At 60.6% G+C, this 56,966-nt stretch carries 52 protein-coding genes and 4 pseudogenes (1 of these 56 running past the window's edge); 33 read left to right on the top strand and 23 right to left on the bottom strand.

Annotated elements, in window-relative coordinates; genetic code table 11:
* Positions 1–1,441 (top strand): outer membrane protein assembly factor BamA (gene bamA, locus P0D73_RS32035; RefSeq protein WP_408434496.1); only part of this gene is annotated, 1,441 nt, incomplete at its 5' end.
* Positions 1,442–1,476: 35 nt separating this feature from the next.
* On the opposite strand, the gene P0D73_RS32040 is transcribed toward bamA, so the two are convergent.
* Positions 1,477–2,466 (bottom strand): LysR family transcriptional regulator, encoded by a 990-nt coding sequence (locus P0D73_RS32040; RefSeq protein ID WP_408317524.1) that lies wholly within the window; start codon positions 2,464–2,466, stop codon positions 1,477–1,479.
* 158 nt (positions 2,467–2,624) lie between these two features.
* Here P0D73_RS32040 and P0D73_RS32045 point away from each other — a divergent pair, with 158 nt between their 5' ends.
* From P0D73_RS32045 to P0D73_RS32060, 4 genes are all read left to right on the top strand, one after another.
* On the top strand, positions 2,625–3,845 hold the full coding sequence (locus P0D73_RS32045) for a fumarylacetoacetate hydrolase family protein (RefSeq protein ID WP_408317392.1): 1,221 nt from the start codon (positions 2,625–2,627) through the stop codon (positions 3,843–3,845).
* Positions 3,846–3,915: 70 nt separating this feature from the next.
* Positions 3,916–5,253 carry an MFS transporter gene (locus tag P0D73_RS32050; RefSeq protein WP_408317394.1) on the top strand — a complete coding sequence of 446 codons (1,338 nt, stop codon included), beginning with the start codon at positions 3,916–3,918 and terminating at the stop codon, positions 5,251–5,253.
* 42 nt (positions 5,254–5,295) lie between these two features.
* On the top strand, positions 5,296–5,427 hold the full coding sequence (locus P0D73_RS32055) for a hypothetical protein (RefSeq protein ID WP_408317396.1): 132 nt from the start codon (positions 5,296–5,298) through the stop codon (positions 5,425–5,427).
* 20 nt (positions 5,428–5,447) lie between these two features.
* Positions 5,448–6,989 (top strand): UxaA family hydrolase, encoded by a 1,542-nt coding sequence (locus P0D73_RS32060; RefSeq protein ID WP_408317398.1) that lies wholly within the window; start codon positions 5,448–5,450, stop codon positions 6,987–6,989.
* A gap of 405 nt (positions 6,990–7,394) precedes the next feature.
* Here the strand turns inward: P0D73_RS32060 and P0D73_RS32065 are convergent, their stop codons facing one another.
* Positions 7,395–8,450, bottom strand: a complete 1,056-nt coding sequence (locus P0D73_RS32065) for an aldo/keto reductase (protein WP_132379862.1) — start codon at positions 8,448–8,450, stop codon at positions 7,395–7,397.
* 202 nt (positions 8,451–8,652) lie between these two features.
* Here P0D73_RS32065 and P0D73_RS32070 point away from each other — a divergent pair, with 202 nt between their 5' ends.
* The 3 genes from P0D73_RS32070 (at position 8,653) to P0D73_RS32080 (ending at position 11,551) form a co-directional block, all read left to right on the top strand.
* Positions 8,653–9,567, top strand: a complete 915-nt coding sequence (locus P0D73_RS32070; protein ID WP_408317402.1) for a LysR family transcriptional regulator — start codon at positions 8,653–8,655, stop codon at positions 9,565–9,567.
* Positions 9,568–9,744: 177 nt separating this feature from the next.
* Positions 9,745–10,599, top strand: coding sequence for an SDR family NAD(P)-dependent oxidoreductase (locus tag P0D73_RS32075; protein WP_408317404.1), 855 nt, complete (start codon positions 9,745–9,747; stop codon positions 10,597–10,599).
* A 16-nt stretch (positions 10,600–10,615) separates the two neighbouring features.
* A complete protein-coding gene (locus P0D73_RS32080) occupies positions 10,616–11,551 on the top strand; it encodes an SMP-30/gluconolactonase/LRE family protein (protein WP_408434499.1) in 936 nt (311 codons plus the stop codon).
* 78 nt (positions 11,552–11,629) lie between these two features.
* Here the strand turns inward: P0D73_RS32080 and P0D73_RS32085 are convergent, their stop codons facing one another.
* Positions 11,630–11,827 carry a tautomerase family protein gene (locus tag P0D73_RS32085; protein ID WP_408317408.1) on the bottom strand — a complete coding sequence of 66 codons (198 nt, stop codon included), beginning with the start codon at positions 11,825–11,827 and terminating at the stop codon, positions 11,630–11,632.
* 82 nt (positions 11,828–11,909) lie between these two features.
* Positions 11,910–12,332, bottom strand: coding sequence for a hypothetical protein (locus tag P0D73_RS32090; RefSeq protein WP_408317410.1), 423 nt, complete (start codon positions 12,330–12,332; stop codon positions 11,910–11,912).
* An 812-nt stretch (positions 12,333–13,144) separates the two neighbouring features.
* Between P0D73_RS32090 and P0D73_RS32095 the strand changes: the two genes are divergently transcribed.
* Positions 13,145–14,695 carry a methyl-accepting chemotaxis protein gene (locus P0D73_RS32095; protein WP_408317412.1) on the top strand — a complete coding sequence of 517 codons (1,551 nt, stop codon included), beginning with the start codon at positions 13,145–13,147 and terminating at the stop codon, positions 14,693–14,695.
* Between the two features lie 44 nt (positions 14,696–14,739).
* Positions 14,740–15,150: a gluconate 2-dehydrogenase subunit 3 family protein gene (locus tag P0D73_RS32100; RefSeq protein WP_408317414.1), complete on the top strand. Its 411-nt coding sequence runs from the start codon at positions 14,740–14,742 to the stop codon at positions 15,148–15,150.
* A gap of 63 nt (positions 15,151–15,213) precedes the next feature.
* Here the strand turns inward: P0D73_RS32100 and P0D73_RS32105 are convergent, their stop codons facing one another.
* Positions 15,214–16,164 carry an oxidoreductase gene (locus P0D73_RS32105; protein ID WP_408317416.1) on the bottom strand — a complete coding sequence of 317 codons (951 nt, stop codon included), beginning with the start codon at positions 16,162–16,164 and terminating at the stop codon, positions 15,214–15,216.
* Positions 16,165–16,776: 612 nt separating this feature from the next.
* On the opposite strand from P0D73_RS32105, the gene P0D73_RS32110 reads away from it, so the two are divergent.
* A complete protein-coding gene (locus P0D73_RS32110) occupies positions 16,777–17,364 on the top strand; it encodes a cupin domain-containing protein (protein ID WP_408317418.1) in 588 nt (195 codons plus the stop codon).
* A 112-nt stretch (positions 17,365–17,476) separates the two neighbouring features.
* Here the strand turns inward: P0D73_RS32110 and P0D73_RS32115 are convergent, their stop codons facing one another.
* The 5 genes from P0D73_RS32115 to P0D73_RS32135 form a co-directional block, all read right to left on the bottom strand.
* Positions 17,477–19,717 carry a xanthine dehydrogenase family protein molybdopterin-binding subunit gene (locus P0D73_RS32115; RefSeq protein ID WP_408434502.1) on the bottom strand — a complete coding sequence of 747 codons (2,241 nt, stop codon included), beginning with the start codon at positions 19,715–19,717 and terminating at the stop codon, positions 17,477–17,479.
* 26 nt (positions 19,718–19,743) lie between these two features.
* On the bottom strand, positions 19,744–20,751 hold the full coding sequence (locus tag P0D73_RS32120) for an FAD binding domain-containing protein (protein ID WP_408317422.1): 1,008 nt from the start codon (positions 20,749–20,751) through the stop codon (positions 19,744–19,746).
* A 13-nt stretch (positions 20,752–20,764) separates the two neighbouring features.
* Positions 20,765–21,427 (bottom strand): (2Fe-2S)-binding protein, encoded by a 663-nt coding sequence (locus P0D73_RS32125; RefSeq protein ID WP_408317424.1) that lies wholly within the window; start codon positions 21,425–21,427, stop codon positions 20,765–20,767.
* Positions 21,428–21,918: 491 nt separating this feature from the next.
* Positions 21,919–23,250 carry a type II toxin-antitoxin system HipA family toxin gene (locus P0D73_RS32130; protein ID WP_408317426.1) on the bottom strand — a complete coding sequence of 444 codons (1,332 nt, stop codon included), beginning with the start codon at positions 23,248–23,250 and terminating at the stop codon, positions 21,919–21,921.
* Between the two features lie 2 nt (positions 23,251–23,252).
* A complete protein-coding gene (locus P0D73_RS32135; RefSeq protein WP_408317428.1) occupies positions 23,253–23,705 on the bottom strand; it encodes a helix-turn-helix transcriptional regulator in 453 nt (150 codons plus the stop codon).
* A gap of 293 nt (positions 23,706–23,998) precedes the next feature.
* Here P0D73_RS32135 and P0D73_RS32140 point away from each other — a divergent pair, with 293 nt between their 5' ends.
* Positions 23,999–25,060, top strand: a complete 1,062-nt coding sequence (locus tag P0D73_RS32140) for an LLM class flavin-dependent oxidoreductase (RefSeq protein WP_408434505.1) — start codon at positions 23,999–24,001, stop codon at positions 25,058–25,060.
* Positions 25,061–25,126: 66 nt separating this feature from the next.
* Here P0D73_RS32140 and P0D73_RS32145 read toward each other — a convergent pair whose 3' ends face one another.
* From P0D73_RS32145 to P0D73_RS32160, 4 genes are read right to left on the bottom strand one after another with little or no spacing between them, the layout of a single operon-like run.
* Positions 25,127–26,374 carry an acyl-CoA dehydrogenase family protein gene (locus P0D73_RS32145; RefSeq protein ID WP_408317432.1) on the bottom strand — a complete coding sequence of 416 codons (1,248 nt, stop codon included), beginning with the start codon at positions 26,372–26,374 and terminating at the stop codon, positions 25,127–25,129.
* A 9-nt stretch (positions 26,375–26,383) separates the two neighbouring features.
* Entirely contained in the window at positions 26,384–27,388 is a 1,005-nt protein-coding gene (locus P0D73_RS32150) for an NrtA/SsuA/CpmA family ABC transporter substrate-binding protein (protein ID WP_408317434.1), read from the bottom strand.
* Between the two features lie 35 nt (positions 27,389–27,423).
* Positions 27,424–28,170, bottom strand: a complete 747-nt coding sequence (locus P0D73_RS32155) for an ABC transporter ATP-binding protein (RefSeq protein WP_408317436.1) — start codon at positions 28,168–28,170, stop codon at positions 27,424–27,426.
* The gene (locus P0D73_RS32160; RefSeq protein WP_408317438.1) at positions 28,167–29,006 is read right to left on the bottom strand and encodes an ABC transporter permease subunit; all 840 of its coding nucleotides are present in this window, start codon (positions 29,004–29,006) and stop codon (positions 28,167–28,169) included. Before P0D73_RS32160 ends, P0D73_RS32155 begins: the two co-directional genes overlap by 4 nt.
* Before the next feature lie 539 nt (positions 29,007–29,545).
* Between P0D73_RS32160 and P0D73_RS32165 the strand changes: the two genes are divergently transcribed.
* Genes P0D73_RS32165 through P0D73_RS32190 form a run of 6 tightly spaced genes read left to right on the top strand, consistent with a single transcriptional unit; the run spans position 29,546 to position 35,242 of the window.
* Positions 29,546–30,478 carry a TauD/TfdA dioxygenase family protein gene (locus P0D73_RS32165; RefSeq protein WP_408179693.1) on the top strand — a complete coding sequence of 311 codons (933 nt, stop codon included), beginning with the start codon at positions 29,546–29,548 and terminating at the stop codon, positions 30,476–30,478.
* A gap of 44 nt (positions 30,479–30,522) precedes the next feature.
* Positions 30,523–31,560, top strand: a complete 1,038-nt coding sequence (locus tag P0D73_RS32170) for an ABC transporter substrate-binding protein (protein WP_408434508.1) — start codon at positions 30,523–30,525, stop codon at positions 31,558–31,560.
* A gap of 34 nt (positions 31,561–31,594) precedes the next feature.
* Positions 31,595–32,395 (top strand): ABC transporter ATP-binding protein, encoded by an 801-nt coding sequence (locus P0D73_RS32175; RefSeq protein ID WP_408317442.1) that lies wholly within the window; start codon positions 31,595–31,597, stop codon positions 32,393–32,395.
* A gap of 20 nt (positions 32,396–32,415) precedes the next feature.
* Positions 32,416–33,228, top strand: coding sequence for an ABC transporter permease (locus tag P0D73_RS32180; RefSeq protein WP_408317444.1), 813 nt, complete (start codon positions 32,416–32,418; stop codon positions 33,226–33,228).
* Between the two features lie 50 nt (positions 33,229–33,278).
* The gene (locus P0D73_RS32185; RefSeq protein ID WP_408434511.1) at positions 33,279–34,928 is read left to right on the top strand and encodes an FAD-dependent oxidoreductase; all 1,650 of its coding nucleotides are present in this window, start codon (positions 33,279–33,281) and stop codon (positions 34,926–34,928) included.
* Positions 34,925–35,242: a 4Fe-4S binding protein gene (locus P0D73_RS32190; protein ID WP_408317448.1), complete on the top strand. Its 318-nt coding sequence runs from the start codon at positions 34,925–34,927 to the stop codon at positions 35,240–35,242. Before P0D73_RS32185 ends, P0D73_RS32190 begins: the two co-directional genes overlap by 4 nt.
* A 46-nt stretch (positions 35,243–35,288) precedes the next feature.
* Here P0D73_RS32190 and P0D73_RS32195 read toward each other — a convergent pair whose 3' ends face one another.
* Positions 35,289–35,885 carry a nitroreductase family protein gene (locus P0D73_RS32195; protein WP_408317450.1) on the bottom strand — a complete coding sequence of 199 codons (597 nt, stop codon included), beginning with the start codon at positions 35,883–35,885 and terminating at the stop codon, positions 35,289–35,291.
* Positions 35,886–35,912: 27 nt separating this feature from the next.
* On the opposite strand from P0D73_RS32195, the gene P0D73_RS32200 reads away from it, so the two are divergent.
* Positions 35,913–36,131: a hypothetical protein gene (locus tag P0D73_RS32200; protein WP_408317451.1), complete on the top strand. Its 219-nt coding sequence runs from the start codon at positions 35,913–35,915 to the stop codon at positions 36,129–36,131.
* A gap of 57 nt (positions 36,132–36,188) precedes the next feature.
* On the opposite strand, the pseudogene P0D73_RS32205 reads toward P0D73_RS32200, so the two are convergent.
* Positions 36,189–36,404: pseudogene (locus P0D73_RS32205) on the bottom strand (IS5/IS1182 family transposase); the annotation flags it as partial.
* A gap of 111 nt (positions 36,405–36,515) precedes the next feature.
* Entirely contained in the window at positions 36,516–37,853 is a 1,338-nt protein-coding gene (gene oxlT / locus P0D73_RS32210) for an oxalate/formate MFS antiporter (RefSeq protein ID WP_132379892.1), read from the bottom strand.
* A gap of 519 nt (positions 37,854–38,372) precedes the next feature.
* Here oxlT and P0D73_RS32215 point away from each other — a divergent pair.
* Complete coding sequence (locus P0D73_RS32215) at positions 38,373–38,588, top strand: hypothetical protein (RefSeq protein ID WP_408317455.1); 216 nt, start codon at positions 38,373–38,375, stop codon at positions 38,586–38,588.
* Positions 38,589–38,990: 402 nt separating this feature from the next.
* On the opposite strand, the pseudogene P0D73_RS32220 reads toward P0D73_RS32215, so the two are convergent.
* Positions 38,991–39,639: pseudogene (locus tag P0D73_RS32220) on the bottom strand (transposase); the annotation flags it as partial.
* On the opposite strand from P0D73_RS32220, the pseudogene P0D73_RS32225 reads away from it, so the two are divergent.
* From P0D73_RS32225 to P0D73_RS32240, 4 genes and pseudogenes are all read left to right on the top strand, one after another.
* Positions 39,633–40,194: pseudogene (locus P0D73_RS32225) on the top strand (DDE-type integrase/transposase/recombinase). The pseudogenes P0D73_RS32220 and P0D73_RS32225 sit on opposite strands and share 7 nt — an antisense overlap.
* Positions 40,195–40,425: 231 nt before the next feature.
* Positions 40,426–41,169, top strand: coding sequence for an SDR family oxidoreductase (locus P0D73_RS32230; RefSeq protein WP_408317457.1), 744 nt, complete (start codon positions 40,426–40,428; stop codon positions 41,167–41,169).
* 20 nt (positions 41,170–41,189) lie between these two features.
* Positions 41,190–41,942, top strand: coding sequence for an SDR family NAD(P)-dependent oxidoreductase (locus tag P0D73_RS32235; RefSeq protein WP_408317458.1), 753 nt, complete (start codon positions 41,190–41,192; stop codon positions 41,940–41,942).
* A gap of 137 nt (positions 41,943–42,079) precedes the next feature.
* A pseudogene (locus P0D73_RS32240) lies at positions 42,080–42,208 on the top strand (IS6 family transposase); the annotation flags it as partial.
* 148 nt (positions 42,209–42,356) lie between these two features.
* Here P0D73_RS32240 and P0D73_RS32245 read toward each other — a convergent pair.
* Positions 42,357–42,536, bottom strand: coding sequence for a transposase (locus tag P0D73_RS32245; protein WP_459252576.1), 180 nt, complete (start codon positions 42,534–42,536; stop codon positions 42,357–42,359).
* A gap of 306 nt (positions 42,537–42,842) precedes the next feature.
* Between P0D73_RS32245 and P0D73_RS32250 the strand changes: the two genes are divergently transcribed.
* The 5 genes from P0D73_RS32250 to P0D73_RS32270 all read left to right on the top strand — a co-directional run bounded on the left by P0D73_RS32250 (position 42,843) and on the right by P0D73_RS32270 (position 48,827).
* Positions 42,843–43,769 carry an ABC transporter substrate-binding protein gene (locus P0D73_RS32250; RefSeq protein ID WP_408317460.1) on the top strand — a complete coding sequence of 309 codons (927 nt, stop codon included), beginning with the start codon at positions 42,843–42,845 and terminating at the stop codon, positions 43,767–43,769.
* Positions 43,769–45,403, top strand: coding sequence for an amino acid ABC transporter permease/ATP-binding protein (locus tag P0D73_RS32255; protein WP_408317462.1), 1,635 nt, complete (start codon positions 43,769–43,771; stop codon positions 45,401–45,403). Before P0D73_RS32250 ends, P0D73_RS32255 begins: the two co-directional genes overlap by 1 nt.
* Positions 45,404–45,453: 50 nt before the next feature.
* Complete coding sequence (locus tag P0D73_RS32260; protein ID WP_408317464.1) at positions 45,454–46,704, top strand: acetamidase/formamidase family protein; 1,251 nt, start codon at positions 45,454–45,456, stop codon at positions 46,702–46,704.
* 125 nt (positions 46,705–46,829) lie between these two features.
* Complete coding sequence (locus P0D73_RS32265; RefSeq protein WP_408317466.1) at positions 46,830–47,243, top strand: RidA family protein; 414 nt, start codon at positions 46,830–46,832, stop codon at positions 47,241–47,243.
* A gap of 267 nt (positions 47,244–47,510) precedes the next feature.
* Entirely contained in the window at positions 47,511–48,827 is a 1,317-nt protein-coding gene (locus P0D73_RS32270) for an amidase (RefSeq protein WP_408434515.1), read from the top strand.
* A gap of 125 nt (positions 48,828–48,952) precedes the next feature.
* Here P0D73_RS32270 and P0D73_RS32275 read toward each other — a convergent pair whose 3' ends face one another.
* Complete coding sequence (locus P0D73_RS32275; RefSeq protein ID WP_408179589.1) at positions 48,953–49,852, bottom strand: LysR family transcriptional regulator; 900 nt, start codon at positions 49,850–49,852, stop codon at positions 48,953–48,955.
* A gap of 138 nt (positions 49,853–49,990) precedes the next feature.
* Here P0D73_RS32275 and P0D73_RS32280 point away from each other — a divergent pair, with 138 nt between their 5' ends.
* Genes P0D73_RS32280 through P0D73_RS32295 form a run of 4 tightly spaced genes read left to right on the top strand, consistent with a single transcriptional unit; the run spans position 49,991 to position 54,092 of the window.
* Positions 49,991–51,322 carry an MFS transporter gene (locus tag P0D73_RS32280; protein ID WP_408317470.1) on the top strand — a complete coding sequence of 444 codons (1,332 nt, stop codon included), beginning with the start codon at positions 49,991–49,993 and terminating at the stop codon, positions 51,320–51,322.
* A gap of 1 nt (position 51,323) precedes the next feature.
* Positions 51,324–51,818, top strand: a complete 495-nt coding sequence (locus P0D73_RS32285) for an ureidoglycolate lyase (RefSeq protein WP_408317472.1) — start codon at positions 51,324–51,326, stop codon at positions 51,816–51,818.
* Positions 51,819–51,832: 14 nt separating this feature from the next.
* Complete coding sequence (locus tag P0D73_RS32290; RefSeq protein ID WP_408434518.1) at positions 51,833–52,759, top strand: polysaccharide deacetylase family protein; 927 nt, start codon at positions 51,833–51,835, stop codon at positions 52,757–52,759.
* Positions 52,680–54,092 carry an amidase gene (locus tag P0D73_RS32295; RefSeq protein WP_408434521.1) on the top strand — a complete coding sequence of 471 codons (1,413 nt, stop codon included), beginning with the start codon at positions 52,680–52,682 and terminating at the stop codon, positions 54,090–54,092. The genes P0D73_RS32290 and P0D73_RS32295 overlap by 80 nt, the downstream gene beginning before the upstream one ends.
* 84 nt (positions 54,093–54,176) lie before the next feature.
* Here P0D73_RS32295 and P0D73_RS32300 read toward each other — a convergent pair whose 3' ends face one another.
* From P0D73_RS32300 to P0D73_RS32310, 3 genes are all read right to left on the bottom strand, one after another.
* Positions 54,177–55,364: an MFS transporter gene (locus P0D73_RS32300; protein ID WP_408317474.1), complete on the bottom strand. Its 1,188-nt coding sequence runs from the start codon at positions 55,362–55,364 to the stop codon at positions 54,177–54,179.
* 209 nt (positions 55,365–55,573) lie between these two features.
* Positions 55,574–56,431, bottom strand: a complete 858-nt coding sequence (locus tag P0D73_RS32305; RefSeq protein ID WP_408179594.1) for an NmrA family NAD(P)-binding protein — start codon at positions 56,429–56,431, stop codon at positions 55,574–55,576.
* A 386-nt stretch (positions 56,432–56,817) separates the two neighbouring features.
* A protein-coding gene (locus tag P0D73_RS32310; protein WP_408434524.1) for a DUF4148 domain-containing protein crosses the window boundary here: on the bottom strand, positions 56,818–56,966 show its final stretch. Its footprint extends 175 nt past the window's final position; 149 of the gene's 324 nt are visible here — the last part of the coding sequence; its start codon lies beyond the right edge, outside the window — the gene reads right to left on this strand; its stop codon occupies positions 56,818–56,820.

The following is a 56,966-nucleotide window of genomic DNA, read 5'->3' on the forward strand; positions in this document are numbered from 1 at the left end:
CGAGCTGGCCAAGCTCATCAAGATCAAACCGGGTGACCGCTTCTCGGCTGAAAAGCTGCAAGCCACCACGAAGGCCATCGTCGACAAGCTCGGCGAATACGGCTATGCGTTCGCCAACGTCAATGCGCAGCCGCAGATCGATCAGGCCAACCACAAGGTCGGCCTCACGCTGCAAGTGGACCCGAGCCGCCGCGTCTACGTGCGCCGCATCAACGTGGTCGGCAACACGCGTACGCGTGACGAAGTGGTGCGCCGCGAAATGCGTCAGATGGAGAGCTCGTGGTTCGACTCGAACCGCCTCGCGCTGTCGAAAGACCGGATCAACCGTCTCGGCTACTTCACGGATGTGGACGTGACCACGGTGCCGGTCGAAAGCACGCAGGATCAGGTCGATATCGACGTCAAGGTGACGGAAAAACCCACGGGCTCGATTTCGCTGGGCCTGGGCTATGGCTCGGGCGAGGGGCCCATTATCTCCGCAGGCGTATCGCAGGACAACGTGTTCGGCTCGGGCACGAGCCTCGCACTGAATGTGAACACCTCCACTACCAACCGTACGCTGACGGTCACACAGGTCGATCCGTACTTCACGATTGACGGCATCAAGCGCATCACCGACGTTTATTACCGCACGACTGAGCCCTTGTATTATTCGACCGACTCGAGCTTCCGAATTATCACGGCAGGAGCGGACCTCAAGTTCGGCGTGCCTTTCTCCGAGGCCGACATGGTGTACTTCGGGCTGGGGTTCGAGCAGAACCGTCTGGATATCGACGCCAATACGCCTCAGAGCTATAAGGATTGCGTCACGCAATTCGGCCGTGTCTCCAACAATGTTCCGTTGACGGCGGGATGGTCGCGTGACGACCGTGATAGCGCGCTTGTCCCAAGCCGGGGCTACTATACGCAAGCCAATGCCGAATACGGCACGCCGCTGGGTGATACGCCGTACTACAAGGCAGACCTCCAGGCGCAATACTATTATTCATTCGCGCGTGGCTTCGTGCTTGGCCTGAACTTTCAGGGCGGCTATGGCAATGGATTGAACGGCAAGCCCTATCCGATCTTCAAGAACTACTATGCGGGCGGTATCGGTTCAGTGCGTGGATATGAACCAAGTTCGCTCGGCCCGCGCGACGCGACCACCAACGATCCCATCGGTGGCTCGAAGATGGTCGTCGGCAATATCGAGCTGACCGTTCCAATGCCGGGATCCGGCTACGACCGCACGTTGCGCGTCTTTACCTTCCTCGACGGCGGCAATGTATGGGGCAGCGAAGGCAGTAGCATCGGAGCGAACGGATTGCGCTACGGCTATGGGCTGGGGCTCGCCTGGATCTCGCCGATCGGTCCGCTCAAGTTGAGCCTCGGTTTTCCGCTCGTCAAGCACGCAGGCGATCAGTATCAGAAATTCCAGTTCCAGATAGGCACATCGTTCTAAAGCTATCGTCGGACCGCTCTCGCCGATCCCTATCGTCACGTTGCCTCGCCCGATCCGTCGCGCGTTGGCAGCGCCCGATCGCCGACACGTCCCGCCACGGAACGTAGAATGGCGATGAATTCCTGCATGGGCTGTGACGGCAATTCGTGCTTGCGCGTGACGATACCGTAGCTCGTCATGGTCCGGGTGATGGGAATGGGCAGGTGTCCGAGCAGACCCTTGCTTACATATTTTTCGACAGCGGCACGTGGCTGCAGCGAAATCATGTCGGTTGCCTGCAACAGTTCCAGTGTCGAAAAGATTGAAGGCGTTTCCACCATGCCCACCGGCGCAGGAATGCCCGCGCCGGCGAACGTTTCGTCGAACAGCTGCCTGATAGCCGTTGCTTGCGGATAGAGAATCCATGGCCACGCGCCAAGATCGGCCAACTCCAGCCGCCGCCGCTGCAACAACGGATGATGCTGTCCGACGACCACCCAGACCGGTTCCCCGGACAGCACCTCGAAGTCGAACAGTACTTGATGGCGCGGCTCCGTCAGACGGCCGACCATCACGTCCAGCTTCCTTTCTTCGAGCCAGACCGCCAGTTGGTCACTGCTTTGCTCGACCAGTTTGATGACTAGTTGCGGCCGCTGCCGGCGAATCTCCCTGATGCCGGTCGTCACCACCTGAGCGGCCGAAGCCGAGATAGCGCCGACGGTGAGATGACCGTAGCCGCCATCGCTCAAGGTGCTGAACTCGTTCACGAACTTGCCCAGATCGGCTACCGCCGCGGTCGCATAGCGCACGGACAATACGCCGAGATCGGTTGGGCGCATCTCCCGTGGTAACCGTTCGAACAACTGGGCCCCGAACATCGATTCGATGTCACTCAGGATTTTTGTCGCCGCGGGCTGGGTGATAAGCATCTGTTCGGCTGCGATGCGCAAGTTGTGCGTGCGTCCGAGGGCATCGAGCAGTTGAAGATGTCTGAAGCGCAGCCTTGCCAGGACGCTCGACGTACGCACCGCAAATTGTCTGGACATGGGGTAAACACGCACGAACTCATAACCGGATGGAATCGATTGTACTGAATAAGAGATTGGATGTTTATCGGTCGGCTGCCTAAAGTTGCTGCTGGGCGAATCAACGCGCGAACTGGCGGTAAGCCGCGCGCGCCAGACAAACTTCAGTGGAGACAGACATGACATCCCCGCTTTCACTCAGCGTAACTGACACGCTTCCGTCGGACGGATTGTCCGGCACGCTTGTCGGCCGCGCCTGGGTACCTGCCGCGAATTCATTGCCCGCAGGTCCCGCCGTAGTCGTCTTGCGCGCCGACGGCGTGTTCGACATTTCCGACGCAGCACCGACCATCAGCAGCTTGCTGGAGCGGGAAGATCCGGTCGCGACGGTGCGAGCCGCGAGTGGCCGCTGGATCGGCAAGCTGGAGACGATCATCGGCAATACGGCCGATGCAACGGGCGGTACCGTGCAAGATCCGGAGCGCGTCCATCTGCTCGCGCCTTGCGATCTGCAGGTCATCAAAGCAGCAGGGGTGACCTTTGCGGCGAGCCTGATTGAACGAGTGATCGAGGAGCAGGCAAAGGGCGACCCGCAAGGCGCGGTGCGCGTGCGAGAGCAGATCAGGTCTCTCGTCGGCGATAGTCTCACCAGCATCCGACCGGACTCCGCCGAGGCGCGCGAATTGAAGGCGCTACTGATCGAGCAGGGACTATGGTCCCAATACCTGGAAGTCGGCATCGGCCCTGACGCGGAAGTCTTCACAAAAGCGCCGGTGCTGGCGGCGTTGGGTACGGGCACGGAAATCGGGCTGCATCCGAATTCGGTCTGGAACAATCCGGAGCCGGAAATCGTGCTGTCGATCGACAGCCGCGGCCGCGCGCTCGGCGCGACGCTGGGCAACGACGTCAATCTGCGCGATTTCGAAGGACGCAGCGCGCTCCTGCTTGGCAAGGCGAAGGACAACAATGGCTCGTGTGCGATTGGCCCTTTCCTGCGGCTTTTCGACGAGACTTTCTCGATCGACGATGTGCGCCGGGCGACAGTCGATTTGCGCGTTGAAGGCAGCGACGGTTTTGTCTTGCGAGGCACGAGTTCGATGGACCAGATCACGCGCGACCCACTCGATCTCGTTTCGCAGACGATCAGTTCGACCCATCAATACCCCGATGGCGCGCTGCTGTTCCTCGGAACGCTTTTTGCACCAATCGAAGACCGCGACGCCGCTGGCGCGGGCTTCACACACAAGCTGGGCGATATCGTGAAGATTTCGAGCCGGCAGCTCGGCACGCTGGTCAACCGGGTCAACCACAGCGACCGCATCGAGCCGTGGACCTTCGGCGTGCGCGCGCTGATGGCGAACCTTGCTGCACGAGGACTACTGGACACAGCCTCTCTCTGATCACGTATGAACCGGCTCTAACCCCCCATAACAGACCGGCATACCCGGCTTCCTCAAGGAGATAGACGAGATGCAGACTCAACACGTTACGCAAGACCCGTTGGAAAGCGCGGTACGCAAGGCGCGCCTGCGGCTTGCGCCCTTCCTCGCGCTGATGTTCGCGCTATCGATGCTTGACCGTTCGAACGTCGGGTTTGTCAAACAGGCCCTTCAAGTCGATTCGAACATCGGCAACGCGGCGTTTGCGCTCGGGGCGGGGATCTTTTTCATCGGCTATGCGGTGTTCGAGATCCCGAGCAATCTGATGCTGCATCGGGTGGGTGCGAAGCTCTGGTTGAGCCGGATCATGGTCACTTGGGGGCTTGCGTCGGCGGCCATGATGTTTGCGCACAACGAGGCCTCGTTCTATGCGCTGCGCTTCATTCTGGGCGTGGCCGAAGCAGGTTTTTCGCCCGGCGTCATTCTCTATTCCACATACTGGTTCCCCGCACGTGAACGCGGCAAGGCGCTAGGCATCTACTACTTTGGCTTGCCAGTGGCGCTCGTGTTGGGCAGCCCGCTATCAGGTTATCTGATGGAGGTCATGGGTGGCCGCCTGGGTCTGCATAACTGGCAATGGATGTTTCTCATCGAAGGTCTCGCTGCGTCGGCTGTTGGCATCGTCGCGTTCTTCTATCTGGTGAGCAAACCGCGCCACGCGAAGTGGCTGACGTCGGCCGAAAAAGACGCCCTGGAAAACGCCATAGCAGCGGAAGACCGGCACAAGGTTGCGCATGGGCCGGCTACTGCGCTGACCGCGCTGCGCAACTGGAACGTGCTTCGCTTTGTATCGATTTATTTCGCCATTCAGGTGAGCGTGTATGGCGTCATCTTCTATCTGCCGACGCGGATTTCGGAGCTGACCGGTACCGCCATCGGCTCGAAGGTCGGCTTTCTGACCGCCATTCCCTGGCTGTGCGCACTCATCGCACTGCGCTTTATCACCGGCTACGCGGACGCGAGCGGGAAGCACCGGCAACTCGCCATCGCCATGCTGGCTGCGGCTGCGGCAGGAATAGCACTGTCTACCCTCGGCAATCACATTGGACCCGTGCTCGTCGCATTCTGTATCGCGACGGTCGGCTTCGTAGTCGTCCAGCCGCTCTTCTGGACCTTGCCGACGGCCTACCTGAGCGGTACCGCGGCAGCGAGCGGTATTGCAATGATCGGCGCGCTCGGCAATCTCGGCGGCTTCATCGCGCCCACATTAAAGACGGCAGTGGAGACGCTCTTTCATAGCCCTCGTGCAGGCATGTTCACCCTGGCGTTTGCAGGCGTCGTCGGCGTGTTCCTGCTTATGAGCATCGGCTTGCATTCACGCCGCGTAGCCGAAGCGCCGATTGGCTCGGCCGAAGCGACGCTTCGCTAGGCACATGCAGATACGCTGCACGCGATTTAACCGGAAATTCACATGAGCATTCTCGGACATCATTACATCGGCGGACGATGCGGCGCTTGCGCATCGATCAATACGCTCGTCGGCCTTGATGCCGTAACAGGCGAGGTCGTGCGTGCAGCGCAGATCGAGGAGGCAACGTCATGATATTCGACGCGGAGAACACAATGGCCGATCCTTCGGCAACTGTAGAGCCAATCGTGCAACTGCATCCAGATGACGATGTCGTCATCGCGCGGCACCAGCTTGTCGCGGGCATGCGCATCCGCGGTAGTCTTGCCGTACGTGGGTTGATCCCGGCGGGTCATAAGCTTGCCGTCCACGCTATCGAAACGGGCGCGCCAGTGCGGCGCTACGGCCAGATCATCGGCTTTGCGACACGTGCCATCGAAGCCGGGGAGCATGTCCATACGCACAACCTTGCGATGGGCGATTTCGATCGGGACTACGCGTTCGGCGCAGATGCGAAGCCGGCGTCGACGGTCGCAGCGGCGGCGCGGTTCATGGGCATCGTACGCGCCGACGGACGTGTCGCAACGCGTAACTACATCGGCATTCTGACATCGGTCAATTGCTCCGCAACGGCGGCACGCGCCATCGCAGATTACTTTCGTCGCGATATTCATCCGCAAGCGCTTGCGGACTATCCAAACGTTGATGGCGTGATCGCGCTGACGCACGCTCAGGGCTGCGCGATCGATTCCGAAGGCGAAGCGCTGGAAATGATCCGGCGCACTCTCGGTGGTTATGCACGGCATCCTAATTTCGCCGGCGTGCTGATAGTCGGGTTGGGCTGCGAAACCAATCAGATCGATGGGCTTATGCAAAGCCAGGGTCTTACGTCCGGCGCGGCGCTGAAGACGATGACCATTCAGGCGACCGGTGGCACGGCGCGCACGGTGGCGGCGGGCATCGAACAGGTCAAGGCGATGCTCGGGGAAGCGAACAAGGTACGGCGTGAGCCCGTGGATGCCAAGCACCTCGTAATCGGCTTGCAATGCGGCGGCTCAGACGGCTACTCCGGCATTACCGCAAATCCGGCACTCGGCGCGGCAGTCGATCGCCTGGTCTCGCACGGTGGAACGGCGATTCTCTCCGAAACCCCCGAGGTCTACGGCGCCGAACATCTATTGACGCGCCGGGCCGTGTCACGTGAAGTCGGCGAAAAGCTCATCGAACGGATCCACTGGTGGGAAGCATACTGCGCGCGCATGAATGCCGATCTGAACAACAATCCATCGGCCGGGAACAAGGCCGGTGGGCTGACAACGATTCTCGAAAAGTCGCTTGGCGCCGTAGCGAAAGGCGGTACGACCAATCTCGTCGACGTGTACCGGTACGCCGAACTGGTGCGTGCCCGCGGTCTCGTTTTCATGGATACGCCGGGCTACGATCCGGTTTCGGCGACCGGGCAGGTCGCGGGCGGCGCAAACCTGATCTGCTTTACGACCGGCCGCGGCTCCGCCTATGGTTGCGCGCCGTCGCCCTCGTTGAAACTGGGTACCAACACTGCTTTGTGGCAACGTCAGGAAGAGGACATCGACCTGAATTGCGGGTCGATCCTCGACGGCGAACGAACGGTCGACGAACTCGGTGAGGAGATCTTCCAACTCATGCTTGCGACCGCGTCGGGCCAGGCGTCGAAAAGCGAGATTCACGGATACGGCCAGAATGAATTCGTGCCCTGGCAGATTGGCGCCATCACATAAGGCGGCGTTTGCGTTTCTTTGGCGCGGCTAGCGTAAGCCAGCCTGTTTGAGCCTAGCTCGACTGCGTAACCCCGTACGCGTTAGGTTTCCGCTTCTTCGGCGGCACGATCATTTCGATTTTGCCGACGAGGAAGATTTACGAAAGGATGCCCAGAACGGCGACGATCGAGACGTATCACATCGCATAGTGGAAGTTGTGCGTGCGCTGCAGGATCATGCCGAAAACGACGGGCGTAGTAATACCGGACAGATTGCCGAACGATCGTGGCGGTCAACACGAGGCCGACGATCACCGGCAACTTGCGCGCGACCGTTACCGAATTACCCTTTTTCAGGAGGCTGTCACTGAGGCAGCCTCCCGCCAGCATGCCGACCACCGCCATGAGATGGGGAATGGATGCGCGTCTACGCCTTGAGATGGGGCTCCAGCAGCGACAGGTCCGCAACTGAAAGACGATCGTGCGCGGTCTGCACCTGATGCCAGTACGGATAGAGCAGGGGCGGCGCGCTCACCTTGTCGAGCCGCTCGCGCTGTTCGGCGCTCAGCCTGAGGTTGGCCGCGCCGAGGTTGTCGAGCAACTGTTTCTCGTTGCGTCCGCCGATGATGACCGACGTGACGGCGGGGCGCCCGAGCGTCCATGCGAGCGCGACCTGCGCAGCCGAGACATTCTGCTCGCCGGCGATTTCAACAAGCGTATCGACGATCGACCACAGTCGTTCGGCGTCGCGGATCGGCGGCTCCGTCCAGCCGGCGAGCTGGCGCGTGCCCTCGGGCGTCGCGTCGCGGCGGTGCTTACCCGACAGCAGGCCGCCTGCGAGCGGGCTCCAGACGAGAATGCCCAGGCCTTGATCGAGTGCGATCGGCGCGAGTTCGTATTCCGCTTCGCGTGCTTCGAGCGTGTAATGAATCTGCTGACTCACGAAGCGCGGCAGGCGATCGCGTTCGCTCACATGCAACGCCTTCATCAGGTGCCAGCCCGAGTAGTTCGAGCAGCCGACATACCGGACCTTGCCATGCCGGACAAGCAGGTCGAGCGCTTCAAGCGTTTCTTCGAGCGGCGTGAGTCCGTCCCATTCGTGCACCTGGTAGAGGTCGATTACATCGGTCTTGAGACGGCGCAGGCTCGCCTCGCAGGCTTCTATCAAATGATGCCGCGACAGACCCCGGTCGTTCGGGCCGTCACCCATGGGAAAGCGGGCTTTCGTCGCAATCAGCACGCCGCCTTTGCGCTTGCCGCCGAGCGCCTGGCCGACGATTTCCTCCGACGCACCGTTCGAATAGACGTCTGCGGTATCGATCAGGTTGACGCCCGCGTCGATGCACATGTCGATCTGCCGGCGCGCATCGTCGAGGCCGACCTCGCCGACGCTGGCGAATTTGCCTTTGCCGCCCATCGTCATCGTGCCCAGCGTGACGGTCGACACCTTGAGGCCCGAACGGCCAAGTTGACGGTAGTCCATGATGAAGCAATCTCCCTATATGCTGTGAGGATTCGCAACTGGCGTGCGGTCGTTAAGTCCCATTGCGCCCGCATTTCGTGCGCGGCGTTTCACGTGTCCAGACATGCGACGATAACGGAGATTGAATTACCATTCCAATAGAAAGATGTGATCCAATTAAGCGGTTTCCGTGATTAATCGTCTCTGCAGAAAGAGTGCCAACGTGGATTTGAAGCAACTCGAACATTTCGTGGCGGTCGCGGAAGAGCGACATTTCACGCGCGCGGCGCGGCGCCTCAACCTTGTGCAGTCCGGATTGTCTGCGTCGATCCGCTCGCTGGAAGAAGACCTGGGCGGACCGTTGTTCAATCGCAGCACGAGGCGAGTCGCCTTGACGCCTGCCGGCGAAGTGCTGTTCGCAGAGGCGCAGCGGGTACTGGCTGCCGCCCGCGACGCGCGGCACGCCGTCACGCAGGTTCATGGGCTCGCACGCGGCCGGCTGAGTATCGGTGCGATTCACGGTCTCGCGCCTTTCGTCGACCTGCCGGCTTCTCTAGGACAGTTTCGGGCCGCGTTCGGTGGGATCGATATCGAATTGATACTGGACGGCTCGCGTGCGTTGATCGACGATGTGAGGGAAGGGCGCCTCGACCTCGCGTTCACGCAGCCGCCGGATACGCCGCTCGACGATCTCGGATCGCACATGTTCGCATGCGAAGGAATGGTTGTCGTCTGCGCGACGTATCATCGACTTGCGGGCGCCAGCGGGCTGGAGCTGGCCGATCTCGTCGACGAAACATTCGCCGACCTGCGCCCGGAGTGGAGCGTGCGGCGGCTCGTCGATCGAAGCTTTGCGGCGGCAGGGCTGCAGCGCCGGACCAGCTTCGAGGTCAACGACATGCCGATGTTGCTTGAACTGGCCGCACAGGGGCTTGCGATCAGCATGGTGCCCGAATCCGTGGTTGCCGCGAGGGGCAGCAATACGCACGGCGCACCGGTCGCAACGGCGCGTCTGCGCGAGGCCGAGGAGCCCTGCTGGGAACTCGCGGCCGTTTTTAAGGGAAGCGCGGGAGAACCGCTCATACCCGTCGCCCGTGCTTTCCTGGACTTGCTCAAATTGCCCGCGATGGCGACCTGACGCTCGACTGGCCGCTTCGCGCGGCAATAGCGCAACATGCTTAGGACCGCTCGTCATTGGGAGCCCGGCCGGTCACGAAAGAAACGGTCATGCTAGGATCGCCGACTCACTGTTCCAACGGATCGGGATCGTAAGTCGCTTGTAGGCGCCGCGATTCCGGCATCAACGAGGATTCTCATGACTCATTCTGCCCTGACCCCCGGCGCCGTCGCCGTGATCACCGGTGGCGCCGCCGGCATCGGCCTGGCTGCTGCCAAACGCTTTGCGCAGCTTGGGTTGCGCGTCTGCATCGCCGACCTCGGCGCCGACCGCGTCGCGCAGGCGGTGGAGGAAATCGCCGCGCTGACCCCAAGCGGCACACAAGACGTCTTTGCGGTCGAGACCGACGTCAGCGTCGCCGACGATGTTCGCCGCCTGCACGCAACCGTCGTCGAACGCTTCGGCGGAACCGACGTGCTGATGAACAATGCCGGCATTCAGCCCGGTAGTGGGATGTTCGGTCCGACTGGGAACTGGGAGCGCGTGCTGGGTGTCAACCTGTGGGGCGTGATCCACGGTACGCAGATTTTCGTGCCGGACATGATCAAGCGCGGTCGTCCGGGACTTGTGATCAACACCGGTTCGAAGCAAGGCATCACGACGCCGCCAGGGGACCCCGCGTACAACGTTGCGAAGGCCGGTCTGAAAGCGTTCACCGAAGCGCTGCAGCACGAACTGCGCAACACCGCCGACTGCCGGATTAGCGCTCATCTGCTGATTCCTGGCTTCGTGTTCACGGAACTGACACGCAACGGCCGCGTGGAAAAGCCCGCCGCCGCATGGACGCCCGAGCAGACCGTCGATTTCATGTTCGAGCGTCTCGACGCCGGCGACTTCTACATACTGTGTCCCGACAACGACGTGCCGCGTTCACTCGATGAACTGCGCATCCTATGGGCCGCAGGCGATATCGTCGAGAACCGGCCCGCGTTGTCGCGCTGGCATCCGGACTACGCTACGGCATTCGAAGCGTTCATCAAGCAGCCCCGTTGACTCAAGAGCCAGCACTATGTGGCAACAAAGTGAAACCTATCCCGATCCCGCAGTGGAAGTGCTCGATCCGCGCTTCCTGAAATACCGGATCACGAACGCGGCGGTCGAGCGGCTTGCGACTGGCATGCGCTTCGGCGAAGGACCGGTGTGGTTTGGCGACGGCCGCTTCCTGCTGTGGAGCGATATTCCGAACAACCGCATCATGCGGTGGGACGAGGAATCTGGCGCGACGTCGGTATTTCGCAGGGCTTCGGGGTACGCGAACGGCAATACACGGGACCGCCAGGGGCGGCTCATCACCTGCGAGCACGGCAACCGACGCGTGACGCGCACCGAGTACAACGGCACGCTGACCTTGTTGCTCGACCGCTTCGACGGCAAGCGGCTGAATTCGCCGAACGATGTGGTCGTGAAGAGCGACGACAGCATCTGGTTCACGGATCCGCCGTTCGGCATCTCCAACAACTACGAGGGTGTCAAAGGTGAGCCCGAGCTGCCGACCAACGTCTATCGCCTCGACCCGGCCACCGGCCGGGCGGAGGTGGTCGCCGACGACATCGTCAATCCGAACGGCATCTGCTTCTCGCCCGACGAACGCCGCCTCTACATCGTCGAATCGGGCTCGAAGCCGCGGCGCATCCGTGTGTACGATGTCGAGGAGGGTCGGCGCCTCGTGCGCGGACGCGTATTCGTCGATGCGGGCGAGAACGGCGCGCCAGACGGTTTGCGTTGCGACATGGACGGTAACCTATGGGCCGGTTGGGGCACCGGACCGGGACTGAACGGTGTGATGGTATTCGCGCCGGACGGCAACGCGATTGGGCGCATTGCTCTGCCCGAACGCTGCGCGAACGTCTGCTTCGGCGGCGCGGCGCACAACCGGCTGTTCATGGCGGCCGGGCAGTCACTGTACGCGCTATTCGTGGATACGACTGCGGCGGTTGCAACCTGAGCTCGTCGGTGGATTACGTCCGCGCCCGGTCGGCGGCGTCACCGCACACCGGCCGGTCATGATGCGGATTATGCGGGTTCAGGAAGTGCGCTGACGCTCGCTGAACGGAATGCCGCCTCTTGACTTGGAGTCTGATGGAGACTCCACGATCTGCACGACAACCTGTTCAGCGGCGACACCGAGGCTGTCAACCACAACTTTGGTGATCCCCGTCATCAGCGCTTTCTTTTGCTCAGGTGAGCGCCCTGCTACTGCGTAAACAACGACTTCCGGCATAACGTACTCCAGCGGGTTGGCAAGGAACTGCAGTCGCAATCATAGCGGCACTGCACGCCGTGTGCTCGAGCCCGGGCCTTCCTCACGCAGCGTTCGTCAGCTGGTCTGCGTTAAGGCCGAATTGATGCGCGATCGATTGCAGCCTGTCGCCCCATTCCCAGACGCCGAACACGTCATGTACGTTTTGCAGGCAGCTCAGCAGGCTGACCGTCTGCGGGTCGTATACGTTGATTTTCGAACGCAGTAGCGCTCTTCTCAGCGCAGCGACACCCACGTCCATATAAGTGGGCACTTCATGCTTTTGTCTGCTGACATAGTGAATGGGAACCCCTTCCATCACTGTCAGGTAGTCGCGTGGCTTGATGAAGTTGCCGATTGGACAGCCGCCGCAGTAACCGCGATATGCGCCGCCGCCGCGCGGCAAGAGCGCTGCTTGGCGCTGCTGGAACAGATGCTGGACAGCCTGGTCGAAAATGACTTGATGGCTTAAAAATTCAAGAGTCATTCGGTTCTCCTGCCGCATGCGAGCTTGCGCGCCCGCTGGTTCTGTCGGAATGAGAGAAGAGTAGGTTTTGCCGGTGCACGAATCTACTCTACGGTGGGATATACCGATGCCGCGTTAGCGTAACCTACCTATACAGAGGTATAGGCGGGTTAACCAGCGCCACGAAAACTCGCGACCTGGGACCGCGTTCATTGATAAATACAAGTTAAGACCAGGTTAAATGCACATGAACTATATACACGGAATTGCAGATAAACTTCGCACCCAGTTTTCCAGCTTGTCGGGACCTTCGATTTGAAAGTTCGAGTGTAGGTAAGTGAGCGGATCGAATGTTCATCTAGGTAGGATGTCTTAACGAACGAACAGGGTCGCATTGCATACGACCGACGCAGCGGCATCCTTGGGGATCAGATTCGAAAGGATTGAACCGGCTTTTGCGAATGCAATGCATCAATTCGGCGCGCAGAGGGCACGACCTCCCAATCAAAATGCCGTCTATCGAACAATTCATCCGCACTCTTCCTGCGCAATATCACCCATCAGTTCATTTGTCTCCGCAACTCTGACCAATTCACCTTCACTCTTTGCATCCGAGCCATCCGTGAGAAGGCGACGCGTCAGTTCAAAGTCGGCGCGTCGTCCATATTAATTCAGTTATCCTGACGTATTAACAATGAGGCTACTTGTCAATCGACAAGTTAGCACTCGAAATTATGCAAACGAGTTCAGTCGTCTCTAAATCTGGTTCAGTGCTTGCCGTAAACAGGGATGAACGACTGTGATTCGCACAGTGGCGTCTTCGGAGAAGAGAAATGAAAACTGGGAAAGCAGCTATGTCGCTGCAAGTGCGTATTGCGTTGACGATGGGGTTTCTAGCTGTCTTGATGGTGGCGATCGGTGTTCTGGGTTTGTTCGGTACCAGCCGGGCCAATCGCGCGAACCAGGATACTTACGAGAACAAGCTGACCGCAGCGACGAACATCGGTAACGCGGAAATTTATATTGCGCGTACTCGCCTCGTGCTGGATCGCGTCGCATTGCATCCGGACGATCCGAAGACTGCCGGACTGATCGAACGTGCCGGCGGCTATTTCGACGAGTCGGAGACGTGGTGGCAGAAGTTCGTCGAGCAGCCGCACGAAGCCGACGAGGCGAGCTTGATCGGCAATGCGAGCGAGCGCCGGAAAGCCATGCGAGGTGGTATTTCCGCATTCATCGATGCGATCAAGGGAAATGATCACGCCCTGGCCGACAAGATCACGATGACGCAGTTGGGCGATCTCTACAACGACATGAACATTGCGAACCAGAAGGTCAAACTCGCGCTATACACCAACGCAAAGAAGAATTACGAGGCGGCGGAGTCGAGCTTTCACACGTTCGTTACGCTGTCGATTCTGATGATCGTGGTCGGCGTCGTGGCCGCCGGTCTGAGTTGGGCGGCACTGCGCCGCGCGATCATGAGTCCGCTGACCCAGGCGCTCGAGCATTTCGATGCGATCGCGGAAGGCGATTTGAACCGTTGCGTCGAAATCGCCAAGGAAGATGAAATGGGCACGCTGCTGCGCGGCGTGGAGAAGATGCAGACGAGTCTCGCCAGGACCGTGCGAGCCGTGCGCGGCAGTAGCGAATCAATTGCGAGCGCAACGGCGCAAATCGCTTCGGGCACGATGGACTTGTCTTCACGCACCGAAGAGCAGGCGGCATCGCTCGAGGAAACCGCAGCTAGCATGAGCGAATTGACGGCCACGGTGAAGCAGAACGCGGACAGCGCGCGCACGGCGAGTTCGCTCGCCGACAGCGCCTCGCTGGTCGCCACACGCGGCAACGAGGTGGTCGAGCGTGTGGTCGGCACCATGGGCAGCATCGACGCGAGCTCCCGCAAGATCGCCGATATCACTGGGATTATCGAAGGCATTGCTTTTCAGACCAATATTCTTGCGCTGAACGCGGCCGTTGAAGCCGCGCGCGCTGGCGAGCAGGGACGCGGCTTCGCGGTAGTCGCCTCGGAAGTGCGCAGTCTCGCGCAACGCTCTTCGTCGGCGGCGAAAGAGATCAAGTATCTGATCGCCGAATCGGTACAGACCGTGACGGTCGGCACCGAACTCGTCGCGGACGCGGGCAAGACGATGCAGGAAGTCTTGCATGCCGTGCGTCAGGTCACCGATATTGTCAATGAGATCGCAGCCGCTGCGGAAGAGCAGCGTTCCGGCATCGAACAGGTTGATACCGCCGTCAGCCAGATGGATTCCATCACGCAGCAAAACGCGGCGCTCGTCGAGCAGGCGACGGCCGCTGCTCAGGCGCTCAACGAGCAATCCCGTAACCTGCACGGTTTTGTCGACGTGTTCAAGATTGCCTGATTTTTCAGATGCAAACGCCTTACGGCGAAGCGACGCGTTGGTAAATGCAGGCCCCATTCCTGCCTGCCGAGGCAGAGTTCGGCTATCAGTCGAAGCTGACGCCGAAGGGACAGTACCGGCTCGGCATTCGCACAATCGACGCGTACTGCCGGGAACATTTCGGCGGCAAAACGTTCACTGAGCTGGCGCATGCGCAACAGACCGATTTCTCGATGCGGATCGAGCCGGGCAAGCTGAAGGTTGACGGTTTCAAGCTGAAAATGTTCTTTGAATCGTTCCTGCTGGTCAACGTCAATGAAGGCTACTTCTTCGACCCATCGTACGGCGGCAACGAAGACGTGGCCGCGTGGAAGATGATCGGCTACCCCGGCGTGCGCGCCGATTACCTGGAGTTCGTGGGTGAGGCCAAGCCTTATCCGTATGCGCCGGTCAGCCTGTACGGCAAGCGACGATAAGCATGGCAACGATCAGGAAGAAGCCCGTTCCTGATCCTCGCTTCAGGGTTTGGCCGGCTCGCACTATGGGCGCAAGCGTACCTGAGTGAGCTCCTCGCACACCTGCCACAAACGGGCGGCATTCGAAGTGTCCTTTGCCTGTCTGGCGACACTCGCCTCGCCAATCCTGCTTCCGCGTGCCTCCAGAAAGCCTTGCGGACCATAGTAGCCACCGTCACTGACGTCACGCGAAGTAGCAGCGTAAAGGGTCGGCAGGGCGCCTGCGTAATCGGTGTTCAGCGCGGCACCGATGAAATGACTAAGGAGCTCGCGGGCAGCTCTTGAAATCGCGGAGCGGTCACCGCCCCGAAACAGATTGGTGTTTGCGACGCCGGGGTGAGCGGCAACCGACATGACACGGGAGTTGGCAGCGCGCAAACGCCGGTCGAGCTCGAACGCAAACATAAGATCCGCGAGCTTTGACTGCCGATAGGACTGCATCGGCGAATACGTCTTTGTGGATTGGAGGTCGTTGAAATCGATCTGTCCTTGCTTGTGCGCGATGGAAGCAATCGTGACGATGCGTGGTCGCTCAGGCGATCCAGTCGCCGCTAGTTTGAGAGCGGGCATAAGGAGCGCAGTCAACGCGAAATGGCCGAGTACGTTGGTGCCAAACTGCAGTTCGAAGCCGTCGGCAGTTTCGCACCGTTTCGGTGGCGCCATGACGCCAGCGTTGTTGACCAGAATGTGAATGGGGCGTTGCCCGGCGAGTTCCCTCTGTGCGAACTGTGCTACGGACGCGAGGGATGCGAGATCGAGAATCGCCAGTTCAGCACGAGCGTCGGGTGCGGCGGCGTTCAGACGGGCTAAGGCCTCTTCTCCGCGTTGTTTATCGCGGCACGCAAGTATGACTTGCGCGCCTTTGCGCGCCAGAGTCAATGCAGCATGGTAGCCAATACCGCTGTTCGCACCGGTGATGAGAACTCGCTTGCCGATCTGCGGCGGAATATCTGTCACGGTCCACTGTTTATTCATATTGCTCCGGCTCGGCATGATGGTAGTCGACTTCAAGACTACCACTAGTAAGCTTGGGGTGTCGCTATCGGGTAGGCAGTTCCCCGCGATGCTGATCATCCGTGTTGCGTGCTGCGTTCGGGGGATTCCAGTTCGCGCATGAGAAGGCGTGGAGGTCAATGTGATTGGATGTGAACAACCTTTCGTTTTCCTACAGCATGCCGCTCGGAAGTTGAATCAAGGATTTGGCGCAAAAAATTTTTGCAAAGTGCGACGCAACGTCAAGCCTGACAATAACAATTGATCAGAATAGCCGCAGATTGACTGAGCTGATGCGGGGCTCCGCTGAAGAACCGACTCAAATGAAAAAGGCCGAGCGGATTACAGTCGGCTAAACGATCTTGGCCATTCCGAGGACCGAGCAACAGCTGGAGAGAGGGCGGCGCACTATTCCATGGGTGGCCCACGGTTGAGTTGTTGTCCGCCGCTGATGTAGTCGGTCAGAGCCCGGACTTCGTCGCTAGCAGGCACCCCGCGACAGATGCGAGGGTACGACATCGCTCATCTTGCCGAGCGCATCGGTAGCATTATTAAGTTGTTACAACCGTTAAGAATGGCTAATTTCGGCGTGCCATGCTCACTAAAACTGACCTCACTAAAACTGACAATAGCGATTCACCTCTTGCGCTGGGTAGCAAGATACGCGGGCTGCGGCAGCGGCTAAAGCGCACGCTCGATGATACGGCCACTGCGGCCGGCATTTCGAAGCCATTCCTGTCGCAAGTCGAACGAGGCCTGGCAAGCCCCTCCCTTACATCGCTGGCGGGTATCGCTAGATCACTCGGAGTGGCCGTGCAGTATTTCCTCGACACGCCCAGTGAAGAACGTTCGGTGTGCCGCGCGGAGCAGTTGACGTTTTTTGGCTTTGCGGATTCGGCGAACCTGTTTGCCAGACTCACGAACCTGACCGGAGGCCGTCATCTTGAGGCCATTCTCGTGAGGATGCCGCCCGGGCAAGAGCGCTCCGAAGTGACAACGCATGCTGGCGAGGAGTTCATGTACGTGATCGCCGGTCAGGTATCGCTGACGCTGGAGGGCAAGACATTTGTATTGCGCGCGGGAGATAGCGCGCATTACGAATCGACGGTGCCGCATAGCTGGGTAAATACCGCCCACATCGAGTCGGTCGTTGTCTGGGCCGGTACACCCAGACTGTTTTAGATCGCCGACATTCTTTCCCGTCGAGGTTGGAATTCGCCGAATGTTCACCTAAGAGCGGAGCCGGCCAGCAGTGGAGATTGATCATTCGATCCAGCTTGTTGGGCACCCCCGCTTACGCGAGGGCCTGAGTGGCTAGCAGGTCCTCGATCCGAACCGGAAGATTGCGCACCCGTACACCCGTTGCGTGATACACGGCGTTTGTAATGGCGGGGGCTATCCCCGCCATGCCGATTTCGCCGACCCCGCGTGCGCCGAGCGGATTCAACGCGAGATCCGGATAGTCGAGGAAAGTCACGTCGATCTTCGGCGCATCCGCATGCGTGGTCATGACATAGTCGGCGAGGTTGCGGTTGATCGGGGCCCCGGTGCGCGGGTCGTAGTGCGTTTCTTCAAACAGCGCCATGCCGACGCCCATCACGACAGCCCCTTCGATCTGGTTCAGGGCTGTGCGCGCATTGATGATCTTACCGCCGTCAATCAGGCTCACTACGCGGTTGACTCGCAATCGTGCTGTCTGCGGCTGCCAGGTCACCTCGATGAAATGCGCGCAGTACGAGTGAATCGACACTTTGGCTGCGTCGGGATCGTCCTGACTCGCGCCGGACCGGCCCCTTCCGACCACCATATTGATCTGTGCTGGTGCGAGGATCCGCTCGAACGGTACGCCCGCGCCCGGCGCGGTCCCTTTCCGGTAGACCATGCCGCGGTCGAACGCAAGCTCAGTGGTCGGTTGGCCCTTGAACGGCGAATTGTCCGCCTGGGCCGAGGCGACCAGAAGTTGTTGGACCGCTGCTTGCGCCGCCTGCGTCGCTGCCGGAACCAGCGATGCGGTCGCCATTGAGCCGCCGGACATCGGTCCGGGTGGCAAGCGTGTGTCACCGAGTACCACGGAAATCCGCTCGAGCGGGATGCCGGTCACATTGGCGACAATCTGAGCCAGTACCGTGTAGGTTCCAGTGCCGATATCCTGGGTAGCTGTCGACACGCGCGCTGTCGCATCGGCGTGAAGCTCGACGATGATTTCCGCTGCGAGGCGCCTCGCGGCCCACGACCCCGCTGCAACCCCCCAGCCCACCACCATGCCGTCGCGACGCATGGACCCGACCGCCGCCGTGCGCTGCGCCCAACCGAATTTCTCGGCGCCGAGCGTCAGGCACTCCTTGAGATGCCGCGAAGAGAAGGGCACCTTCAAGCCTTCGTCAATCGCGGGCTCGTTGATCAGACGCAAGCGGACGGGATCGATATTGAGCTTGATGGCGAGTTCGTCGACAGCGGACTCGATGGCGAACAGGCCGGGAACGGCACCAGGGCCCCGCATGGACGTACTAGGTGCGATATCCCGGCGTGCGTACGCCGCGGTCGCGCGCAGGTTAGGTGAGCTGTAGAGATAGCCCGTTGTCTCGCCACAGTTCTCCTTACGCGTTTCCTTGCGTGCGGCCTGGTAGACGTAGTCTTGCTGGAGCGATGTGAAACGTCCCTCGGGCGTCGCCGACAGGCGCACGCGTTGCTGCGTGTTGGTGCGGTGACCGACGTTGTGGAACATCATCGCACGGGTTACCACCAGCTTGACCGGCCGCATCAGATTGCGGGCCGCGGCGGCAGCCAGCAAAGAGTGTGACCACGGAAACAGCTTGCCGCCAAATCCGGACCCCAGGTATTTCGTGATCACGCGCACCTGGTCCTGCGACACACCGAGCATCTGCGCCATGACAAGGCGCTGGTTGACGATCGACTGGGACGTTTCGTAGAAGGTGTAGCTCATACCATCGAACACGGCCACCGTCGCATGCAATTCGATAGGGTTGTGCGTTTCAATCGGCGTCGTGTAGGTCCGGTCCAGCTTTTGCGCATCAGGGGCAGCCGCGAACGCGGTATCCACGTCGCCTCGCTGCGTGTCGACGCTCGGGGCCTGCTCTGCCGACATTTCGATGCGGACATCGGGTCGGCTCGACGAATACGCCACCTTCACCGCTCGCGATGCTGCGCTTGCCTGTTCGAACGTATCGGCTACCACCAGGCCGATGTATTGGCCATAGTAGTAGATGTTGTCATCGTCGAATGGCGGGCGCTTTTCGTCGATTTTCGTATCAGTCGCAAAACCGACGCGATAGAACTTGCCGATGTTCTCGCGTGTGAAGACGGCCCGGACCCCCGGCATGCCTGCTGCCGCGGCGGTGTCCAGATGGGTGATGCGCCCCTTGGCGATCGTCGCGCAAACGGGAACGGCGTAAAGCGTCCCTGGCAAGTTGACATCCGAGGTATAGGTTGCGGTGCCACTGACTTTGAGCGGCCCGTCGATTCGAGTAAAGTCGCCGCCGATGATCGGTTGCGTTTTATTGCTAGCTAATTGCATATTCTCTCCGCGTCACGACCGTTGCATCAGGCAGTTTGTGTGGCAAGTGTGAGTGCGTGCTGGATGCAGCGCTTTGCGAGTTCGACCTTGAAGCCGTTTTGGCTCTGTATGTGCGCCGCCTGCAGCGCTGCTTCGGCCGCCGCTCGGAAAGTCGTGGCGTCTGGCGTTCGTCCGAGCAGTTGGGCTTCTGCCTCTTTTGAGCGCCACGGCTTGACGCCGACGCCGCCTAGTGCAATCCGGATGTGATCGATCTTGTCCGATGAGACCCTCATGACGACCGCTGCGGAGGCCAATGCGAATTCGTACGACGCGCGGTCGCGCAGCTTGAGATAGACGCTGCGATTGGCGGGCACCAGCGCGGGAAGCGTCACGTGGGTAATGAGCTCGCCGGGCTTGAGGGTGGTTTCGCGTTCGGGCGTGCTGCCGGGCAACAGGAAGAAGTCGTCAATGGCGATGTCCCGCTTGCCCTGCGCGCTTTCGACGTGGATCGTGGCCTCGAGTGCGGTCATCGCGACGCTCATGTCCGACGGGTTGGTCGCGATGCAATGCTCGCTAGTCCCCAGGATGGCCAGGTTTCGGTTGTACCCGTCAATCGCGGAACAGCCCGTGCCAGGTTCGCGTTTGTTGCATGGCATGACGGTGTCGCGGAAGTAGACACAGCGCGTGCGTTGCAAGAGATTGCCCCCGGTCGTCGCCATATTGCGCAGTTGGGCCGATGCGCCGGATAGCAACGCTTGAGACAAGACCGGGTAGTGCGTCTTGATCAACGGGTGATTCGCGAGGTCGGCATTGCGGACCGTTGCGCCTATCGTGACACCACCGCCGGCGATTGCCTCGACCTGATCGAGCGGCAGGCGATGGATGTCGATCACATGGGTGGGACGCTCGACGTCAAGCTTCATGAGATCGAGCAGCGTCGTCCCGCCCGCGAGGAAACGGATCGACGCGCCGTTTGGTTGACCGTTAGCGGCAGTTTTCGCGAAGTCGATCGCCTGGCTAACATTGGCGACGCGTTTGAGCTGAAAGGGTTCCATGTGCGCACTCCGCTTAAACTTTGCGACGAATCTGCTGGATGGCGGCCACGATGTTCGAATAGGCACCGCAGCGGCAGATATTTCCGCTCATCGCTTCCTTGACATCGTCGTCGCTGTGTCCGTATGGCTCCTTGAGAAGCGCGACGGCGGACATGATCTGCCCTGACGTGCAGTACCCGCACTGGAAGCCGTCATGTTCGACGAAGGCCGCCTGCATCGGATGAAGGGCGCCGGGTTTGCCGATGCCTTCAATGGTTGTGATCGCTTCTCCCTCGTGGGTGGCGGCAAGGCTCAGGCACGAGTTCACTCGCCTGCCATCGACATGAACCGTGCACGCACCGCACTGACCGTGATCGCAACCCTTCTTGGTGCCGGTCAAATGTAGATGCTCTCGCACGCAGTCAAGCAGGGTTGTACGAGGATCGATATCCAAGTTGTAGTTCGTACCGTTGACATTCAGTTGAACATGCACATTGGCGCTGTTCGCGGTCGACGCTGCTGATGCTTCGAGACTAGTGTCATCGGAATCCGCGAGTGCAACTGAGTGAAGTTGTCCGGCGCCGATTGCTACCCCGGCAGCACCTACGCGGGCCAGGAACGATCGACGCGTTGGGCGTTCAAGCACCGACTCGGCATCGTCTTCGCTGGCGTCGGGCTGTTGAGACTCTTTGCTCATGAATCTGATTCTCCGCTGAACCATGGATCGATGGAATGCGGATGCCGTTTGCTGTTCGGCACTCGCTTGTGCTGATCATACAAAGCTAGAGTGGCGCCAAGATGGCCGCGAACTGACGGCTGGATGAAACATCGCGAATGTGGGCAATGTATGGCTTTTTTTTCGACCGCCCGCGACGCTTTGACACAGCCCGACTCGATCCCGCATTCATGTAGTTGAACGCGAGATCCGTGACGAAACTCCGTCGTGATTCCACGCCGAAGGCCGGCGGCCCGACGCCGATCGCGATAGGCGCCAGCACTGCTTGATGCTGACTTTTGATTGCATTTTCGTCGCACGGGATGCTGAGGTCCTGTGCGTGCGCAATGCATGCGTCGACATGCCCCATCCGTGCTCAAATCACGGACACAAGTTCGCCGCCCAATACTGGAGCGGCAAATTACATTTCCTTGGGGATATGTTTGTTCGCTACATCGGCGGCGAATCTGGGCCTACTGGGCGGCGAGCTTCGCGCTTTGTTGTCGCAGGCCCTCAAAGATCCTGTCCGACACATCATTTGGAAACGCGGCGGGTAACAGCGCCTTCACCTCCGCGACGACATCCTCCGTCATGTCCGTTAGGGTGGTGATCATCTCCTCGACGTCGGCCGGAGCAAGCGTGACTCGTTGCCCCTGCGCAATCCAGTGGCGTCGACGGATATCGTTGATCAGATAGTGAGCGTTGTTGCCACGCACCGCCATTGCCAGTTTCACCCGACGCGCAGGAAGCAGGTTCGGTCCATTGCCAATGATCGGGTGCGCGGAGAGAACGTCATAGATCGGCGTGGCCTCATAGCGGTTGGACTTCAGGTGTGCGATGCTGAAATTCTTCGCGTGCCCGTCGGTGGCGGCGAGCATCCAGAACACGATCTGCGTCATGAAGAAATGGCGCTGATCGATCGCGGACCGTTCTGAACCGGCCAGGACTTCCATGACCTTCTGGATTCCGGGCCCGCCATCTGACTCATATTTGTCGGCGGCGGACGTCCCGGTCGCCTGGCACATATCCTCCTGGGGAAGCCGCAGGATCCATGAACCGTCGCTCGCGTACCGGCGATCGAATCGCTCGACGACGAGCACTTTCTGGTCCTCGAAGGTGGCGATGTCGCAACTGGCGATCGGCAAACCATACGCTGCGACGATTTTCGAGCACAGCCACTCGTTTTCCACCGACGTGCGCATGTCGGCGCGCATGTTTCCGACCAGTCCAAGAGGTAGCTTCAGGATATGCGTGGTCGGGGTACTGCCTTCCGGGATGGCCCACTGGTCGTCGTGCCACAGAAGCGCAGTCTTTTCCTGCGCGCCGGCGATGGACAGGCGCAGGTCATCGATGGGCTCATGCTGGCCCAATACGGGCGGGGCCGTTGTTTCCCGCAGTAGCCGCGCGATTTCCGCCTCGTTGAGGGGGCGCCCGCTGATCTGCTCAAGATTCACCGGGGTTTCGTCTGGAGGCAGCATCTGGGTAGCGCCTACGCAGTCTCGTCCAAGCTTGGCCAGCAACTCAAACGGCGACGTGCCGCCAGTTTTGTAGCGCCCTGCGATGCGCTCGCGGATAGCCCTGCTATCAGGCAGCAGGTTATCGAAATAGTCCGAGACCACCTTGCCCCGATAGGGCTGATTGCCGGCCGTAAAAGGCAGCGAGAGCGATAGAGGACGTCCCTGTTCGTCTGCTATCCAATCTTCGAAGTAGGTGAGTTTCTCTCCGTCCCGCGTGGTCTCCCAGGTACCGACTGGCAACCCGTTCATCCAGAGGTTGAGGCTTTTGGCGTGCGAGCGGCGGCCCATTGCTACCAGTCCTCCCGCTTCTTGGGGGCAGTAGTCACTGGTGCCACTCGCTTCCGGGTGGGCGGCTTCGGCGCGCCTTGCCCGCTACCGCGCGCCGGTGTGGCGGCCGCCTTCCGGGTCCCCGCTGTCTTCGCGGCCGTAGTAGTCGCACGCTTTTTTGCCACGCTCTGCTTTGCCGCGACCGGCGGCCCCGCTATACGCAGACGCCCGGATTGGTGGCCTTCGGGATTGGCCGAGCTCAACACCTGGGTCAGAACGATATCGACCTTGAGCAACTTCAAAACGTGGAATAGCCGATCCATGCTCGCGGATTCGGGCTTTGCCTCGAGTTGGGCGTAGGTTTGCTGGGCGACCCCCAAATGGCTCGCCACCTGGGACTGCGTGAGTCCGGCGGCCTTGCGGAAGCCGACAAGAAGTGGCCGCAACTGACGAGGGGTTTTAACGGGATAGTCCACGGGTGACCTCGGGAAGTCGTGAAAACATCAACCAGTCTGTGAGTGACAGAAACAGTATATATTATGTATTCGACAAATACAGAAAATATGCTGTAAATGGCAGATACAGAAAATAGACTGTTGAGTCGACTTGTGGGGCGCGGGGTAGTCCGCATTGTTGTATGCGCGCATTGCGCGACGAGGGTCCTAATGCCTTCCTGGCAATTGCATATCGATAGAAATTGGATGGCGAGGCGTACAGGTAGCGGTAGCATGGGCGTCCCTTCACCTGTATCTTCCCGTTGATCAAAGCGATGTCAGCCAAACCTCCGCGCTTCGGCATCTGGGCGCTCGTGCATGGTAGCCGCGCGGCGCTGCAGGATCCCGCAGAACCGTATGACGCCTCCTGGGGACGCAACAAGACGCTCGTGCTCGAGGCCGAGCGCCTCGGCTACGACTCGGTGCTCGTCGCCCAGCATACGGTCAATCCGCATGACGCCTCGCTCGACCAGCTCGAGGCATGGACGGCATCGGCTGCATTGGCGGCGCTCACGTCGCGCATCGAGATCATTACGGCCATCAAGCCCTATCTCTATCACCCGGTCGTGCTCGCAAAAATGGCTCAGCAAATCGAGCACATTAGCGGCGGGCGTTTTGCGATCAATCTGGTGAACGCGTGGAATCGTCCGGAGCTCGAACGCGCCGGCATCGGTTTTCCGGAACATGATGAACGCTACGTGTACGGCCGCGAATGGATCTCGGTCGTCGATGCGCTGCTGCGCGGCGAAGTGGTGAATCACCGCGGCGATAACTTCCACATCGACGGGTATCAGTTGCGTCCCGCTGATCCGTTTCGCGCACGTCCGCGGATCTACGTCGGTGGTGAGTCGGAGCCGGCGCGCGCACTGGTGGCGGCGCACGGCGACGTGTGGTTCATCAATGGTCAACCGCACGACGACGTCGCACGCCTGATCGCCGACGTATCCGCTCGCGCGCGCCCCGTCGGGCAGGACGCTTTGCGTTTCGGCCTGTCGGCGTTCGTGATCGCACGCGAAACACAGGCGCAGGCAGAGGCTCACCTCGAACATCTGTTCGCGCTGGCCGAGCTGGACAAACCGCTGAGGGATCGGCAGAAAGCCAATATCGATCCGAACGTGGTGATGATCCAGACGTTCGCACAGTCGCCACGCGTCGGTTCGAACGGGGGCACGGCCGCAAGGCTCGTTGGCGATTACGATACGGTCGCGCGCCGTATTGCCGAGTTTCACCGCGCGGGAATTGAACTGTTCATGCTGCAGTTCCAGCCCTTCGAGGCCGATATGCAGCGCTTTGCGGAAGAGGTGGCGCCGCGCGTTCGGCGTCTCCTTTCCGCCTGAATGCGGAATATCGGGTTGGAGTCAATCAAGGGTCGCACCTGAAGCCAGGTACGACGTGGTTCGTGATCAGAAGAACGCGCCTGTGGGCGGAAGACGCCCAGTCAGCAAGTTCTGCCCGAGCAGGCGCTCCTTGTAAAGCCGCGGATTGTGCGAGGCAATGACCTTGATGTTGCGCCAGTGCCGGTCCAGAGCGCCCACGCGCGAGACGACCGAGCCTGACCCGAGGTCGATCAGCCAACTGGCGATCTGCGGGGCGAGATCGTCGGTCACCACCTTGGCCTCTGCCGCCGAGAGCGTGGCGGCAAGCGTAGTCTCATATTCGTCGCTCGTGCCATAGCTGTCCCAGGCTCGTTGCAGCGCTCCGACAGCGCGGTCTACAGTCGCCTCGGTGCTGGCCGCATATGCGCGCATACGACCGAGCAACGACTGCAGTACAGGCTCTTCGGTAGGATGCGCGGCTTCGCCATGATAGAAGTTGCGCCCCCGCGCGCGCAGAACCTCTACAGCGTCCAGTACGATGCGCCGCACGACGCCAGCGATGCAGTTGGTCAGATAGACCTGATGAAAGGTGTATCCCCACGGCGCGGCTTCTTCAGGCTTCGGCGAATCCGGCGGGTAAACATGGGTGGCGGGCACGATCACGGCGCGAAAGGCCGCCGTGCCCGAGCCTGTCAGGCGCTGGCCGAATCCCTGCCAGTCGTCGTGATCGCTGACCCCTTCGCCTCGGTCGAGCACGTATTGCACAGTCCGGCCCGCACGGCTTTCCACAGCAACGCCGATGAATGCGTCGTTGTAGAGGTTGCCCGTCGCATAAACTTTCTCGCCCGAGCCGATGTAGGCATGCCGTGTTTCGTCCCATTCGAGCCTGCTCAGGACCCGGCTCGGACGAGCGCCCGCCGCCACCGCGTCGCTGTCGGTAAAACTGAGCCCGACGGTCTTGTTCTGCCTGGTCAGGTCGAGGACATGCGCATGGAAAGGGTGGTCTCGTTGTCTAAGCGAGGCTTCGACTTGCCACAGATGGTTACGAAAAGCATGGGCTATATTGGAATCGGCCGCAGCAAGATCGCGAGCTACGAAGAAGAGCTCGGTCAACGACAAACCTTGCCCTCCCGCATCGGTCGGCAGGCGTAGCGCACCGACCCCTAGCGCCTTGAGCTTCGCGATCTCATCGTACGGCAGACGATGTGTCAGTTCCCGCTCTGCCGCAGTCGATGCGATATCGGCGATGGCCTCCGAGAAGCCGAGGCTTGCGGACAGTGGCGAGACAAGCTGGGGCCGGCCGCTGTCGACGATCGTGGTTTCAGGCGTGGTCATGGTGCTCCATCAAACCTTGATGCTGTAATCCGCGACCTTGATCCGCGAGCGGATGATCTTGCGTTCCGCGAGCCAGTCGGCTGCCCGTTGAAGCTGCGCGATGAAAGCGGCGTCGTCGGGTTCGTGGAATTGATTCACACGCTTCAGGCTCGCCAGATAGTCGCGCACCTGGTTCGGGTATTTGGCTTCTCCCTGTGCGAGCTGCTCGGCTTCGGTGGAATGCGTCGACTGCCAGGAGCCTTCGACGTAGTACGCGTCGATTACCGCGCGAATCAGTTCGGAGTTCTCTTCGGTGAATTTGCGACGCGTTACCAGCGAACTGTAGTCAATCAGGAAATCGAGGTCGCGTCCCTCGTTGAAGATGTCCTTGGCGTCGTTCGAATTACGCGCGATATCCACCGCCGGCGACCACATCGACCAGGCGTCGACCTTGCCTTGCGCGAACGCGGGCGCGGCATCGGGCGGATTCAGATAAACGAACTCGACCTTGTCGCGGTCAATGTGGTTCTTTTCCAGGGCTGCAATGAGCAGGAATTCGCCAAGCCCCGAACGGTTGATGGCAACTTTGCGGCCCGCCAGATCGGCGACCGAGTTGATGCCGCTCGATTTCTTCACGATGATGGCAGTCGAGCGTGGGGAATAGACGTCGAACGCATTGAAGACGATAGGTGAGCCGGCCAGCATGGCGGCCAATGCAGGCGTAGTCGATCCCCAGAAGCCGAAATCCGCACTGCCGCCGACCACTGCCTGAATTGACGGCGCATGGTTCGGGAACGGACCGATCCATTCGACCTTGATGCCTTTTGCGGCGAGCGTCTTTTCGAACACGCCACGTTGCTTGGCAATGTCCGGCAGGCTGCCGTACCCCCAGCCGATGCGAACCGTATCGGTGTTGCGTGTCAGCTTGCGCGGCTCGGCTGCCCGCGCTGGGAACAGGCTGCTGGCGGCGGCGCCGGCCAGCAGGCCACCCGCCGCGCGCAATAGTTGGCGGCGGCTCAGTGAAGAATCATTCATCCTTGTCAGGTCCTTGGAGTCGTGCAGGAAATCGATCAGTGAGACAGAACGCCCAGTTCTGCGAGCAGCGTGGACCGCAGTTCCTGTGGCGTGTGGTTCTTGGGTCGGAAAGAAGCAGCGATGCGCCCAGTGCGCATGACGAGAATCCTGTCGGCGAGCGTGAGCGCTTCGTCGACGTCATGCGTCACGAGCAGCACGCCCGGGTGGTGGCGGGCAACGAGCTCCTTGACGAGACCGTGCATCTTGATCCGCGTGAGCGCGTCGAGCGCCGCAAACGGTTCGTCCAGCAGCAGAAGGGCGGGATCGCGAACGAGGCCCCGCGCCAACGCGACGCGTTGCGCCTGACCGCCTGAGAGATTGCGGGGCCAGTCGTTCTCCCGGCTGGAAAGCCCGACTTCGGCCAGGGCACGAGCCGCGCCGGCTCGGCCGACAGTGGTTTCATGACCTAGAGCGACGTTCTCCCACAGCCTAGCCCAAGGCAGTAGACGAGGCTCCTGGAACACGACGGAAGGACGCTCGGGCGCGCGGATCTGCCCAGCGTCGGGCAGATCGAGGCCTGCCAGCGCGCGCAGCAGGGTGGTCTTCCCGCACCCGCTTTCACCCAGCAGCGCGACGAATTCGCCTTGGTGGATATCAAGATCCAGTGCATCGATGACGACACGCGTGCCATAGCAGCGCCGCAGGCCACGTACCGATACGCCCAGCGCGGACTGACTGACGCGATCTTCGTTGACGAGTGCCGATACTTCGGAACCACGGGGCAGTGCGATGCTTTGGCTCACTTTTGCTCTCCTTTGGCGTAATTCGCGTGCCATGAGAGGAAATGGGTTTCAAGCACCCGTACCAGCGCGTCCGCTACGACGCCGATGATCGCGTAGATGATCATGGTCAGCAAAATGACATTGGTTTGGAGGAATTCGCGGGCATCCATTGCGAGGAAGCCGATGCCCTTTGTGGTCGCGAGTGTTTCGGCGATGACCAGCGCGAGCCAGGCATGAGCGAGCGCATAACGTACGCCCGTGAGGATCGACGGCATCGCTCCGGGCAGAATGATCCGTCGCACGATCGCGGTCCAGTTCAGCCCGATAACCTTGGCGAGCTCCATCAGCTTCGGATCGATCTGGCGGATGCCAAGCATGGTGTTGATATAGATGGGGAACAGGACCGCGAGCGCGACAAGGAAAATTTTCGCAACCTCGCCCACACCGAACCAGACGATGACGAGCGGCAGCATCGCAAGGAAAGGGACCGCGCGCACCATCTGGATCGAACGGTCGAAAAGGGCCTGTGCCAGCGGTGAGAAGCCGACCATGATGCCAAGCGCGAGGCCGATGATTCCCCCAATGAGGAAGCCCGCCATTGCACGCAGAAGCGAGACGCCGAGGTGAACGAAAAGATCGCCGTTTCTGGTCAGATCCAATGCGGTTTCCGCGACACTGCTTGGAGCCGGGAGCACCTGAGGCGCAATCAGTCCAATACGCGCCGCAGCCTCCCAAAGCACCAGGACCAGAACTGGAACAATCCAGGAGAGCCAACTATAAAGCGCACCTCTCGAAACACCTGCACGCATTCGTTTCGAAGAGACATAGCTGTTGCGAGAAGAAGTTAAGTCAGCCATGTCGGTTCCATATCAGCCATGAAAAAAGAGTGCTCCGATATGGAGCCGGTACAAATCAACCCGCCATGCGGAGACGAGTCCTGACACACGATTGCTACTTCAGCGATACCCCGATGCGGGGGCAGACATTGGTCAACTTCGGCATGTCACGAAGGCGAGCCTGTTATTAAAGGCCGTTTGACATCGCAATGACAAACAGTTTTTTATGCTTTGCTTTGCAGTTTCAGCGCGTTGCTTCACGGCAGCGTCGCCCGAATGCAATCGGCGTGTATTGACAGCAATGGGGCGAACGACGGATCGCCCGTCCAGAATCGACGTCTTGCGGAGCAACGACCCGACCTTCGACTATAGGCAAACACAAGCGGGCTTAGAAATAAGCTTTTATTCGAACCAAAGCGCTTCTCTGGTGGACTTTTTTTGCCGCGACGGCGACTAATCGAATCGCCCGACAACGCATAAGCATGAGCTGAATCGTTGGTTGCCGATGCCGCATCGATGCTGCTTTCATGAATTACGCCATCGACCCCAAGGAGGACGTCATGAGTACAGTGCTCGACCGCCAGCAATCGCCATCCACCGTTCACCAGGAACTTCGCGTACGCCGCTACAAGCCGCTGATCGGCGCAGTGATCGAGAACGTCGACCTGTCGCAGCCGCTCAGCGATGAGAACCAACAAACGGTGAGGCAGGCACTGGTCGATCACGGCGTGATCTTTTTTCGCGAGCAGACGCTTACGCCAGAACAGCACGTCACGCTTGCGCGCATCTTCGGCACGCCCATTCGCAAGAATATCTATCTGCCGGCCGTCGCGGGGTTCCCGGAGATCGAAGTCATCGCCCACAGCGATAAAACCCAGTCCGGCGGCACCGACAACTGGCACGTGGATGTTTCATGGCAACCGCAGCCGCCGAAGGCCACCGTCCTCCACGCGCAGGAGATTCCTGAGGGGGGCGGCGGCGACACGATCTGGACCTCGTCGGCGGCAGTCTACGACTTGCTGGATCCCGATCTGGCCCGCTACTTCGAGAAGCTGAAAGCGGTGAACACGTTCTTTGCGTCGCCCAAGAAGAACGCGCTGTCCGATCTGCTGAGCGGTTACGACATTCCCGAAGGCACGAGCGAGCAGAGTGTGGAGGCCGGGTTGGCACGCGTGCGCGATGCCGCGCAAAAATATCCGCCCATTGAAGTGCCAGTCATCAAGACGCATCCGGAGAACGGCCGCAAGCTGGTGTTCGTCAATGAAGGGCATACCAGCCATCTGCTCGGCGTATCGAAAACGGCAAGCCAGAGTCTGCTGAACTATCTCTACGACCTCATCAAGACGCCGGAAGTACAAGCCCGCTTCGAATGGCGTGCCGGCGATGTCGCGATCTGGGATAACCGTCAGGTCCAACATTACGCGGCGCGAGACTACGGCTCGGCGCGCCGGCGTATTCATCGCATCACGCTGGAACACGACGGCGTGTTCTGAACCGCGCACGCACGCCTTCCTCGTCGGATCACGGAGATCGAAGCATGAAGCAAACCGCACGTGACTTGCGGCATCGTGTTGCGCGCCTGTTTTATCTGTCGGCGCTCGCCGCGGGCGTCGCGGCTTCAGCAAGCCCGGCGTTGGCGCAAACCCCTGAGAAGCTCGAACTGCGCTATCAGGGGTGGGCCAGCAAGGTGTTGTATCCCGAACTCGCCGAAGACCTCGGCTACCTTGCGCCGATCAAACTCAAATGGGTGGGCAATACGATCAGCGGACCGCAGGATATCCAGGCGGCGGTTACCGGCGACGTCGACTTCGGCGGTGCGTTCAACGGTTCGATCGTCAAACTGGTGGCGGCGCATGCGCCGGTCAAGGCGGTGATTTCCTACGTTGGTACCGACAAGGAGACCAATGGTGGACTGTTCGTGCTTCAAGGCAGTCCGATCCACAGTGCGCGTGACCTGATCGGCCGCAAGGTCGGCGTGAACACGCCGGGCGCTTACGAGCAGTATCTGGTGACCGCGTATCTCGAGAAGGCAGGTCTGTCCAAAGAAGAGATCCAGAAGGTGGTGTTCGTCGCGGCGCCGCCGGTCAATCTCGCACAGTTGCTCAGGCAGAAGCAACTGGATGCGGTGTTCCTCGAAGACATCATCAAAGACAAGCTGCTCGCGGACGGCGGCGCGACGTTGCTCACCACCGACTATCAGCTGTTCGGCTCGTTCGGCTACGCGAGCTATCTGTTCACGGATCGCTTCATCGCGCAGAACCCGAATACGGTGCGCAAATTCGTCGACGGAACGGCCCGCGCGATCGAATGGGCGAAGAACACGCCGCGTGCGGAAGTGGTCGCCCGTCTGAAGAAGATCGTGGAGACGCGGCATCGCAATGAAGACACTTCGATCGTCAACTACTGGAAATCGGCCGGTGTGGGAGGCAAGGGCGGCCTGATCGACGCCAACGACTTCACGACGTACATCGACTGGTATGTGAAGAATGGTGTGTTGAAGCCCGAACAGGTGAGGCCCGAAAACATCTATTCGAACCAGTTCAATCCGCTCAACCAGTCAGTGGCGGCGCATTAGGCGGCCACTGCATGGAATCACGAGGCCCGCGAATATGGGTGCTGCAATCGGCGTGCGCAATGTCACGAAGGGGTTTCATCTCAAGCGACGCGGACACTTCAGCGTGCTGGAGGACGTGTCCTTCACTGTGCAGGCGGGCGAGTTCATTACGCTGGTCGGCCCGAGCGGCTGCGGCAAGACGACCTTGCTGGATCTGATCGCAGGCCTCGCGAAGCCGGATCGCGGGCAGATACTCGTCGACCGCCAGGCGATTGAAGGGCCGGGGCTCGATCGCGGCATCGTGTTCCAGCAATACGCGCTCTTTCCGTGGAAGACGGCGCTCGGCAACATCGAGTTCGGTCTGGAGGCGAAAGGCGTTGCTAAAGCGGAGCGCGCCGGGCGTGCCCGTTCTTTCCTTGAACTGGTCGGCCTCGGCGGGTTCGGCGACCGCTATCCGCATGAGCTATCCGGAGGCATGAAGCAGCGCGTCGCGATTGCTCGCGCGCTCTCTTTCGAGCCGGCCGTGCTGCTGATGGACGAGCCGTTCGCCGCGCTCGATGCGCAGACACGCGAGACCTTGCAGGACGAACTGCTGCGCATCTGGCAGCGCACCGGCACGACCGTCGTATTCATCACGCACTCAATCGACGAGGCGATCTATCTCGGTCAACGGGTTCTCGTGATGGCGGCCGCGCCCGGTCGCATCACCCATGCGCTCGATGTGCATCTGGCGCGCGGTGACCTCTCCGAGGACTTGCGCTCGACGCCGGAATTCGTTCGGCTCAGACACGAGATCTGGCAATTGACGCATCAGCGCCGGGCGACTTCGCGCCTCGCGGTTGCACACGCGGCTTGATACAGGAGGGAGTCTGAGTGATGAGTACCTTATCGACACGATTCTCGTCGGCGAATTCGCTTGCTTCTGGTGTCGTAACTGCATTGCCGCGCGTGCTGCGTGGCGGCGTCGCGATCGTCGCCTTCTGTGCGCTGTGGGAGATTCTGCCGCGCGCAGGATGGGTCGATGCGACGTTTTTGCCGCCGTTTTCGACCGTGCTCGGCGCGCTGTTCGAGATGGTGCGTTCAGGCGAGCTCTCCGATCATCTGTTTGCAAGCGCGACGCGGGCCGTGGGTGGCTTTGCGATTGCGGTGGCCGTCGGTGTGCCACTGGGACTTGTCATCGGCTGGTACCGGACGCTTGCCGAGGTTCTCAATCCGCTGCTCGAGTTGTTTCGCAATACCGCGCCGCTCGCGCTGCTTCCTGTCTTTGTGCTGGTGTTGGGCATGGGCGAGACCTCGAAGGTCTCGATGGTCGTGTACTCCTGCATCTGGCCTGTCGTACTCAATACCGTGAGCGGCGTGCGCAATGTCGATCCATTGCTGATCCGCTCCGCGCTCTCGATGGGGCTGACCCCGTTGCAGCTATTCCGCAAGGTCGTGCTGCCGGCGTCGGTGCCGACTGTCTTCACGGGCATTCGCGTCGCCGGTGCGTATTCCATCCTCGTGCTGATCGCGGCTGAGATGGTGGGCGCGAAGGCGGGCCTCGGCTACCTCGTCAACTATTCGCAGTTCACGTTCGAGATTCCGAAGATGTACGCCGGCATCGTCACGCTCGCGTTACTCGGTCTCGTGTTCAATCACGCCGTCATGTTGGCGGAACGGCGGCTGACGGCCTGGCAAGGCGAACGTTGAGCGTTCAGCTTCTTCAAGCAGTCGGCACATCATCTAAGGGAATCTCCTTCATGACGGACAGTGCGGGAAAACATGGCCGGCCTTCAGTGACGGCCGCGGACAATGCGTTGCGGCACGATACCGACGTCCTCGTGATCGGCGGCGGTCCGGCGGGCGCATGGGCGGCGATCAGCGCGGCCGCGCGCGGCGCGCGGGTGGTGCTGGCGGACAAAGGGTTTTGCGGCACCTCGGGCGCGACCGCGCCGGCCGGCACAGGCGTCTGGTACGTGCCGCCCGACGGCGACGCGCGCGGCAACGCGAAGGCAAGTCGCTTCAAGCTGGGCGGAGAACTCGCCGAACAGACCTGGATGGATCGCGTGCTCGAGCAGACCTGGATCAATGCGCAGCAACTGGCCGAGTGGGGCTATCCGTTCCCCGTCGATGAATCCGGCGAACAACGACGCACGTCGTTGCAGGGACCCGAGTACATGCGCCTGATGCGCAAGCGCGCCAAGGAAGCCGGCGTCCGCATACTCGATCACAGCCCGGCGCTGGAACTGCTGGTCGACGAGCACGGCGCGGTGGCCGGCGCGGCCGGCGTCGATCGCCAGGCCGGCGACGCGTGGATCGTGCGCTCGGGCGCGGTCGTGATCGCGACGGGCGGCTGCGCGTTTCTCAGCAATGCGCTCGGTTGCAACGTGCTCACCGGCGACGGCCAGTTGATGGCCGCCGAAGTAGGGGCGGCGCTATCGGGCATGGAGTTTTCGAATGCGTATGGGCTTGGACCGGCGTTTTCATCGGTAACGAAATCGCTGTTCTATAACTGGGCGACGTTCTACTACCGGGACGGTTCCGTGATTCCGGGCGCGGGGTCGTCGCACGGGCGTGGCGTGATAGCGCAAACGTTGCAGAGCGAGCCCGTGTTTGCCTGCCTCGATCGCGCCGACGAACAGATTCGCGCATGGATGCGCACGGCGCAGCCGAACTTTTTCCTGCCATTCGACCGGCTCGGCATCGACCCCTTCACGCAGCATTTCCCGGTCACGCTACGTCTGGAAGGAACGGTGCGTGGAACCGGCGGCCTCCATCTGATCGATAAGACGTGCGCGACTTCCGCCGAGGGGCTGTATGCCGCCGGCGACGCAGCCACGCGCGAGCTGATCTGCGGCGGCTTTACCGGCGGTGGCAGCCATAACGCGGCGTGGGCGATGGCGTCCGGTTTCTGGGCCGGCGCGGGCGCGGCGGACTACGCCCGTTCAGGTGGCCGCGCCGGCCGTCAGGGCCGGGTACTGCGAGCGGGCGGCGCAGGGCTGCGCGACGGCGGCGGCGCGGCGCCGTACGACAGCAACGAGGTGATTCGCAGCGTGCAGCACGAGGTGTTTCCGACGCAGCGCAACTGGACCCGCGAGGGCGATCTGCTCGACGACTCGCTCTCACGACTCGATGCGCTGTGGCATCGCGTGCGCGGCGCCGCGCCGGCGCGAAGCGCGCTGGAGGCCGTGCGCGCGCGCGAGGCGGCAGCGATGCTGGCCACCTCGCGCTGGATGTATCGCAGCGCGCAGCAGCGCACCGAGACGCGTGGAATGCATCGGCGCCGCGAGCACGCCGCGCTCGACCCATCGCAGGGGCAGCGTTTGTTGAGCGGCGGGCTGGATGAAGTCTGGATCGACAGACTGGCCGTGTCGCGGCCAGTAGCGAAAGTCGAAGGGGTGCCGGCATGATCGAAATCGTCGACAGCGGGCGCTGCACCGGTTGCAACATCTGTGTGCGCGCGTGCCCCACCAATGTGTTCGACATCGTGCAAAATGGCGCGCCGCGTATTGCCCGTCAGAGCGATTGCCAGACCTGCTTCATGTGCGAGCTGTATTGCCCTGAAGACGCGCTGTTCGTGGCGCCGCAGGTCGAGCCGATGCCGGCCGGCGAGGCCGTTGACACAGTGTTCGGGCAATATCGGCAGGCCATCGGCTGGGGCCGCGAACGGCAGTCGACCGCGAGCCAGGACGCGAGCTACGAGTTGCTGATTCGGGCGCATTGAAATTCGACGAGGCGGGCCTTCATGCTCGCCTCGCTGAATCCTCTCGTCAGAGCGCGAGTCGCCCTTCTGACGCAATGGCGGACAGCGGATTGCGCTGGCTCTGTACTTCGCGCGCCTGCAATGCCTCCGGCAGTGATGACTTGTCGCCCGCGCGGCCGATCGCGATGGCGGCATCGATCGAATAGGCGTCCGGGACCGCGAGCGCCTGGCGGATCTTTTTGCGTTCGATGCCGGCAAGCCCGTGCGCATGCCATCCGGAGAGACTGGCCTGGAGCGCCAGATAGCCCCACGCGGCGCCGGTATCGAACGAATGAGTGGGAGCGGGGACTTCAGTTGCGCCGCCGGGTGGCGTGAACGTGTTCTTCGACAGCACGATGATAATGGCCGCAGCGTGTCTCGCCCAGCTCTGATTGAATTCGTTAAGGAACCCGACGAATTGTTCCCAATGAGGCGTATCGCGTCGTGCATAGACGAACCGCCAGGGTTGGGAGTTATAGGAGGAGGGTGCCCAGCGGGCCGCTTCCAGAAGCGTCAGCAGGGTTGCCTCGGGAATGGGATCGGAACGGAAAGCGCGCGGCGACCAGCGGTCGAGGAATTGGCGGTCGATTACATGTTCGGCGGTGCGTGAATTCGATGTCGTCATGGGCTGGTCCTGTGGAGAAGAAATTCTATGGTCGGGCCTGATAGGCAGAGGTTGCCGAGGCGAGGTCAAACCACTTTATCCGAGCGCACTGCGCGACTGAACCGATTTATTCTCGCAACGTTATTCCCTCATCCATTCGACTACGATGGCGATCTGGTCGATCTGATTGCCGATATCGTGCATGTCGAAGCAGCACGACGGCTGTTGCTGATCGACAATCCGGTGGAGCTTTTTGGGTTTGAATAGCGCGGTGCGCGGCGCTTCACGTTCGAGCCGGCGACTGGATTGAATGCGGTTGAGCTAACCGTAGATATGGATCTTGAGCGTCACCTCGGGGTGGTACGAAGGACGGTATATGAGCGCAGGCTCGCTGCCCTCCGTCCCTAGCTGCCGAAAATCCAGCTCATCTACAAATACATCGACGACACGCACGCGATTCGTATCCGTTACGTAGTCGTCGAGTGCATCAGGAAGGAGAAAACTTCGCGGACGGCTGCCGCCGTGAACGAACCGCGTCATCTCTCTCCCTCCGAGATCGGATACGGAAATCATCGTGGTTCAGGACCAGGAAGGGACTGCCCGGAACCTCGCGCTCACAGTCGACCGGGAACCGCTCAACTGTCTCGCCGATTATCCGCCGTCGGCCGAAACTCGAGCCGAGTCACTGACGAACGTTGGACCGTACGGCATCTCCAGAGCCGGCGTAGCGTGCTGTTCCGCATAGGCGCGACGCATCGGCTTCAGCACGAATAGGGCGAGCAGTGCCGCCACTGCGGCCATTCCGGACGCGAGCATGAACACCGCGTGCCAGCTGCCCGTCATCGCCGTGACGACGCTGGTAAATGGCACCAGCAGCGCGGCCGTTCCCTTCGCCGTATACAACAGCCCCGCGTTAGTGGCGGCGAATTTCGGTCCGTACGTGTCGCCGCAAGTGGCGGGGAACAAGCTGTAGATTTCGCCCCATGCAAAGAACACGATGCCGGTGAGCAGGACAAACGCAACCGGGCTTTGACCGTACTTCGACAGCGCCAGAATACCGACCGCCTCGATGGCGAACGCGATGAACATCGTATTTTCCCGGCCGATGCGGTCCGAGATCCAGCCGAAGAACGGCCGGGTCAGACCATTCAACACGCGGTCGATAGTCAGCGCGAAGGTCAGTGCGGGCAAGGTCAATCCGAGCAGTGAAACCGGCGAATCGTGCAGACCGAAGTCTTTTGCGATCGGTCCGAGCTGCGCGGTCGCCATCAGGCCGCCCGCAGCCATCATCACGAACATCAGGTACATGACCCAGAACACCGGTGAACTAATCACTTCGCGTGGCGTCGCGTTGTAGACCACGCGTTGCACCGCGCTCTTCGCCGACGCGAGCAGAGTGGCCGGCGGCGCGAGCAGCGCGAGACCGAGTATAAAAACGATGATGCCCTGGCCAAGACCGAACCAGAGGAACGTGGCTTCATAGCCGCTGCTCTTGATCATGCTGGCAATCGGCACGACGGTGGCCGCCGAGCCTGCGCCGAAGCCGGCCGCGGTTATGCCCGCAGCGAGCCCGCGACGATTGGGAAACCACTTCAACGCGTTGCCCACACAGGTGCCGTACACTGCGCCCGCGCCGACGCCACCAATGGCGGCCGCGATATACAGCAGCGGCAACGACGACGCCACCGAGTTGAGCGCCCATGCCGCTGCGCAGAGCAGGCCGCCGACGACCACGACGGGACGCGGACCGTACTTGTCAACGAGATAACCTTCGATCGGCACGAGCCACGTTTCCGTCACCACGAAGATGGTGAATGCAACCTGGATCGCCGTGCGACCCCATTGGTATTTCTCATTGATTGGATTCACGAACAACGTCCAGCCGTACTGCATGTTCGCGATCATTGCCATGCAAATCACACCAAATACGAGTTGCACCCACGGCGACGCCCTCCACGACGACGCCCCTCCCTGTAGATCCGCGCTCATAACTGTCTCCTAGGTCTTGCTGCCTGATGTTTGCGGGGCCAAGGTGGCTTCTCCGCCCGCCACCGGCACGATAACCGGTGATCCACCCCATACAGTATGTGATATATCAAGTAAGTCAAGTGAAAGAATTATTGGGGTTATCACCACGTAATTCTTAATATGAAAGCTGCCTGTATGTAAGCGCCGACATTATTTCGCTGCGAAAAAAAGGCCCGCTGGCAATGCCGGCGGGCCGAGGACATGGAGCGAGACAAGGCTGTTCGCAACATGCTTTGCCTTTATATATGAAAGCTAAAAGTAATGTTAGTTTTTTATTTGAAAGAAATTTGGATGCTCCTCGACGTCGATGCGTCGAGAGAGTGAGCGAGGTTGGCGCGTGGAAACGGGCAACCGTGCAACAACCATTGGTCGCCGAAGCTAAGGTTTCTGCGGAGAACGGCGTAGTGGTTGCGGCGGTGCCGCAGCTGGATCTTCAGAAGCAGGGCGCCCGGTTGTCTCGCTGTCCGATTGGAAGTCATCATGTCGTTAGCCGCACTCGCACGGGTTCGTGTCTCATGCGCTTCACAGTCCTCACCGATATCTGCAATTCGCCCTTACGTCCTTCGCTTCATCGCTCATGACGGCACGCGCTCGGTCGTCGCATTTGCCAATCGCGATGAACGCGACGAGCGCGACGCCCAGATCCTGACGCTTGGCACAGCAGCAACGTTGGCCACCGTGCGGCGCGCAGTGTGAGTGGCTCCGCGACGTGGAATTACGGGCAACATGCAGTGATGTTGAACGACTACGAACGGCCGCTATCGAGGATGCTGAATAGCTGTTGGGTGGCAGCTCATACCTGCTCCAGTGGAACGGAAACTTACGTGACTTGCAGGGTGCGCGAACACATTCTTTGTGAGGTCGATGCCGACCGTAGCAAGGCGGTCCATGACTTCCCCTCCTGTTCAGATTGATGGCTGACACCTCAATCCTGGCACTCGATGCCATGCGACCTGAACGTTGCCTCAAGATGGGGAAGTCCCTCACATTGGAAAAATGTCGAATTGTGGTCGGAGATGCAGGAGTTGGCAGAACGTTTTCGAGTTGTGGCGATCGGCGAAGCGGCGACTTGAACGAAGCAACGGTTCCCGTTGCTCGTCATGCAACTGCCTGGTTCATCTGCTTGCTTCCTGCCAGGAGCCACCTGGTCAATCTTCGCAAATTTTGCGCAGTCGCTACCATCGGGAACTCATCATGGGCACCGCTTGGACCTCGCAATCGGAGACGGTCGAGCTTCAGAATGCGTTTGAGATGAGCGAAGATCATTTCCACGTTCTTTCGCTCACGGCAAGAGCGGTTGTATTCAGACGCCTTCGCAATACGCCTCGTTTCGTCACGCGCAGCTTCATGGATGCAGCGGGCGATCTTGCGGAATGGGTGTGTTCGGACAGCAGCGATCTTTCATCCAACAGCTCTCGCAGTCGAGCTGGCTTGCCCGATAGATGATCGTGTCAGCCATCGTGACTGGCGAGCGCGGATTTCTGAATTTACGACGATCACTGCGTAGTGCGTGCCCGGTGGGGCAGCGATATTCATCGGCCTGTTCATCCCACTGAAACTTGCTGCTAGACAATGTATTGTCCTTGCGCGTCGTTTTCTCCCAGACCCGAATATGCGGTGCAATCCCCTTCTCTTCGATCATCCACGCGAGCATCGCTGCTGAGCTACACGCGGTGTCGTCTGCAAGACGTCGAGGTTTGAGATCATGCTGCCGCTCTACCGGGTCAATTATCGTCATGGTTGATTCACTTTAGCCTACGCGATATCGAAGAACTGCCGTTCGAACGCGGTGTGGTCGTCAGCTTCGAAACGATTCGCCGCTGGTGTGATGAGTTTGGCGCGAGTTTTGCGCATCGCGTGAAATCAACAAGGCGCCGAACTCGATCTCCTGCTGCAACAACGTCGCGACAAGGCTGTACCGAAGCGCTTCTTCGAACGCGTACTCGCCTCGTGCCGCGAAGTACCGCGCAAGATCGTGACAGACCAGCTTCGCAGCTATCGCGCCGCGATTGGCGGAGGTCCCCGAGTTGATGCACGTTAATCATGTGTTTTTGAAAGCCTCCGCACGAATGAATAATCGCGCGAAAAATAGCCATCAGCCGACGCGCGCACGCGAGCGTCGCATGCATGGATTTCGAAAGCCTGAACGCACTCAGACTTTTCTCTCGAGCCAAGGCCCGATCCGCAGCATTCGCCATCAGGCGACATCTGCTACTTTACTTTTCGCAAACAGTTGGCCTTGCGATTTGCTACGTGGCATCGCTTTTCCGAACTCACCCAAGATCCGTCTACAGCCTTCTGAGCCAATGCGCGCCGTCGCGGTGACAAGGCTCACGTCACCTTGGTCCACCGAATGCGAAGCTCCCGAAAAATGTACTCAAATGTACTCTCGCGCGGCGCCTTCAACGCGATTTCCACAAATCCCGTACACTCGGACGCGGCCGCGGTAGCGCGTCGATCTGTGGTTCAGCAGTACATGCTGCGTTACGCTGGACGCCACCGCGTGGACCGCTCTCTCACGGAAACTTCAAGCATGGGAAACAGCCAATCTACCAGCATTACTCTTCAACAAAGCCGGGTCGTTGTGGCCGGGGGCACGTCAGGAATTGGCTTTGCCGTAGCCGAAGCTGCGGCGCGTTCCGGAGCCGAAGTCATCATCGCCTCGAGCAGGCCGGAGCGCGTCGCTGCCGCACTTGAGCGCCTACCTCGAGGCACGCGCGGCGAGTCACTCGACTTTACCGACGAGGGGCAAGTGCGCGCGTTTTTTGCACGCATCGGTGAGCTAGACCACCTCGTCTACACCGCCGGGGAGTCGTTGTTCCTGCAAACCCTTGCTGAACTCGACATCGAAGCCGCGCAGCGGGCCTTCGAGGTGCGCTATTGGGGGGCGCTCAAGGCCGTCAAATATGCAGCCCCGCTCATTCGCGCGAACGGCTCCATCACCCTTACGAGCGGAGTGGCCTCGTCGCGTCCACTGCCTACGTGGGCAATCCCGGCCAGTATCCTGGGGGCGATTGAATCACTCACACGGACACTAGCCGTCGAGCTTGCACCGCTCCGTGTGAATGCCGTGGCACCTGGCGTCTTGCGTACCGCGCTGTGGGACAACATGAGCAAAGCCGATCGCGAGAGTCTCTACGACCATATCTCCGGGAAGATGCCGGTACGGCGGGTTGGGGAGGCGAGCGACGTCGCGCAAACGTATCTTTACCTGATGCAGCAGGGCTTCAGCACAGGGCAAGTCATTGTTGTCGACGGCGGTCACGTGCTGGTTTAGCTGTCCTGGAGGGCAAAAACATGGGTTTCGATTTCAACGGTAAACGTGTCGTCGTCGCGGGGGGCTCGCGCGGTATCGGCCGCAGCATCGCGCTCGGGTTCGCGCAGGCAGGCGCCGCCGTGTCCGTCTGTGCACGCAACCTGGAAGGATTGAAAGCGGTGGAGGCCGAACTGGCCGTCTATGACCGTCCGGTCCATACCGCACCTTGCGATCTCGCTGACGGCGAGGCGATCACCGCTTACATTGCGATGGCCGGCAACGCGCTCGGCGGTATCGACATTTTGATTAACAACGCGTCCGGTTTCGGAGGTGGGGATACCGAAGCCGGCTGGGAGGCCGGCATCCAGGTCGACCTCATGGCAACGGTGCGAGCGGGTCATGCCGCGCTTCCATTCCTGCGGCAGTCGGCCAACGCCGCCATCGTCAATGTGACGTCCATCTCAGCGCTGCGTCCGTCGACACGCACCCAGTCTTACGCGGCGATCAAGGCAGCGGTCGTACACTACACGGCCTCCCATGCATTGACGCTCGCGCCGGACCGGATCCGTGTCAACTCGGTTGCGCCCGGCTCGATCGAGTTTCCCGGTGGATCGTGGGAACAGCGCAAGACTTCCGATCCCGAGCTATATGAGCGGATACTGCGTTCGGTTCCGTTCGGCCGGCTCGGGACGCCCGCAGAGGTCGCGAATGCGGTGCTGTTTCTCGCCAGCTCGCACGCGGGTTGGATCACCGGGCAGACCTTGGTGGTCGATGGCGGCCAGGTGTTGATGTAAGCACCAATACGCACACGGGGATAAGCACGGGTTCGCCGCGCAATGCAACATCCGTGCTGCGGTCAACACAAGCGATCGACATGACGGCATAGCCGGGCGGGTACTGCGAACTTGCGGGCTATCGCTTCCCGCCCGATGTGATTAGCTGTGCGGCGTGGTTGTACTACCGTTTCCCGCTCAGCCTGCGCATGGTCGAGCAACTGCTGGCCGCACGCGGCATTCAGCTTACATACGAGACGGTGCTGCGCTGGTCGGTGAAGTTCGGGCTGGACGGCGCCGGGCGCAGGTTTGCGCAAGTTTGTGGGCCACGGCCTTGAGCGCGACGATCCGGTTGGTCGCGCGCTACATGCGTTCATAGAAACGCCGTGCCGGCGCGCATTGCCTCAGTGCAAAGTTCGTCGCCTCGATGGACGCTCACGCGAGGCATGCATTGCCGTCGCGGGTGTTGCCTTCGCTTTTCTCCCCGCCGTTGCTTTGCCCTACGCTATCGACGCAACGACAGTACGAACTGAACTGCCCCACGCTGGCAAACCGTGCCACCGTTCCGGTCTCCAGCATGATCACCGTCGCAAATACTTCACCAATGCCTGGCACGTCTTTAGCAGTCGGTAGCCGATAGTCGGCGCGTCGCGCTTGATATTCCGCAGAACTTCATGTCGGCCTCCGCCAAGGCAACGGGTTTGCTTCATCTTGACTCTACCCCTGCGTCTCTCGGCGCGAAATTCTGGCCCGCTTCTCGTCTGCGATTCGCTGTATGCCAACTCCTTCATCCCCGTACAAGCATTTGTGCGCGCTGGGACAAGTCCGCGGAATTTCGTTCACATACTCTCGCGCTGGTGCGATGCAACAAGGCGTACATGGTGTGGGCCATTGGCATCTGCCGCTTCAGGGGGTTCAGGGATGTATACCAATCTTGTCGATCATGGGCATCGAGTGCGGCGCGCAGGCGGTTTTGCCCGCCATTGGCGCGAGCTGGTTCTTGGCGCCGTCAGTATGCTGGCGCTGCTGCTGTCGGGTCACGCACAGGCTGCCGCGCCGGCGCCTGCCGAATGCGTGGCGCTACAGGCGAAATACCCGCAATTCAAGGGCAAGACGCTGATCAACGCGATCAATCCGCACACGCCGGGCTATGAAGCGCTGGACCCGAATGACCCGAGTAAATATATCGGCTTCGACATCGACCTCGGCGACGCGATTGGCAACTGCCTCGGCTTCAAGATTGCGTACAAGCCGGTCTCGTTCGCCGCGCTGCTGCCGACGCTGCAAAGCGGCCAGGCGGACATCGTGATCTCCGACATGTATGCGACCGAAGAGCGCGCGAAGGCGGCGGACTTCATCACCTATTCGAAGGTGTTCGACGGCGTGCTCGTAGCGAAGGGCAATCCGAAGAAGATCAGCGGCATCAACCCGACGATGTGCGGCACGACTGCCGCCGAGAACACCGGCTACGTCGAAGTGCCGTTGATCCAGAATCTTGCGCCGGCCTGCAAGGCGGCGAACAAGCCGGAAGCCGCCGTGCAGCTGTATGACAACAACGCGAACGCGATCCAGGCGATTCTCGCGGGCCGCGCCGACACATATATCAACGACGTGAACACGGTGGACCAGGCAGTCAAGGCGTATCCGAACCAACTCGAAAAGGCCAGTGCGGTGACGCTGCCGTATTCGATCGGTATCGGCGTACCGAAAACCAACCCGGCAATGCGCGCAGCCGTGATGGCAGCGCTTGTCGCGATCCAGAAGGCCGGCATCCAGACCGACTTGCTAAAGAAGTGGTCGCTCGGCGTTGAAAACCTCGAAACCCCCAAGCTGGTTGCCTTGAACTGATGAATTTGTTTCTGCACTATCTCGGCCTGCCGTATCTGCTAAGCGGCATCGGTTTTACGATCGCGGTCACGGCCCTCGGGCTGGCGGGCGGTCTGATCGTGGGACTGGTGCTCGCGAGCATGCAACTGAGCAAGGTGGGGCCGCTCGCCGCGATCGCGCGAGGCTACACGGTGATTTTTCGCGGGACGCCGCTGATCCTGCAACTTGTGTTCGCGTACGACGCGTTGCCGCACATCGGCTTGAAGTTGAGCGCGATGGGCGCAGCGGGTCTCGCGCTCGCGGCGAACGAGGGGCCGTTCATCGCGGAGATCCTGCGCGCTGGCGTGCTCGGTGTCGACCGTGGGCAACTGCTCGCGGGGCAGGCGCTCGGCATGACGCCGACCGTGCTGCTGCGCCGCGTGATCGCGCCGCAGGCGATCCGCACGATGATACCGGCGTTCGGGAACGAATCGGTCAGCGCGTTGAAGAACTCGTCGCTGGCATCCGTGATCGCAGTCGACGAACTGACCTTGCGCAGCACCCAGCTCGCGTCGTCGACGTTCGATTTCTTTTCGATCTTCTTCGCGTCCGGGCTGATGTATCTCGTGCTGACCGGCGTGATCGCCGCGATCCAGTTGTTCGCCGAAACGTCACTCGATCTCGATCGCAGCCCGTCTGGACGCTTTGCACGGCTGCTGCCGTGGCGCCGTGCCCAAATTGCGGCGAACCCACCCGGCGCGGGCGCGACACTTCCCGCCGATGCGCTGCTCGAACCGGCGCCGTCGCCCGTGCCCATGCCCAACGCGCGTGACGTTCAGCGTGATGTTCACGCAGAGCGCGCGCAGCGCTACGCGACGCTCCAGAAGCAGAGCGCGACCGTGCAGGTGAAGGGGCTGAGCAAGCGTTACGGTGAGCAGACGGTGCTCGACGGCTTCGACCTCACCGTCCGCTACGGCGAGGTTATCGCGCTGCTCGGGCCGAGCGGATCGGGCAAAAGCACGCTGCTGCGCTGTATCAACCACCTGGAGCAGTGGGATGCGGGGGAAATCCGCATCGGCGGCAAGCGCCTCGGTTTTCGGGACGATGGTCAGCCGATGACGCAGGGCGATATCGCCAATGAGCGTGCGAGTGCTGGCGTCGGCATGGTGTTCCAGCATTTCAACCTGTTCAGCCATCTGACTGCGTGCGAGAACATCGCGGGGCCGCTGCGCTGGGTGCACGGCATGGCGCCCGCCGATGCCGAGCGCCGGGCGCGTGAACTGCTCGAACGCGTTGGCCTCAGTCATCGCGCCGACGCGTTGCCGCGCCATCTGTCCGGCGGCCAACAGCAGCGCGTCGCGATCGCCCGCGCGCTTGCGCCCAATCCTCGCGTGCTCCTGCTCGACGAACCGACGTCCGCGCTCGATCCCGAACTCGTCGGCGAAGTACTCGACGTGATCCAGCGCCTCGTGGACGAAGGCGGTCTGACGATGATCATCTCAACGCATCAGTTGCGCTTCGCCGATCAGGTCGCCGATCGCGTCGTGTTCATGAGCGGCGGCGCGGTGGTCGAACAGGGGCCTGCGCACGAAGTGCTCACACACCCGCGCGATCCGTTGACGGCGCGATTCCTGAACGTGATGGGCGCCGACAATCGGCTCGAAGTCGCGTCGTGACGGCACGCGCCGTTCAGCTTTGCCCGGCCCTTTGCGAGAATCGAACAACCATGAAGCACCATACTTTGCCTGTGTCGCCTGAAACGGTTCATTGGGGTTACTTCAGCAAGAAAGTCGCGCCCGCGTTGACGGTGCGCTCCGGCGACCGGATCACGATCGAGACGCTGACTCACCATGCGAACGACGATCACGAACGGATGGTAGCGGGCGACCCCGGCGCCGAAAGTATTTTTAACTGGACCCGCGAGCACAAGGCCATGCCGCGCCGTGGCGCGGGGCCAACCGATGGACCGTTTACGGTCGGTTCCGGCGAAGGTGTCGGCGTGCATCTGCTGACCGGGCCGGTCGCGATCGAAGGGGCCGAGCCCGGCGACGTGCTCGAAGTGCGGATACTCGACGTACGGCCGCGGCCGAGCTGCAATGCGTGTTATCGCGGCCGCTGTTTCGGTTCGAACGTCGCCGCATCCTGGGGCTTCCAATATCGCGATCTGATCGAGGAGCCGAAGCCGCGTGAAGTCGTGACGATCTTCGAGCTCGATTCCTCGGGCGAGCCGTTCGCACGTGCGGTCTACAACTACGTGTGGACGCCGCAGACGGATCCGGACGGCATCGTGCATACGACGATCGACTACCCCGGCGTGAAGGTCGATCATTCGCTGGTCAAGAAGCGGGAAAGCATCCTGTCGAACGTGAAGGTACCCGCCCGGCTGCATTTCGGCACCATGGGACTTGCGCCGACGGAGGTCGACTACGTCAGCTCCAATCCACCCAGCTACACCGGCGGCAATATCGACGACTGGCGTGTCGGCAAGGGGGCGCGGATGTACTACCCGGTCGCTGTCGAAGGCGCATTTTTTTCCGTCGGCGATCCGCATGCGGCACAGGGTGACAGCGAGCTCGGCGGTACCGCCATCGAGACCTCGCTGACCGGAGACTTCGAATTCGTGCTGCACAAGAGGAACGACCTGGGCGGCACTATCCTCGAAGGCCTCACGCACCCGATGCTGGAAACCGAAGACCAATGGTCGGTGTACGGCTTCACCTTCGCGAATTACCTGGCGGAGCTCGGTCCGGCCGGACAGATCGAGGTGGCACAGCACGCGAGCCTCGACAAGGCGATGCGTGATGCGTTCCGCAAGCTGCGCCGCTTCCTGATGACCGTACACAGGCTGAGCGAGGACGAGGCCATCGCGCTGATGTCGGTCGCCGCGGATTTCGGCGTCACGCAAGTCGTCGACGGCAACTGGGGCGTGCATGGCTCGATCCGCAAGAACGTCTTCATTGGCGGCGCGGGGGGCTAAGCGTTCTCGTCCGGGCCGCGGGCGTTGCACATGGGCTGGCGTGCCGGATGTGCCAGCGCGAGGTATGGGAGCGCTGCTGGTGCGGACTCATACGACGCTTTTCTTTGATCATGGAGTGACAGCAGATGGATTCATCAACGAAGTTCTGGATGGTGGAGGGCGCGCCTACCCCGGTCGGTCCCTTCTCGCATGCAACCGAACAAAACGGCTGGGTGTTTCTCACTGGCCAGATGCCGACATCACCGGAGGATGACAGCGCACCGCTTCCAGAAGGCGTGGCCGCACAGACGACCCAGGTAATGAACAATCTGGTCCTCGTGTTAAAGGGGATCGGGCTTGGCCTCGAACATGTCCTCTCGGTGCGGATCTTTCTGACCGAGTTCAAACGAGATTACGCGACGATGAACGCGGTCTATGCTGCCTGTTTCCCGCCCGGGAAATTGCCGGCGCGGACCTGTATAGGCGTGACTGGATTGGCGCGCGACGCGCTCGTCGAAATTGACTTTATTGCTCGCAGGCCGAATTCAGCTGCCGCTTGATACTTGAATCGCCCCGGGAATCCCGTAGACTTTTTTGTTCGAGTCACGCGGCTGTGCGCAACGCCTGAAGTTGCGAATAATATGCGACTCTGGTCAATATGCAGTAAGACCGAAGTGCACACCGTTCCGCGCTGCCTATACGAACCTGTCGAGGGCCTGTACTCGGCATGAAGTGGAGATCCTGACTTGACTGACAATATTGCTCTCGCACCCGCGTATGTCCTGTCGCGGGAAATCGCGGCACGGCGTCTGTCGCCTGTGGACTTGATGGATGCGCTGCTCGCGCGTATCGCAACGCACGACCCGAAGCTGCACGCATTCGTGGAGGTTTATGCGCCAGAGGCGAGACTCGCCGCTGAGGCAGCGGATAAGGCGATTCGTTCGGGCCATGCGGTGGGACCTTGGCATGGTATCCCGGTGGCCATCAAAGACATCATCGACATCGAAGGACGGATCACGACAGGCGGCTCCGCGAGCCGGCTCGATCATCGCGCGACCGTAACGGCAACGGTCGTGCGTCGCCTGGTGAGCCAAGGGATGATTGTGCTTGGCAAAACGCACACGGTGGAATTCGCTTGTGGCGCGTGGGGGATGAACCAGCATCGAGGCACACCGTGGAATCCGTGGGACGCTGACGTGCCGCGCACGCCTGGAGGCTCGAGCAGCGGCTCCGCCGTCGCCGTCGCGGCCCGCCTCGCGCCTTGGGCGCTGGGTACCGATACCGGTTGCTCGATCCGCCAGCCCGCTGCGTGGTGCGGCATTACAGGGCTGAAAACGTCGATCGGTCGAATCAGCACGTATGGCATCCTGCCGCTCAGCCCCACTCTTGATACGCCCGGTCCGATGGCCCATACAGTTCGGGACGTGGCACTGCTTTTCGATCTCCTGCAGGGCCCCGACCCGCGCGATCATCGCACGAGCGGCCACCTGCCGGCCGATCCCATCTCGACGCTGGAGCATGGCGTCCGCGGTCTGCGGCTCGCGCGCCTTCCGTCCGAGGAAAGATTGGGTGTCGCGGCCGATGTGCTGGACGCTTACGACCGCTCACTTGCAGTGCTGAGCGGGCTCGGCGCGGAGATCGTCGATATCGCTCTGCCGTTTAGCCTCGTTGAATTCATTTCAATGACCAACGTCACGATGGCGGAGGCGTATTTCACTCACGGGCATCTCGTCGAGGATCCGCGCCTGCCGCTCGACGAAGTGGTCCGCTCTCGCATCCTTGGTGCATCCCGCATCTCGGCTCAGGATTATCTGGCAACGCTGCACCGCCGGGACCAGATGAAGCAGGGGATGAAAACCGCGTTGGCAGGGGTGGACGCGTTCTTGACACCGACAACGGAGACGGTGGCCATACCGCTCAGCGAGGTGAATCAAAACGACCAACCAACCCGCCTCACGCGCTTCGTCAACCTTCTCGATATGTGCGCGCTGTCGCTGCCAAACGGCTTTACCGCCGAGCGCTTGCCGAGCTCGCTGCAAATCGTTTGCCGTGGATATGATGAATCGCTGGCGCTGCGTATCGGTCAGGCTTATCAGCAGGTGACTGATTGGCATGAGCGCATACCGCCCGCGATCGGGCAATGAGCAGCGTGACCTACATGACCCGTTAATCACGGGCGCGAACAGACGGAGCGCCACTTCCGAAAAGTCGGACGACCACGCCCGCGCGCCCGAATCCGATCGGGTTGGGATCTGAGGTTTAACGGGCCCTATGGCCGGAGAGCCTTTATCGCATCACGTGTTTCAACCAGCAACGCTTCCGCGAGTCGCGTCAGAGGGCGGTCTTTCGAGGAAATCGCCCACGCGTCGATCGTGTTCTTCGGCCGAAACGGCAGCGCGACAATCGGCTGCTGACCGGTATGTGCGACGGCCGACAGTGCGTCGACCACCGCGACACCGGCGCCGGCGCCTACCAGCCTGCACGCGGTCTCCGAATAGCGTGTCTCGACAGCCACGCGGTACGGCACGCCGGCGTCGCGGAATGCCGCAGCAATTTGCGTGCTGACGCGCGCCAGACTCGACAGACCGATCAGCGGATACGGCTCGAGATCGGCCGGCACGACGCGTTTGCGCCGCGCAAGCGGATGTCCATGGGGCACGACGCAAACCATCTCGATCGACGCGATCTTCACCATCTTCAGCGACTGGTCAAGCTCGGGTTCGAGCGCCATCGCCAGGCCGAAATCGGCCGCCAGCGCTTCAACGCTTTCGATCACCTTGAATGAATCGACGACGTCGCAGAACACCTTTACGTCGGGTTTGCCGATCATGAAACGCTGAATTGCCTGCGGAAGTATCGAGTGCCCGAGCTGCGGCGTGGCGCTCACACGCACATGTCCGAGGCGGTTCTCCTTGATGTCCTCGACGGTCTGGTCGAGAGCCTCGGAATACATGAACATGGCTTCTGATGCGCTGAACAGCAGCTTAGCCTCCTCGCGCGGGACCAGCCGGTTTCCCACGCGATTGAAGAGCGGGAATCCAAGTTCCGATTCAAGTTGGCCGAGCGCAGTGCTGACAGCCGGCTGCGAGATCCCGAGCACACGGCTAGCACCGACCGTGGTCTGCGACGTCATGACGGTCCTGAAGATACCCAGCAGTCTCGTGTTCACAATAACCTTTTCTTATACGGTGTGAATAATTTTCAATAGTTGATTATTGTAAGGCCGCTTTTGATAATGCCAGTTATCGCATCCCGAAGACCGGATGCGCGCCGTAACGGCCCAACCCCCTCAGACCGAGACACCCCAATGAATAAAGTCGCAAGCGTCAACTTTTCCGGTGTCGAACAAACGGTCATGCCAAAGGTGGCATGGAGAATTCTGCCTTTCCTGATGCTGCTTTATTTCGTCGCGTTCGTCGACCGGGTCAATATTGCCTTCGCGTCGCTGCAAATGAACGCGGACGTCGGGCTGTCGAGCGTGGCATACGGAATCGGGGCGAGTGCGTTTTTCGTCAGCTATTTTCTGTTCGAGGTGCCAAGCAACTTCATACTCTCGAAGGTCGGGCCAAGAAGATGGATCGCACGCATCCTGGTGACCTGGGGGCTGGTCTCCGGCGCCATGATGTTCGTGTCGGGCGAGAAGAGTTTCTATGTACTGCGCTTCCTGCTTGGCATGGCAGAAGCAGGCTTCTTCCCGGGCATTGTGGTTTACTTGAGCCGATGGTTCACCGCGAGTTACCGGGGACGGGTCACAGGCATTTTCATCGTTGCAATCCCACTGTCGGGCCTGATCGGCGGTCCGATTTCCGGGCTGATCCTCGACGGCATGAACGGCGTATCTGGCCTGCGCGGCTGGCAATGGATGTTTCTACTGGAAGCCATCCCCGCGGTTGTACTCGGCATCGGTTGTCTATGGTGGCTGGCCGATCACCCCGCGGACGTGACGTGGCTGAGCCCTGACGACAAGGACAGGTTGGAACGCATGCTCGAGAGCGAGCGTCGCGCACTCGACTCAGAGGCACGCTATCCGTTGTCAGCAGCGTTCGCGAACCGCGCTGTCTTGCTGCTGGCCGGCACGCTGTTTTGCATCGTATTTGGTACGACCGGCATCGCGTTCTTTTTGCCGCAGATCATCAAGAGTTTTGGCTATAGCAATACGACGGTTGGTTTTCTGAGCGCCGTACCGTATCTTGCTGGCGTGATTGCAATGGTGTCATGGGCGCGCCATTCCGATACCCATCGCGAACGCGTCGCGCATCTGGCCACGGCGACGCTGTTCGGTGCGCTCGGTTTCATTGCTCTCGCGTTCCTGTTGCCCGTGCACTGGGCCGCCATGATCGCTCTCTGCTTCGCGGCGATGGGCGTCTATGCTTCCAACGCGCTGCTATGGACACTGCCTTCCGAATTGATGACCGGCACAGCGGCAGCCGTGGCAATTGGCGTCATTAATTCATTGGCTAACCTGTCTGGTGTGATCGCACCCAGTCTGCTGGGATGGAGTCGTCAGGTCAGCGGTGGATTCGCTCTGCCGGCGTGGATTTTTGCGGGCTTTTTGGTCTTGGGAACCGTGCTAACGGTACTCTTTAGTCGCACACCGATGTTCACAACATCGCGACGTGCTTTAGGGAAGGCAGTTTGATATGACGACGGCAGGCGCAGCACCGTACATCGATGTAAAGCCATTAAGCGCGAACGCGTTCGAGGTCTATGGCGAAGTTCTCGAAAACAAGACCGAAAAGCGACGGCGCGATTTTTCAATGCCGTTTGCCGGACTCGACGCTGGCACTACGCCGCGTCTGTGGATTAACCGCTTGCAGCCGAGCCGCACTCGGTCTATCACCATCGATACGATGGAATGCCATCCGCACTCCCATCAGACCTTCATTCCGATGCGCGAGGTTCCATACCTGATCGCGGTTGCACTACCCGGCGAAGACGGCCTTCCCGACCTCGCCACGCTCTCCGCTTTTACCAGTGACGGCGGCCAGGGCGTGTGCTATCGACGCTCGGTCTGGCACTTCGCGTTTACGTCGCTCGACGACGTCAATGAGGTAGCGGTGATCATGGCGGACAGCGGCCGCAGCGATGACACCGTCGTAACGAGACTGGCCGAGCCTGTTATGGTCGCGCTATAGAGCAGGAGCACGCAATGGACGGCAAATATGATCACCTGGAACGGAACTTCACCGGCTATGGACGCCGGCCGCCCCACCCCCGGTGGGCCAACGACGCCCGACTCGCAGTCAATATAGTCATCAACTATGAGGAAGGCGCGGAAGCGTCCTTCTCTGATGGCGACGGCCACTCTGAAAGTGGCCTGGGCGAAGGAGGGGCGGGCGGCTTCGAGGGCCGCGATCTCGCTGCCGAGTCGATGTTCGAGTATGGCAGCCGGGTGGGTATCTGGCGCGTACTGCGCCTGCTTGAGGAGCGCAGTTTGCCTGCCACCGCGTTCGCCTGCGCGCAGGCGCTGGAGCGCAATCCGGAATTCGCGCAGGTAATCCGCGATGGCGACATGGACGTGTGCAGTCACGGTCGGCGCTGGGTGAGGGCGCAAGATCTCACTGAAGAGCAGGAAGCGGAGGAAATCCGGCGTGCCTTCGAATCTATTACCCACTCCACGGGACGGCCACCAGCGGGTTGGTATTGCCGTTATGCGCCGACCGTTCATACTCGCAAGTTGCTGGTTGAGCATGGTGGATTCATTTACGATTCTGACGCGTACAACGACGAGCTCCCGTACTGGACGACGGTGCAACAGCAGCCGCATCTGGTGATTCCGTATAGCCTGACAAATAACGACGTCAAGTTCGCGCGCGGCGCGATGGCGACCGGGGAGGACTTCTACATGTTCGTCAACGACGCGGTCGAGATGCTGTGCCGCGAAGGCGCTCGAGCGCCGAAGATGATGTCTATCGGGCTGCACATGCGTTTGATCGGTCATCCTGGCCGTGCCGCGGGACTCGAGCGTTTGCTCGACAGCCTCGCGCGGCGGGAGGATGTGTGGATGTGCCGCCGCATCGATATCGCGAATCACTGGTTGCAGGAACATCCTTTTAGCGCGGCAGGGCGGAGTTGAGGAAAGTGCAGCGCGGCCAACTATTGACGATCCCGGAATGAAAATGGCAACCGATGCCTATTCCGTCGTCGAGATTTCCCGTCGAGTGCAAACGGGGGTGGACGATTCACTCGATGCAGCACGCCGTGCGCTTTCGGTCATTGCACGGCGAGAACGAGAGTTGAACGCTTGGTCGCATGTCGCGTCTGCGAGCGACCTCATTGACGCGTCCGCGCGGACCGCATCCGGTCCGCTGGCGGGGGTTCCATTCGGCGTGAAGGACATCATCGACGTGGCCGGCATGCCGACGCGATGCGGTTCCGAGGCCTGCAACACTTCGCCCTCCCAATTCGATGCATCCTGCGTCGCCTTGTTACGGCGAGCCGGAGCGGTGCCGATCGGCAAGACGGCGACGGCCGAATTCGCTTATATGACGCCGGGACCCACGCGCAATCCGGCAAACCGCCAACATACGCCGGGAGGCTCATCGAGCGGCTCGGCCGCTGCCGTAGCGGCAGGCATGGTGCCAATGGCATTGGGCACGCAAACTGGCGGATCGATGATCCGGCCGGCTGCGTTTTGCGGTGTCGTCGGCTTCAAACCGAGTTTCGGGGCGCTCGGTCGCGACGGTATGAAGATAATGTGCGAGTCGCTGGATGTGATCGGCTGGTACTGCGCCGATGTGGCTGACGTGGCGCGGGTCGCGGAAGTCATGCTCCCCGATGCTCCACCTCCGCTGTACTCAACCGAACATATGCGGACGGTAAAGATCGGTTTTTTGCCGGGCAATCCCGGACATGTGCTGGAACACGCTGCACAGGCCGCTCTCGAAGATGCGAGGAGTGCGCTTCGCGATCTGTCGACGATCGAACCGGTCCCTGAATTAACCGACCCAGCCAGATTTCTCGAAGCGCATTCGGTGATCATGCGTTACGAACTGGCGCGCAGCCTCTTACCGGTGGCCTCGGAGCACGCAGCGCAACTGAGCCGGCCGTTGCGTGAGGCTATCGACCAAGGACTGGAGATGCCGGCGCAGACTTATCGCGAGATGAAGGCGTGGCAAAACACGCAGCGTTTATGTTGGGCGGACTACTTCGGCGATGCGGACGTCGTCCTGACGTCGAGCGCTTTGGGTCCGGCTCCCAGAGGGCTCGAATCGACTGGAACCGCGGCCTTCAATAAAGCGTGGTCCCTGCTGGGCTGGCCGTGCATCCATTTGCCCACTGCGTTGAGCGAGGATGGCCTGCCGGTCGGTGTGCAACTGGTCGGGAAGCCGGGGGCGGACAGGGAGTTAGTTGGCTGGGCACTCGCCCTGCACAAGTTTGTCGATCGGCGAAGCCGCGCCGATCCATAGGCGTTCGTCTGGATCGCGGAAAGTGCGTGTGGTAGTGGTTCACGCGCTCGACGCGCCCCTTGGCCTGACTGCTAGCCGCGCTGATCATTGCATCTTGCCTGGAAAAAATACCGCGGCCAAGGAGGCAATCAGCGCTCCTGCCACTGCGGTGCATCGCCAATTGGTCAGCAGCAGGGGCGAGACCAGAGCAGAGCCCAAGGCACCGCCAAGGAAGAAGATGGCAATGTACAGACTGTTCAGGCGACTGCTGGCTGATTGGTCCAGCGCTAGTATGGTTCGCTGTGAAATGACGTGGGATGCCTGCACACCTGCGTCGATCATCAGCGTTCCTATGACCCATCCTGCCACCGAATCCAGGGTCCCCGCCACCGCGAACCCGCAGACGACAAGCGAAATCGCACCCTTGCGACCAATCCGTTCGAACCCATGGTCGGCTGCGTAGCCAGCGACAGGTGCCGACAATGCGCCGGCCGCGCCGACGAGCGCGAACAATGCCACTGCCGTCGAGTTGAACCCGAATCGGTGCATGAGGATGATTGGCGCAGTACCCCAAAAGAGGCTAAATGCCGCGAATAGGCATGCCTGGGCCGCCGAGAGTTGCCGTAGGGCTCGGTGCGTTCGCGCTAGCGAACGTAAAGATCCGATCAACGCCTTGTAGTCGTGCTTTGCGTCCGGTTGCCTAACTGGAAGCTGGCGACTGAGAAGAAACGTGAGCGCGACAAGAATGACGGCGTCGAGAATATATAGACCCCGCCACCCCACGACGTTTTCAGCGACACTCGCGATAGGTCGCGCAAGCATGATGCCTGCGAGTAATCCGCCAGTGATCTTGCCAACTACTCGACCTCGGGACGCATCGTCAGTCATGTGCGCCGCCAAAGGGATAAGCATCTGTACGGCGGTGGTTCCGACACCAAGAGAAAACGCGGCCACCAGGAGCAAAACAACATTGGTAGCGCCAGCCATCACAGTCAACGCGACGCAGAGTCCGGAAAGCGTCAACAAAACGAGTCGTCGATTTTCCAGGAGATCGCCGAGTGGGGCGAGAAGGACTAGTCCGACGCAGTAGCCGGCCTGGCTGAGTGTCATGACCAGACTTGCGCCCCAAAGCGGCAGTCCGACCTTGGGCCCGATGAAGACGATAAGAGGTTGTGCGAGGTAACTGCTGGCTGCGATAAGTCCGCATGCGAGCGCCATAAGCGCAGTCATCGCAAAGCCGATGCGGTGAGTTGAGGAACCGTGCGATTCCTCAATTGATAGATCTGTCGCCACTGTAACCCCCTGATTTGCGGCTGGGCGTTGACTACGTTTTGCTCAACCCCCAGCCGTCCGATTAACTAATCAACGGGTCGATTTTCCGAGGACTCCTCCGAGCCAACAATATCGCGACTCTCATCTCATCAATGCCATCTTGTCATTTGTTCGGGCGGATAGGTAGCGGGAGACAGAAACCGATTTTCTGTCGACGTATCTTTGCCCAGTTACGCGACAAGCGCCTTCAGGACATCATCGAGAGGAATTTGGCCTTTGCGGTGCTCAATGCCAATACCGCCCTGGAAGTCAATCCAACCCTCGTTGAATCCATCGATCATCCGAATACGGGGTATTGGATATTGCATGCCTTGGGACCGGAACAGTGTTTCCCATGTATCGCGCGGCACCGGGACCACGCGCACAGGACGGCCGAGGGCGGCGCTGAACCCGGACGCGATGTCGTTTGCGCTATAGCGCGCAGGCCCCTCCAGTTCGACAATTCGCACGCCGGTCCATTCGTCACGAAGGATTTCTGCGGCGTTGCTTCCTATCTCATCAGCAGCCACCATCGGTATTGGATGGTCTTGCGGTTGCAGGAAGCAATGAATTGCCCCGGTGCGCGCCGCATCTACATCCCACGCCGCGTTTTCCATGAACCAGGCCGCACGGAGCATGCACACCGGGAGGTCCAGGGTGCGAAGCATCTCCTCGGTCATCTTGGAGTTATTGAGCAGGTTCGGTTCGGCGATGTGCGCACCAACTGTCGAAAGGAATACTACCTGTTTTGGCCGCGCAGTCTCCAGCGCTTTCTTGACTGCAACAGCGTTAGCCTGTGTTTCCGGGAAGCCAGGTTGGGGATCGTAGTTTGGAGGTGTCATCAAGAACACGCCGTCTGCACCGTCAAAAGCCTTCGTAAGTGCCTCGGCGTCGCCGATTTCCGCAAGAGCGATTTCGCAACCGAGCTCTGCCCATGGCTGACCCTTTGCGATGTCTCGGACAACGGCACGAACAGGCAGTCCTGCCTTCAAAAGCGTTCGGGCGACGACACCGCCGACTTTTCCTGTAATTCCTGTAATCGCGTACATTTGACTTAGTCCTTTAAACGGTATTAAACCTGTCAGGCGAATAGACCGCCCAATCTGGTATCCAAACAATTGGTTGATGGCGAATAACTTGGCAGAGCGTTGATTCGACGCATCGCTGCCTTCCGATGAAGTTTCTTGGAGCTTAAGTTGGACGACTTGGTAAATGAATATCCGTCACGTCAGAAGTGATATGACGCAATGTCATTAAAGATCACGAGTGGATTCAAGACTTGTGACAGTAGCAGGGCTGCGCATGCGGCATTTGGTACGTAGTAAAGCGTGCGGGCGATTTACTACATATAGTTCGGGCGGACGAAAGTCCAGCCTGAAAGCCGCCCGTCCGGCGAGGCAGAGTGTAGATACTTTCGCGCCGGACGGCATGTGGCTCAGCGATGCGCATAAATTGAACCGAGCCCTTTAACGACAGTGCGGCTGCCCGATTCCGTGCGGCTGTCCTGTACGCCGCCGAAACTGGTTTCGACGTTGGCATCGGTGTTGCGCTGTGCGCTAATCTTGGCCTCAGCGGCTTGAATGT

The sequence above is a fragment of the Paraburkholderia sp. RL18-101-BIB-B genome (assembly GCF_046026985.1).
GTDB lineage: Bacteria > Pseudomonadota > Gammaproteobacteria > Burkholderiales > Burkholderiaceae > Paraburkholderia.

Coding starts and splice junctions, on each gene's coding strand:
- P0D73_RS32235 (WP_408317458.1), top strand. CDS start 41,190: ATGGGTTTCGATTTCAACGGTAAACGTGTCGTCGTCGCGGGGGGCTCG.
- P0D73_RS32160 (WP_408317438.1), bottom strand. CDS start 29,006: ATGGCTGACTTAACTTCTTCTCGCAACAGCTATGTCTCTTCGAAACGA.
- P0D73_RS32180 (WP_408317444.1), top strand. CDS start 32,416: ATGAGTACCTTATCGACACGATTCTCGTCGGCGAATTCGCTTGCTTCT.
- P0D73_RS32170 (WP_408434508.1), top strand. CDS start 30,523: ATGAAGCAAACCGCACGTGACTTGCGGCATCGTGTTGCGCGCCTGTTT.
- P0D73_RS32305 (WP_408179594.1), bottom strand. CDS start 56,431: ATGTACGCGATTACAGGAATTACAGGAAAAGTCGGCGGTGTCGTCGCC.
- P0D73_RS32265 (WP_408317466.1), top strand. CDS start 46,830: ATGGATTCATCAACGAAGTTCTGGATGGTGGAGGGCGCGCCTACCCCG.
- P0D73_RS32100 (WP_408317414.1), top strand. CDS start 14,740: ATGCAGGCCCCATTCCTGCCTGCCGAGGCAGAGTTCGGCTATCAGTCG.
- P0D73_RS32085 (WP_408317408.1), bottom strand. CDS start 11,827: ATGCCGGAAGTCGTTGTTTACGCAGTAGCAGGGCGCTCACCTGAGCAA.
- P0D73_RS32255 (WP_408317462.1), top strand. CDS start 43,769: ATGAATTTGTTTCTGCACTATCTCGGCCTGCCGTATCTGCTAAGCGGC.
- P0D73_RS32295 (WP_408434521.1), top strand. CDS start 52,680: ATGTGTGGATGTGCCGCCGCATCGATATCGCGAATCACTGGTTGCAGG.
- P0D73_RS32190 (WP_408317448.1), top strand. CDS start 34,925: ATGATCGAAATCGTCGACAGCGGGCGCTGCACCGGTTGCAACATCTGT.
- P0D73_RS32050 (WP_408317394.1), top strand. CDS start 3,916: ATGCAGACTCAACACGTTACGCAAGACCCGTTGGAAAGCGCGGTACGC.
- P0D73_RS32080 (WP_408434499.1), top strand. CDS start 10,616: ATGTGGCAACAAAGTGAAACCTATCCCGATCCCGCAGTGGAAGTGCTC.
- P0D73_RS32215 (WP_408317455.1), top strand. CDS start 38,373: ATGTCGTTAGCCGCACTCGCACGGGTTCGTGTCTCATGCGCTTCACAG.
- P0D73_RS32065 (WP_132379862.1), bottom strand. CDS start 8,450: ATGGACTACCGTCAACTTGGCCGTTCGGGCCTCAAGGTGTCGACCGTC.
- P0D73_RS32090 (WP_408317410.1), bottom strand. CDS start 12,332: ATGACTCTTGAATTTTTAAGCCATCAAGTCATTTTCGACCAGGCTGTC.
- P0D73_RS32105 (WP_408317416.1), bottom strand. CDS start 16,164: ATGAATAAACAGTGGACCGTGACAGATATTCCGCCGCAGATCGGCAAG.
- P0D73_RS32175 (WP_408317442.1), top strand. CDS start 31,595: ATGGGTGCTGCAATCGGCGTGCGCAATGTCACGAAGGGGTTTCATCTC.
- P0D73_RS32055 (WP_408317396.1), top strand. CDS start 5,296: ATGAGCATTCTCGGACATCATTACATCGGCGGACGATGCGGCGCTTGC.
- P0D73_RS32130 (WP_408317426.1), bottom strand. CDS start 23,250: ATGGGCCGCCGCTCGCACGCCAAAAGCCTCAACCTCTGGATGAACGGG.
- P0D73_RS32060 (WP_408317398.1), top strand. CDS start 5,448: ATGGCCGATCCTTCGGCAACTGTAGAGCCAATCGTGCAACTGCATCCA.
- P0D73_RS32200 (WP_408317451.1), top strand. CDS start 35,913: ATGGTCGGGCCTGATAGGCAGAGGTTGCCGAGGCGAGGTCAAACCACT.
- P0D73_RS32115 (WP_408434502.1), bottom strand. CDS start 19,717: ATGCAATTAGCTAGCAATAAAACGCAACCGATCATCGGCGGCGACTTT.
- P0D73_RS32110 (WP_408317418.1), top strand. CDS start 16,777: ATGCTCACTAAAACTGACCTCACTAAAACTGACAATAGCGATTCACCT.
- P0D73_RS32075 (WP_408317404.1), top strand. CDS start 9,745: ATGACTCATTCTGCCCTGACCCCCGGCGCCGTCGCCGTGATCACCGGT.
- P0D73_RS32165 (WP_408179693.1), top strand. CDS start 29,546: ATGAGTACAGTGCTCGACCGCCAGCAATCGCCATCCACCGTTCACCAG.
- P0D73_RS32250 (WP_408317460.1), top strand. CDS start 42,843: ATGTATACCAATCTTGTCGATCATGGGCATCGAGTGCGGCGCGCAGGC.
- P0D73_RS32125 (WP_408317424.1), bottom strand. CDS start 21,427: ATGAGCAAAGAGTCTCAACAGCCCGACGCCAGCGAAGACGATGCCGAG.
- P0D73_RS32150 (WP_408317434.1), bottom strand. CDS start 27,388: ATGAATGATTCTTCACTGAGCCGCCGCCAACTATTGCGCGCGGCGGGT.
- P0D73_RS32185 (WP_408434511.1), top strand. CDS start 33,279: ATGACGGACAGTGCGGGAAAACATGGCCGGCCTTCAGTGACGGCCGCG.
- P0D73_RS32195 (WP_408317450.1), bottom strand. CDS start 35,885: ATGACGACATCGAATTCACGCACCGCCGAACATGTAATCGACCGCCAA.
- P0D73_RS32040 (WP_408317524.1), bottom strand. CDS start 2,466: ATGTCCAGACAATTTGCGGTGCGTACGTCGAGCGTCCTGGCAAGGCTG.
- P0D73_RS32285 (WP_408317472.1), top strand. CDS start 51,324: ATGACGACGGCAGGCGCAGCACCGTACATCGATGTAAAGCCATTAAGC.
- P0D73_RS32280 (WP_408317470.1), top strand. CDS start 49,991: ATGAATAAAGTCGCAAGCGTCAACTTTTCCGGTGTCGAACAAACGGTC.
- P0D73_RS32095 (WP_408317412.1), top strand. CDS start 13,145: ATGAAAACTGGGAAAGCAGCTATGTCGCTGCAAGTGCGTATTGCGTTG.
- P0D73_RS32230 (WP_408317457.1), top strand. CDS start 40,426: ATGGGAAACAGCCAATCTACCAGCATTACTCTTCAACAAAGCCGGGTC.
- P0D73_RS32140 (WP_408434505.1), top strand. CDS start 23,999: ATGTCAGCCAAACCTCCGCGCTTCGGCATCTGGGCGCTCGTGCATGGT.
- P0D73_RS32260 (WP_408317464.1), top strand. CDS start 45,454: ATGAAGCACCATACTTTGCCTGTGTCGCCTGAAACGGTTCATTGGGGT.
- P0D73_RS32145 (WP_408317432.1), bottom strand. CDS start 26,374: ATGACCACGCCTGAAACCACGATCGTCGACAGCGGCCGGCCCCAGCTT.
- P0D73_RS32045 (WP_408317392.1), top strand. CDS start 2,625: ATGACATCCCCGCTTTCACTCAGCGTAACTGACACGCTTCCGTCGGAC.
- P0D73_RS32290 (WP_408434518.1), top strand. CDS start 51,833: ATGGACGGCAAATATGATCACCTGGAACGGAACTTCACCGGCTATGGA.
- P0D73_RS32270 (WP_408434515.1), top strand. CDS start 47,511: ATGGATGCGCTGCTCGCGCGTATCGCAACGCACGACCCGAAGCTGCAC.
- P0D73_RS32120 (WP_408317422.1), bottom strand. CDS start 20,751: ATGGAACCCTTTCAGCTCAAACGCGTCGCCAATGTTAGCCAGGCGATC.
- oxlT (WP_132379892.1), bottom strand. CDS start 37,853: ATGAGCGCGGATCTACAGGGAGGGGCGTCGTCGTGGAGGGCGTCGCCG.